Raw genomic sequence first — 55,624 nt, 5'->3', positions numbered from 1 at the left:
AAGAAGGAGGTCGGCCGCTTCCAGGCGGGCGACCAGAACCGTGACGCGCTGAGGCCGGAGGAGATGCCGGCGATCGTGAAGGACGCTGCCGTCGCCGCCGAGGACCGCAGCTTCTACGAGAACAACGGCATCGATCTCAAGGGCATCGCGCGCACCCTCTTCTCCAACGCCACCACCGGCAGCCAGGGCGGTGCCTCGACGATCACCCAGCAGTACGTCAAGAACCTCTACCTGAGCCAGGAACGCACCTACTCCCGCAAGGTCAAAGAGGCGGTCATCTCGCTCAAGATCAGCCGGCAGGAGTCCAAGGACGAGATCCTCACCGGCTATCTCAACACCGTCTACTTCGGGCGGGGTGCCTACGGCGTCCAGGCCGCGGCGAAGACCTACTTCCGCAAGTCGGCGGAGGACCTGAACATCAAGGAGGCCGCGGCGCTGACCGCGATCCTCAACAACCCGAACGGGTTCGATCCGGAGAAGTCCGGCGCCGACGCCGGCGGCACCGAGCTGCTCGGCCGCTATCAGTACGTCCTCAACGGAATGGCCGAGCTCAAGGCCCAGGGCAAGGCGCTCAGCGACTACGACGAGGCCACCCTCGAGAAGTCGAAGGCTGCACTCCCCAAGTTCCCCAAGCCGAAGGCCGACAGCCGCCTCGGCGGCCAGAAGGGCCACGCGCTCACCTTGGTGAAGAACGAGCTGAAGTCCCTCAAGAACGAGGACGGCGAACCGCTCTTCACCGAGGAGGAGATCGACAGCAAGGGGCTGAAGGTCACCACCACGCTGAGCGCGAAGGCGATGAAGACCGCGGAGGACGCCGTCAGGGACGTACGTCCCGAGGACAAGAAGGCGGTCAACGCCAAGCGTCCCGAGAACGAGCTGCACGTGGGCGCCGCGACGGTCGACGTGAAGACCGGTGCGCTCAAGGGCTTCTACGGCGGTCAGGACTACCTCGAGTCCCAGATCAACTGGGCCGCCTCGGGTGGCATGGCCGGTTCGACGATGAAGCCGTTCACCATGGCGGCCGCTCTCGAGGCGGGCTACTCGTTGAAGGACACCTGGACCGGTGAGGGTGGTTGGGAGATCCCCGGCACCGACCGCGAGGTCCGCAACTCGGGTCAGACGGCTGCGGACCCCACCGGCCACGGCTACGGCGAGCACATCACCGGCATCAAGGCGATGGAGGAGTCGGTGAACACCTCTTTCGTCCAGATGTCGTCTGCCCTGCCCAACGGCAGCGAGGACGTCTACGAGATGGCGGTCAAGGCGGGTCTGCCGCCGGACGAGCAGCACGCCGAGGACGCGCCGGCCGACTACCGCTCGATCCCGGCCTACTCGATCGACTTCGACCCGAAGAACTACCTGCTCACGCTAGGGCGTCAGGCGATCAGCCCGATCAACATGGCCAACGCCTACGCGACCATCGCCAACGGCGGCGTACGCAACACGGTGCACGTCGTCTCGAAGGTGGTCAACGCCAAGGGTGAGGTCGTCTACGAGTGGGATCAGCGTGACGGCGAGGAGCGGGCGATGTCCGAGGACGCCGCCGACGACACCTCCTACGCGCTGCAGCGCGTCGTCGAGAGCGGCACCGGCCAGACGGCCGGTGTGATCAACCAGCCCGCCGCCGGTAAGACCGGAACGGCGACCAACGCCGACGACGACGTCTCCTCGGCATGGTTCGCGGGCTACACCCCGCAGCTCTCGACGGCAGTGATGTATGTCCGCGGCAAGGGCTCCGGCAAGCTGGACGACTGGCTCGACTCCTACTACGGAGCCGGCTACCCGGCCGAGACCTGGGCCGCGATCATGAGCCCGCTGACCGATGACCTCGAGCTCGAGGAGTTCCCGGAGCCGGCCTGGATGGACGGTATCGCGCCCCAGGACGGCCACGAGCCGTCGCTGACCGCGACCCCGGAGCCGAGCCCGACCCCGTCGGAGGACTGCTCCAAGAAGGACGAGCGCAAGGGTCTCTGCATCCCGATCGAGAAGCCTGAGGAGACTCAGAAGCCGACCGACAAGCCGACCAAGGAGCCGGGCGACGAGACGACCCCGGACGAGCCGGAGTCGACCGAGCCCGAGGTCCCCGATACCAGCTGTGACTGGTTGGGCGACTGCGAGACTTCGTCTCCGCCGGCCGATGGCAATAATGGTGGCGGCAACAACGACACAGGCAATGCGGAGGGCGCTACTCAGTGACGGATGGTCCAGTGACCTCCCCAGCGGCGGAGGATGCGGTCGTCAGGACCGCCTCCACCGCGGTGGGCGGTCCTCTCGGGGGAATCGCACACGGCCGACGGCGCTGGTTCAGCGCTGTCGGCCTGTTGCTGCTCCTGACCGCGCTCACGTTCGCCATCGGGATGGTCTCCAAGCAGACCTGCTACAACGCCACCTGGACCAACGGCGAGAGCCGATACACCCACTTCTGCTACTCCGACCTGCCCTATCTCTACGTCGACCGGGGCCTGGCCGAGCACGAGTGGCCGTACTCCTCCGATCCTGACGTCCGGGCGCGCTACTCGCAGGTGATGGAGTATCCGGTCGGCATCTCCTACTACGCCTGGGCGACGGCGCACGTCACCGACTGGCTGACCGACACCCCCGACGAGGACGAGCGCCATCTCGTGGAGACCTCGAGCTTCTGGGGCCTGCCCGGCATGCACCACGAGATCCGGGTCTTCATCATCGTGAACGTGATCGGCTTCGCGGTCGCGGCGCTGCTCTCGGCCTGGTTCCTGGCACGTACGCATCGCCGACGGCCCTGGGACGCGGCCGCGTTCGCGCTCGCCCCGGTGCTGGCGGTGACCGGGGTCATCAACTGGGACATGCTGGCCGTCGTCTTCGTTGCTGGTGCGCTGTGGGCGTGGTCGCGGGACCGGCCGCTGCTGACCGGCATCCTGATCGGGCTCGGCTGTGCGACCAAGCTCTACCCGCTCTTCCTGCTCGGCGGGCTGGTCATCATCTGCATCCGGCGTCGTCGCTACTACGACCTGGCGGTCGCCGTCCTGGCGACGATCCTTGCCTGGGTGCTGGCCAACCTGCCCGCGATGGCGACCGGCCTGGAGCAGTGGAAGGTCTTCTGGAGCTTCAACTCCGAGCGCGGCCCCGACCTCGGCTCGCTGTGGCTCGTGGCCCAGCAGGCCAGCGACGCGGCGATCTCGGCGCAGACGGTCAACCTCGTCTCCTGGGCCTTCTTCATCGCCTGGTGCAGCGGCGTACTGATCATCGGTCTGACCGCCCGCGAGACACCGCGGCTGGCGCAGCTCGGCTTCCTGATCGTCGCGGGATTCCTGCTGGTCAACAAGGTGTATTCACCGCAGTACGTCCTGTGGCTGCTGCCGCTGGCCGTGCTCGCCGTGCCGCGCTGGCGTGACCAGCTCATCTGGCAGGCCGGTGAGCTGATCTACTTCGTCGCGGTCTGGTGGTATCTCGCGGACATGCTGGCCAGCAGCGGCGGCGACCAGCCGGCGTACTGGTTCGCGATCCTCGCCCGCGTGGCCGCCGAGATCTACCTGATCGTGGTCGTCGTCCGGGAGATCTACGAGCCGTGGCGCGACCCGGTCCGGTGGACCGAGGCTCGCACGGAGTCGCAGGAGGACCTGGCGACTCAGGAGTCCAAAATGATCTCGTCGAACGAGGTCGCGGTGTAGCGCACCCGCACCTCGAGCTCCTCGCCGACCTCGGGCACGCGCGCGCCCGAGGGAAGCATGAGCATCGACTCCTGCATGTGCGGCGGCTCGGCGAACCAGAGCGCCTTGCCGTCGAGCGTGTACGGCGAGCGCGACTGCCCCATGGCGTCGAGCCCGCCGCGGGCGACCGCGAGGGCGCGCGAGCGCAGGTGGGTGTCACCCAGCGGCGCCTCGAGCCCGATCCCGTGGGCGGTGCCGCCGGAGGCGACCACCAGGTGACCGGCGCGCATTGCGTTGCGGCCGCGATAGCCGTAGGAGTATCCGCGCTCGAGCGGGTGCACGTCCTCGACGGTCGCGGTCACGGTGAGCGCGCCGCGGTCACCGAGCCACAGGCCGGTGCCGACCCGGGGACGGAAGATGACGTCGCCGTAGGACGCGCGCAGCTGGGCGAGCTCGTTGGCGCTCAGGTGGGAGACCCACACCGTGGTCGCCTCGGCGCCGACGACGGCGTCCATCTGGGCGCGTACCTCGGCCAGCGAACCGCCGTCGAGACCGAAGTGCATCGTGACGCCCTCGAAGCGGGCGCGCTCGTGGGCGATGGCAGAGGTGGGCCACAGGTCGCTCGGCGTCATCCCGTGGCGGCGCATCGAGGTGACCAGCTCGAGGATGACTCGGGGGTTGGGCTGGCGCTCGAGCAGCAGCGGCAGGTCCTCGGGACGGCTGATCGTGTGGATCACGCGGTCGGCGATCTCCGGGTTGATGTCCGGGGAGTAGGGCCGCCACGGAGTGAGGACGTAGATCGAGCCGCTGAACCGCGTCGCGACCTCCCAGACCTCGTTGTAGGTGCCCACCGCGAGGGTGTCGACACCGGTGCCGAGCTCGTTGAGCCACTCGGTCTGGTGGGCGAGCTTGCGGAGGGTGAGGCCGTAGCCGTTGCCCTTCGCGACCGGGACCAGGCCCGGGGTCGCCTCTGCGAAGGCCTGGACGTGCTTGCGCCAGCGATCGGAGTCGACGGTCAGTTTCAGCGGCATACGGTGATCAGCGCCTCTTCATGTAGACATCGAAGGCCGTGTAGATCGGCTTGTTGAGCGGCAGGTCCCACTCGCCGGCGTACTCCACCGCCTGGCCACCGGTGCCGACCTTGAACTGGATCAGCCCCACGTGGGAGTCGTCGGTGGAGAGCGTCGGAGTGATGCCGCGCAGGTCGTAGGTGGTCGCGCCGGCGGCCATGGCGTCCTGGATCATCGCCCATTGGAGGGCGTTGGAGCCACGTACGTCTCGCTTCTCGGTCGAGGAAGCGCCGTAGGAGTACCAGGCGTGCTGTCCGACGCGGACCAGGATCGTGGCGGCGACCAGATCGCCTTCGTGCCGCGCCAGGAAGAGCTTGATCCGGTCCGGGTCCTCGCTCGACATCGCCCAGAACATGGTGCTGAAGTAGCTTCGCTGGCGCGGAGTGAAGTGGTCGCGCTGGGCGGTGTGGACGTAGAGATCGTGGAAGGCGCTCAGGTCGCCCTCGAAGTCACCGTTCGCCGGGTTGGTGGGGGAGGCGACGGTGACCTCGACGCCCATCTTGGCCGACTTCTTGATGTTGCGGCGCCAGAGCTGGTTCATCCCCTTGAGGACCTCGTCCTCGGTCTTCGGGGTGCCGTCCTCGTGGGCCAGCGGGATGACGAAGTTGTACTGCGGCTGCCCGGCGCCGAAGCCGTCCTCGGGGCTCTGCAGCTTCCAGCCGGCGGCCCGCAGCTGGCTGACCACGCGGGCGCCGATGGCGTCGCGATGGGTCGGGGTGAGCTGGCCGAGTCGCTGGACGGTGTCGTCGGCGATGCCGTCCTTGACCTGAGCCGCGCTCCAGGTCGCGGTCGTGACCGGCGGGCCGATGCGGATGCCGAAGGCGCCGTTCTTCTTCAGGTACGACGCCAGCGGCTCCAGCCACGGAGCGAGATCGCCCGACCAGTCGATGCTCGGGCCCTCGGGCAGGTAGGCGAGAGTGAAGCGCTCCAGCTTCGGGACCGGGCGGTGGAGCACCAGCGCGGCGCCGACGAGGGCGCCGCCCTGCAGGTCGTCGAACCACCCGACCGACTCCGAGCGCCACTCGGTCTTGACCCGCGCCCACGACGGGGTCTGGAGGAAGCTCACGCTGGGTTGCTTCTCGATGAAGGCGAGATGCTCCGCAGCGGTGATGGGGCGCACGGTGAGACTCACCCGCAGAAGGCTACCCGCTCTGGCGGTAGGGCCGAATCCCCGGTGGTCCCGCTCTGGATGTCGGTGGTCGAGCTTGTCGAGACCACCCGATAAGACGGTCTCGACGAGTCCGACCACCGATTGCTGGTGAGTCTGACGCATTGAGACGCTATTGTCGGCGGCCAGATGTATCACGGCTGGGGCCTGGGCCTCCTTGGGGCCGTGACAGCAACCATGACCACCACGATGACGCGCCCGCGCGTCATCTGGCCCCCCACCGGCTCGGCGCCGACCCGGAGGCCGCCGGTCGAGGAGGGGACTGTGACACGGGTAAGACGTGAGGTGGGTCATGCCGACACACCTGCGACCGTGTGGTCCCGGGCCACGGCCGACTTCGACCGCTGGCTCAGCGGTGACTCCACCGCTCTCGACGAGCTGGTCGCGACGATGACCCCGATCCTGTGGCAGATAGCGCGCTCCTACCGGCTCAGCCAGGAGCAGGCCGAGGACGTCGTCCAGAACACCTGGCTCACCTTCGTACGCAAGCACTCCTCCATCCTCGACACCGCGGCCGTCGGCGCCTGGCTCACTCTGACCACCCGCCGTGAGGCCTGGCGGGTCGCGAAGCGCTCCGGGCGGGACGTACCTGTGGAGGACGAGGCCTTGGAGTCCCGCGTTCCGACACAGCGCTCGGCCGAGTCCCTGGTCGTCGAGGGCGACCTCAACTCGCGCATCTGGGCGGCCGTGGAGGGCCTGCCCGAGCGATGCCGACGGCTGGTGCGCGTGGTTGCCTTCTCCGACCGGCCCGACTACGCCGGTCTCGCCGAAGAGCTCGACATGCCCATCGGCAGCATCGGCCCCACCCGCGGCCGCTGTCTCGGGAAGCTGCGGGACTCGCTTCGTACTCTGCTCGACAATGGGGAGGTGTCGTGATGGGTCGCTCGGAGGAGCCCAGTCGCGAGGAGCTGTTGGGTCTGGTTCGACAGGCGTACGTCGCCGGCGACCCCGTACCCGGCGGGCTGATCTCCCGAATGCAGGCGGCTGCCGCCGGCGCCGCCGAGGACTCCGGCCTCGGGCTCGACCTGGAGCTGATGCTCCTGGTGGAGTCCTCGGGCGCTGAGACGGCCGGGGTTCGCTCCGCGTCCCCGCTCGAGGCCCGCTCGGCCTACACGCTGCGCTTCGCGCAGTCCGGCGTCGACGTGCTCGTCCGCGTCGCCTCCGACACCGACACCACCGCCCGCCTCGACGGCTGGGTCGTCCCCGGCACGCCCATGACCGTCCGCGCCATCCGCGCCGACTCGGTGCGTACGCCGATCGTCGCTGTCACGCTGGGCGCCTCGGGGCGCTTCGAGCTCACCTCGCTCCCCGCCGGCCTCATCCGGCTCCGCTTCGAGCCTGCCGACGGCTCCGCGGCCTTTCTGACCCCCACGTTCGAGATCTGACCAGGAGTAACAGTGCATCCCAAGCGTGAGCCCCGCCTGTCGGTGGCATACGGAACGACCGAAGCGCGCGTCCTCGACCCGACCAACGCGGTCGCGGTCGACGGGGTCTCGGCACGTTCGACCATCTATTCGTCGACAACTCTCTTGATCTCGAAGTCGGTCGACTTCGATGACGCGTTCCGCCGAGTCTCGAAGGTGGCGAAGTCGTTGAACTGGCGTGCCGAGGTTGAGCCCGAGCCGGAACATGCGAGGGATCTGCGCTTCGGCGTGCGCAGGATTCGTCTCGGCGTTGTCCCGGGGAAGGCAGTCGCGGCTCCGGACGCGTGGACACTCCTCCAGTTTCTTCGAGCCGACGGCGTCGACGGTGCTCGCGGCGTGAGCCTTGAGCACGTGCTTATCCCCGTTCCGCACAACGACCCGCACCCGCACAACGACCCGCATCCCCATAACGACCCGCACCCGAGGAGTGGATACGACCCGCTGGGAACCGGTGGGCGGCAGCCGGTCGCGTATGTCGGAGCTCCGCCGAGTCGGCGTACCGACGAGCAGATCGGGGGTAGGACCCGCCCGGTGGTTGCAGTGCTAGACACGGGCTGTGGACAGCACCCCTGGCTGGGCTTCGTTGAGCGGGACGTGCGACTCGGTGAACATCGGATTGGATGGTCGCCGGATGTGCCGAATTCGGAGGTTGACGGCGACCTGGTTGGGCCCCTCGACGGCCTGATTGATCCGATGGCTGGACACGGGACGTTCATCACGGGGCTGATTCATCAGGCGTGCCCCGATGCCGACATCTATGCCTGGCGGATCGTCCCGCCAGAGGGGCCAGTTGCAGAGTTCGGCTGGCTTACGGCGCTGGCGCAGATCGCCGAACTAGTGCACCTCTACCGCCAAGGGGACCCACGCGGGCGCCGGATCGACGTGCTCAGCCTCTCGATCGGGTACTACCACGAGACACCCGAGGATGCGCTGTTCGATCCGATGCTGTCGGAGATCCTTGCTGACCTTTCAGCGAACGGAACGCTGGTGGTGTGCTCGGCAGGCAATGACGCCACGTCGCGCCCGAACTTCCCCGCAGCATTCGCTCCATGGATCAACGGAGACTGCCCGGTGTCGACGACCGGCGACGGATTGCCGATCGTTTCTGTCGGGGCCCTCAACCCCAATGGAACAGACGCGATCTTCAGTAACGCCGGTCCGTGGGTTCGCGCATTCGAGCTCGGCGTGGGTGTCGTCAGCACTTTCCCCACTGCCTTCGACGGTGGCTACCAGGCGACAATCGCAACGGAGTACGACGAGCGACAGCGAGAGACCCTGGATCCGGACGATTTCGGTGGCGGCTTCGGCACATGGAGCGGGACGTCGTTTGCGGCGCCGTTGCTTGCCGGTCGGATCGCGCAGCACCTCCTTGATAACGGCGAGGCCGGTGACCTCGAGCGAGACGTCGATCGCGCGTGGGCGGCCGTTGAAGATCTCACGACGCTGAAACAATGACGGCTCACGGTCCGGACGAGCTGCACAGACAGGGTGTCGCGGCACTTAGGGCAGGCAACCTCGACATTGCGAGGTCGCTCTTAGAGCGCGCCCTCAAGGTTGCGAATGAACCTGCTGTCCTCGTTCGGATCGAGTCATCACTGGCCTATCTCGAGGCGGACGACTCCAATTTGAGTGTCGCCTTGGAGAAGAACGCCCGCGCGCTCGAGTTTGGCGTCGAGGGGCCGACCAGCGGAGTGCTTCTGGCGCAACGCGCACTACTCCTGCGACGGGCTGGTCGCGCGGCTGAAGCGCTGAACGTTTTCGGTGACGCGATCTCGTCCCTCGAAGATTTGCCGCTCGACCTTGCCAAGGCGTACCTCAACCGAGGGACCGTTCATCTCGATCGCCACGACACCGTGAAAGCGGCCCAGGATTTCGAGGCGGCAGCAGAGCGATACCGGTCCTCGGGCGAGCCCATCGCGGCCGCGCAGGCCGATCATAATCGGGCCTATGCGTTGTTTCTGTCTGGTGACTTGGTCGGTGCTCTTGCTTTGATGGAATCGTCGTACGAAGTTCAGGCATCCGGTGGTCCGTTGATCAAGGCCGTCTGCGACGCCGACCGCGCAGAGGTACTGATGGCGGCGGGGCTGACGCGGCAGGGTGGCGAGATGTTGCGGCAGGCGGCCGAGGCGTACGGATCGAAGGGGCAGCGGCAGCGGCAGGGAGAAGCCGAGCTGGCGCTCGCTTCGCACTTGGTCGCGACCGACCCGACCGAGGCGCACCGAGTGGCGCGCTCTGCGCTGGGCTGGTTCGAAGAGGCCAAGGCGCCGGGCTTGGCGCTGCGGGCGCGGGCGGTGGCGTTCGAGGCAGCCGTGACTGCAGGCCAGGATCCGAGCGAGGAAGGCGAGGCGCTGGCCGGTCCGCTGGAGGAGCAAGGACTGAGCTGGCCGGCGCTCCGGGTGCGTATGCAGGCCCGGCTGGCGCGCATTCGTTCGGCCGAGAACGCCGACCTACCCACAAGACCTGCGAGCGGCAGGGTCATCGGCCCGGTGCCGCCGGAAGCGCCTATCGACATCCGCCTTCTCGAACGCGAGCTGCGTGCGGAGCTCGCCGTCGCCGCGGGCCGGGCCGTCAGCGGGCTCCGTGAGCTCCGGGCAGGACTCGACGACTTCCATCTGTGGCAGAGCTCGTTCGGCAGCCTGGACCTGCAGACCAACGTCGCCGGCCACGGCCGGACACTGGCCAGGCGTGGCCTGGAACTGGCCGTCGAGTCCGGGGAGACGGACGTGCTCTTCGAGTGGTCGGAACGTTCCCGGATGTTGGCCTCGCGGGTCCAGCCGGTGCGGCCGCCGTCCGATCCTCAGCTGGTCGCCGACCTGGCCGAGCTGCGTGGCGAGGTGAAGCCTGAACGCGAGGCCGTGCTGCGCGAGCAGATCCGCCAGCGCGCTTGGCGGGTCAAGGGATCGGGCCAGGTCTCGGATCCGATCTCTCTCCCTGACCTGCGCAAACGTATCGGCAGCCATGCGCTCGTCGCCTACGTCGTCGCCGCGGGTCGGATCGTCGCCGTCGTCGCGACCGATGACTCCTCGGCGCGGATCGACCTCGGCGACCAGTCCGCGCTCGGGTCCCTCCTGGGCGGCCTGCTGCCGGACCTCGACGTCGCCGCGACCGATCTACCGGGTCCGCTGGGCGCTGCCGTACGCGGTGACCTGACCGCCCGGCTCCGGCAGCTCTCAGACCTGCTCGTCACCCCGATCCTCGAGCGCATCGGTGACCGGCCCGTCGTCTTGACGCCCTCGGCCGTCCTGGCCGCGGTGCCGTGGACATTGCTGTCCGGCTTCACCGGCCGGCCGGTGACGGTCGCCCAGAGTGCCACCGCCTGGCTGGGCCGCGCGGATGCCCCGCTGCGTGCGAAGACGGCAGGCTTCGTCGCCGGGCCGCGGGTCATGCGTGCCGCCGACGAGGTCACCCACAGCGCAACAGCCTGGTCCGGCTCTCGCACGCTCACCGGCGCCGACGCCACCGCGGCGGCCGTCTCCGCGCTGGCTGCCGAGGTCGACGTACTCCATCTGGCCGCCCACGGCCACCACTCCGCCGACAACCCGCTCTTCTCCGGGCTCGAGCTCGCCGACGGGACCTGGTACGGCTACGACATCGACGGCCTCGCCGCTGTCCCCGACGTCGTCCTTCTCTCGGCCTGCGAGGTCGGCCGCTCGACGATCCGCTGGGGCGAGGAGCTGATCGGTCTGGTCGGCGCCTGGCTCCACGCCGGCGCCCGCGCCGTGATCGCCTCGCCCGCGGTTGTAGCGGACGAGGCTGCGTACGCGGTGTTCAGCCGCCTCCACGAAGCTCTGGCAAAGGGCCTGGCCCCGGCCGAGGCCCTCGCCGAGTCCCTCCCGGCGGCGACCACGGACGCCCCGCCGGCCCCCTTCGTCTGCTTCTCATAGGGAGCCTGAGGCAATGTCGATGGGTGAGGACCCGACAGGTCCTCACCCATCCAGTTAGGCCTAGTTGGGCTTGTTGTGTGGCGCTGCGAAGGCGTAGATCGCCAGTGCCGTGGTGACACTGGTGGTTGCCGCAAGGTAGGCGCGTGCTTTCAGTCCGTTCGTGCTCATCTGTTCCTCCTCTCGTGGGGTTGGGGAGTACGACTCGATCAAGCTGAAGTCCGGGCGGGATGAACCGGATCGTCAGCCGCAACCGGAGGTTGCTGTGGGCGAGACGACGCGACTATCAGCAGCACCAGGCCTGCGATCAAGAACAGATCGCCGATGCTCAGAACCTTCATCAGCAACGGGATCGGGATGAGATCTGCAAGCGGCGTCCAGAGTGGCGACACATCGTCCAGGCGGATGTAGCCAGGGGCGTCCGTGATCAGCTGCGCTTGGGAGTATCCGGCCGTTCGTGCCCCGGTGAGGCTGTACGGCATTGCGCCAAGAGCGGCGATCGGTATCGAGTTCGACGCCGTGCCGAGAGGAATGAGAACCAATGCCCATCGCCCGATACCGCGAGACCAAAGCGGTCGATTGAGCCAGCTGAACGCGAGCGCGATGACAACGACCAAGACCGCGTAGAGGCGCCGCTCTAGAGATTCTGTGACCTGCTCGGGCCACCATCCCTCGATCTGCACGAACTGAAGCGCTGCGGCAAGAACGATCAGCCATGTCCCGCGCAGGCTCGTCAGAGAGGTCGCAACGTTCGGGCGGGCGACGATGATGAGTCCGATAACTGCTGGCAGCACCATCAGCGTGAGCATTCCTGGACCGGGCATGCCAAGCAGGGTAGTGACGCTGTGCGGCACCTGGAGAGGAACGAGTCAACTCGTTTCGAGCTGTCGGATGTGCTGGCGGTCGGCCGGAGCAGGGCGTCAAGAAATCCTGGGAGACCTTGTATCAGGCGGCGAGCCGCGTACTCCTTGGGGCTGTCCGGGCCGAGGTTCGGGGGAAACTCGGTTCGGGCGCTGGCGCCGCCGCCTTGGGGGAGGCAGGCGGTTTCGGGGCCGCAGCGTGGGTTGGGCACTAGGGGGATGCCCAACCCACGTGCGGGGCCTCGACGGCGCGGTCACCGCGCTGCGACGTGGGCCGGGCGGGGCGGTGAGGGGATGACCACCCCGCCCGGCAACGTTCAATTCTCCCGCGCCGGCACCGCGACGGCAATGGTTCAGGAATGCGGTTCTAGACGGGACGGTCCAAGCGGCCCAGTCGATGCCCGAGCGCGGGGGTGACCCGGTCCACCCAGCTCGCGGTGATGTGGGAGTCGTCGTAGTACGTGACCACGTCACCGACCACGAGCGGGCAGCGCTCGGTGCAGACGAGGTCGACGATGTCGACGTACGCCGCCTCGGTGTCCGCGAGCGCCTCCTGGGTCACCTCGTTGGAGTCGACCTCGGTGCCGTCGGCCTTCACGACGCAGTCCTCGAGGAGGTTGCGGGCGTCGGAGAGGCACTCGCCCGGGTCGTTCTCGACGGCTGGGATATCGGCGAAGACGCGTACGTCCGGGGTGATCTTCTCGAAGGACTCGACCCCGTCGCGTACGCCGTCACGCCACTGCTCTTCGGTCGAGACGCCGTCGCGCTCCTCCATGTCGAGCATCCCGCGGGCGCCGACGACGATCGTGTCCGGGTCGAGCTCGGCGATCTGCTCGTTGGTCCACTCCCGGAAGTCCTCGCACTCCTCGGCGGTCATCTTCGAGGACTTCTGCTTCACCCCGTACGCAGCGCAACCAAGTTTCACGAACGGGACCAGCTTCACGTTCTGGCGCTCGGCGAGGGTGTCGAGCGCCGGCAGCCACATCCCGATGTGGGAGTCGCCGACGACGGCGACGGTGCGCTCGGCCTTGCCGTCGCCGTAGACGCAGTCTCCGTCGAGCCTGGTGTCGCCGTGGCCGGCATAGCAGTAACCGCCGCGCTCGGCCCACGAGTCGCCGGCGTCGAACTCGACCTCAGGGGGTAGTGGCGCGCCCTCTTCGGCGGCCGCGACCGTCTTCTTCAGGACGCCGGTGACCGGCTTGTCGTCGGTATCAAGGACGTCGGGGTTCTCGGCGAACCACTCTTCGGCGTTCGCCTTGGCGACGTCGACCTGATAGCCGGCGTACGCCTGGGAGCTCGTGCCCGCGACCAGGGCGAGAGCAGCGGCGGCGGGCCAGAGGGCGAGCGCTCGGCGGCCCTTGGTGAGATGCGGGATCTTGTGATGCTGGAAGGGCATCTCGATCCAGTGGTAGCTCGCCGCGGAGAAGGCCAGGATGAGCGCCAGCATGATCAGCAGCTGGCGGACGCCGCCGCCGGGGATCACCTCGGGAGCGAGGATCAGGATCGGCCAGTGCCACAGGTAGAGGCTGAACGAGATGTCACCCAGGTAGCGCAGCGGCTGCTTGGAGAGCAGCCAGCCGGTCGGGGTGGCCGGGCCGGCGACCAGGAGCGCGACCGTGCCGAGCACCGGGACCAGGGCGTGCCAGCCCGGGAAGTGGGTCGCCTCGCTGAAGCTGGCGGTGGCGTAGACGAGGGTGCCGACCCCGGCGATGCCGAGGCCTGCGGCGGCGAGACGGCCGGTCCGCGTCGCACTGGTCGCGACCTGCAGACGGCCGGCGAGGCAGGCGAGCAGGGCGCCGGCGGCGAGCTCGAACGCGCGGGCCGGGGTGGAGAAGTAGGCCGTGGTCGGGTCGGCGGCGGTGACGTGCAGCGACCAGGCCAGGCTGACCACCGCCACGATTGCGGCGAGCGCGGTGATCGCGCGGCGCCGGTGGTGCTTCGGGATCCAGAGCGCGACGGCGAGCACGAGCAGCGGCCAGACGACGTAGAACTGCTCTTCGACCGAGAGCGACCAGTAGTGCTGGAACGGTGAGGGCGCGGCGCTGTGAAAATAGTCGACGGCCTGGTCGGCGAAGTGCACGTTGGCCAGGAAGACCGCCGCCCAGCCCGCGTCGCCGGCGATCTGGTCGGTGCGGGTCTGGGGCAGGACGATCGCGCTGTAGGTGAGGACGACCAGCATCGTCGCGGTCGCCGCCGGCAGGATCCGGCGGGCGCGGCGGGCGTAGAACTGGCTGATGCTGACCGTGCCGCTGCGGTCGGTCTCACGCAGCAGCAGGGTGGTGATCAGGAACCCGGAGAGGACGAAGAAGACGTCGACTCCGACGAACCCACCCTCGAACCCGGAGAGCCCCGCGTGTCCTGCGATCACCAGACCGACAGCGACGGCACGGAGACCCTGAACATCGGCGCGCCAGTTCGAACTCATTCGAAGAAGCCTATGTCAATGGCCCAGTTGGGTCATAGTCGACAGTCCCGCTGGGTGGTCCTTCTCGCCGACTTTTCAGTGATCTCTCAGTGCTGACTCATCCCCGATGTCAGAGCCGTTCGCGAAGCCAGGCGAAGTCGCTCACGTGCTCCTCGGCGCCGCCGGGGGTCTCGCAGATGACCGGGGCGTCGGCATCACGGACGACCTTGGCCAGCAGGTCAGGATCGATCTTCCCGGCGCCGAAGTTGGTGTGGCGGTCGGCTCCGGAGTCGAACTCGTCGCGGGAGTCGTTGCAGTGGACCAGGTCGATGCGGCCGGTGATCTTGCGGACGTCCTCGACCACGGACTCGAGCGGGTTGCCGCCGGCGTGCGCGTGGCAGGTGTCGAGGCAGAAGCCGACGTTCTCGAAGCCCTCGGCCTTGCTGATCGCTTCCCAGACGCCGGCGATCCGGTCGAGGTAGCGCGCCATCGCGTTGTCGCCGCCGGCGGTGTTCTCGATCAGGAGCGGGACCTTGATGTCGGTCGCCTCGATCGCCTTGCGCCAGTTGTCGAAGCCCTTCGCCGGGTCGTCGTCCTTGCCGACGTGGCCGCCGTGGACGATCAGGCCCTTGGCGCCGACCTCGGCGGCGGTGTCCATGTGCTGCTGGAGGAGCTTGCGGCTCGGGATGCGGATCCGATTGTTCGTCGTGGCGACATTGATGATGTAGGGCGCGTGGACGTAGAGATCGACTCCGGCCTCCTCCGCGCGGGCCTTGAGGGCTGCCGCACCGTCGGCGTACGTCACCACCGGGCCCTTGTAGGACTGCGGGTCGCCCAGGAAGAACTGCACCAGCCTCGCGCCGCGGGCGGTCGCCTCGGTGACGGGGTCGGTCTGGTCTACGTGGGCACCGATCGCAACAGCCATGGCCTCAGTCTAGGACGCCGCACCGACGGTCCCCGGTGGTCGAGCGGTCCCCGGTGGTCGAGCTTGTCGAGACCTTGACTTCATACCTTACGGGGGTATGGTAGATCGCATGGACGAGCACACCGGTCACGAAGGCCACGAAGAGCACGCGGATCACGGCTACCTCCACAACAAGAACAAAGAGGCGTATCTCAAGCGTCTCAAGCGCATCGAAGGACAGGTGCGCGGTCTGCAGCGGATGGTCGAGGACGAGGCCTATTGCATCGACATCCTCACCCAGGTCTCCGCCTCGACGAAGGCGCTCCAGGCGGTCGCTCTCGGGCTGCTCGACGAGCACCTTGGTCACTGCGTCGCCGGTGCGGTCCAGAACGGTGGCGCCGAGGCGGACGAGAAGCTCGCCGAAGCCTCTGCCGCCATCGCTCGCCTCGTCCGGTCCTGACTGTCAACAATCCTACGAATCTAAGGAGATCCCCATGAGCACCCAGAACTTCACCGTCGTCGGCATGACCTGCGGCCACTGCGCCTCCTCCGTCACCGAGGAGGTCACCGAGATCGCCGGCGTGAGCAACGTCGATGTCGACCTGGCCTCGGGCAACGTCACCGTCACCTCCTCCGAGCCGATCTCCGACGACGCCGTCCGCGCGGCCGTCGAAGAGGCCGGCTACTCCCTGGCCTGATCACGATGACCCCCACCGCCACCACGCCCACAGAGCAGCAGCTCGAGATCGAGGGGATGACCTGCGCGAGCTGCGTGCGCCGAGTCACCAAGGCCATCAGCCGCGTCGAAGGGGTCGAGGACGCCAACGTCAATCTCGCCACCGAGACCGCCCTGGTGCACTTCGATCCTTCCCGCACCGACCTCGCCGAGATCAGCGCCGCCATCGAGAAGGCGGGCTACCAGGCCGTCCTGAGATCGTCGACTGTCGACGATCCGCAGGCGCCCAAGATCGACGAAGACGATCGGGACGTACGCCGCGAGGCCGAGCTCGTCCAGCTCAAGCGGCGGTGGGTCACGGCCCTGACGGTGGGGCTCGGCCTGATGGCCCTGATGTACGTTCCGCTGCCGGTCAACGCCATGGAGCCGGTGATGTCGATCGTGCTCGTGGTCGCCGCGGTCACCCAGTGGTGGGCGGGTCGGGACATCTACCTCGCGGCGACGCGGGGCCTGCGGCACGGCACCGTCGACATGAACACCCTGGTCATGCTCGGCACCGGCATCGCCTTCGCCTACAGCGCCTTCGTGACCTTGTGGATGGGGCAGGCCGAGGCGTGGGGTCTGCCGCTCCACCTCTACTTCGAGACCGCCCTGGTCATCATCGCGCTGGTGCTGATGGGCCGCTGGCTGGAAGCACGGGCCAAGTCGCGTACGGCAGACGCCGTCAAGGCTCTCGTCGGCCTGATGCCGGAGACGGCCACGGTCGTCCGCAACGGCCGTGATGTCACGATCCCGGTGGCGGACCTGCAGGTCGGCGACCGGATCCGCGTACGCGCCGGGGAGAAGATCCCGGTCGACGGCCGCGTCGTCGCCGGGGCGTCCTACGTCGACGAGTCCATGCTCACCGGCGAGAGCGACCCGGTGCGCAAGGCCGAGGGCGACATCGTCATCGGCGCGACGATCAACCAGACCGGCTCGTTCGAGTTCGAGGCGACCGCGGTCGGCTCCGAGACCACGCTGGCGCAGATCATCGCGATGGTCGAGTCGGCACAGGGCTCCGGCACCAAGCTGCAGCGCCTGGCCGACCGGGTCTCGGCGGTGTTCGTGCCTGTCGTCCTGGTCGTGGCCGCGCTGACCTTCGTCGGCTGGCTCGTCTTCGGCCCCGACGCCGAGAGCCTCACCAGTGCCGTCACCGCGGCCATCGCGGTCCTCATCATCGCCTGCCCCTGTGCCCTGGGTCTGGCCACGCCGGCCGCAGTCATGGTCGGTGCCGGCCGTGCAGCCGAGCTCGGCGTACTGGTCGGGTCCGGCGAGACCCTCGAGCGCGCCCGCTCCGTCACCGCCATCGTCTTCGACAAGACCGGCACGATCACCCACGGCACGCCCGAGGTCTCCGAGATCGTCCCCGCCCCCGGCTGGACACCGGACGCCCTCGTCCGGATCGCCGCCGCCGCCGAGACCGGCAGCGACCACCCCCTGGCCACCGCCCTCCGAGCCCGCGCCGAGCCCCCCGCCGAGGCGTCACTCCCGTCGGCCGAGACGTCACCCCGGTCGGCCGAGGCGTCATCCGGTGCCATCTCGAGCGACGTACGTGACGCCTCGGCCGACGCGCCTGACGTCTCGGCGTTCGAGGCACACCCGGGCCGCGGGATCAGTGCGGTCGTCGATGGCCGCCGGGTCGTGGTCGGTAACGCGGCGATGCTGGCCGAGGAGGGCATCGACGCCGCGGACAACGGATCGGTCCTGGTCGCTGTCGACGGGTGGTACGCCGGTTCGATCCGGGTCGCGGACCAGGTCCGCGACGAGGCCAAGGAGACGGTCCGCCTGCTCGAGGAGTCCGGCGTCGAGGTGCACGTCCTCAGCGGCGACGCGGCCGCGACGGTGGCGAAGGTGGCCGACGAGGTCGGCGTACGTCATGCCGTCGGTGGCCTCCTGCCCGAGCAGAAGCTCGCCCGTATCCAGCAGCTCCAGGAGGACGGCAAGGTCGTCGCGATGGTCGGCGACGGGATCAACGACGCCCCGGCGCTGGCGCAGGCCGACGTCGGGATCGCGATCGGCACCGGCACCGACGTGGCACTGGCCGCCTCCGACATCACGCTGGTCGGTGGCGACCTCCGTGGCGTGGTGACCGCGCTGGCGCTCTCCCGCCGCACGGTCGCCACGATCAAGCAGGGGCTGTTCTGGGCGTTCGCCTACAACGTGCTCCTCATCCCCGTCGCCGCGCTCGCCCTCCTCGACCCGGTTCTCGCCGGCGCCGCGATGGCGATGAGCTCGGTCAGCGTGGTCACCAACGCGCTGCGGCTGCGCGGCTTCAAGCGTCCCGAGACCCCTGAGGCGTACGCCGGTCGTGGCTTCCTCACCAAGGCCCGTGACGGTGGGTATCTGGTCGTCACCGCCGTGATCGCGATCGCGATCGGCGGCGCGCTGACCTACGTGTCGCGCAGCGAGCCGGCGCAGCGGGGGATGAACGGCATCCTGGAGTGGGCGCAGGGGATGAGCCCGATGCGGCCGTCGATGACGGAGATGCACGAGGTCGACGTGGCCCCTGTCGCCTCGGACGAGTCGGGCATCGATGTCGCGATCACGCGGCGCGAGGGCGGGCTCCGGTTCCTCGTCACCGACGCCGCGACCGGGGATCCGGTGACCGACCTCGGTCGCACCCACCAGGCCTGGATGCACGTCATCGTGACCAGTCAGGACCTGTCCTGGTTCCGCCACCTGCACGCCGAGCCGACCGGCCGTCCCGGCGAGCTCGAGACCGACGTGACCTTCCCTGCCGGAGGCACCTACCGAGTCGACACCGAGTTCCGTCGGCGTGCCGACATCGCCGACGTCCTCGATCGCCAGCAGCTCACGATCGAAGGTACGCAGCCTCCGGCCGTCCCGGTCGAGGCGAGCCCGAGATCGTCGACTGTCGACAATCTGACTGTCACGCTCGAAGGCTCGGTCGTCGCCGACCAGCAGAGCGACCTCCGCTTTAGATTCGAGCACAGCAGGTTCGAGGACAGCAGCGGCAAGATGGTCGACGATCTGCAGCCCTACCTCGGCGCAGCCGGCCACGTCGTGGTCATGAGCGCGGACGGCAGGACCTTCGTGCACGGTCACGCAGAAGGCGCCGAGCTGGCGGTCCCCGGGACGTCGTTCGGGCCTGAGCTCGGGCTGCACCTGGACGTACCCAAGGCCGGCCTCTACCGCCTGTGGGCCCAGTTCCGGCTCGCCGACGGCGAGGTGATCACGGTGCCGTTCACCGTCGAGGCCGTGGATTCGGCCGAGACTGCGGATTCGGGTGAGGAAGGCGCTGGTTGATACGCTGACGCGTCCCCCTTCACAGATGGAGACGGGACATCGCATCAGCCCTCCTGCCATGGAGAGACCATGGCCGCCGAGTCCGTAGGAGGTGGAGAACGCTATGCGCGCCTATGAAGTAATGGTGATCCTCGAGCCCAGCCTCGATGAGCGCACCGTCGCCCCGACCCTTGACAAGTTCCTGAAGGTCGTCACCACTGATGGTGGCACCGTCGAGAACGTTGACGTCTGGGGACGCCGTCGTCTGGCCTATGAGGTCAACAAGAACGCCGAGGGCATCTACGCCGTCGTCAATCTGACTGCCGAGCCCAAGACCGTTCTGGAGCTCGACCGCCAGTTTGGCCTCAACGAGCAGATCCTCCGTACGAAGGTCATCCGTCCGTCCAAGTGACGCGGATGTCACCGTCGGGAAATGTCGGTACCGGGCCCTATCTTTGGGCCCTAGGCCAGTTCAATTGATTTGTAACTCCTGAACCGACACCGACAACCAGATCAGACTCAAGGGAGATCTCATGGCAGGCGACACCGTCATCACCGTGATCGGCAACCTCACCGACGACCCGGAGCTTCGCTTCACGCCGTCGGGTGCAGCCGTTGCCAACTTCACGATTGCTTCGACGCCCAGCAGCTTCAACCGGACGACCAACGCGTGGGAGGACGGGGAGACCCTGTTCCTGCGCTGCTCGATCTGGCGCCAGGCTGCTGAGAACGTCGCCGAGTCCCTGCAGCGCGGCATGCGTGTCGTCGCTCAGGGTCGCCTGAAGTCGAGGTCCTACGAGACGCGCGAGGGCGAGAAGCGCACTGTCTTCGAGCTCGAGTGCGACGAGATCGGTCCGTCGCTCCGCTACGCGACCGCCAAGGTCACCAAGGCCAGCCGCCAGTCCGGCGGCCAGGGTGGTGGCCAAGGCGGTGGCCAGGGCGGCGGCGGTTTCAACCAGGGCGGTGGCTACAACCAGGGCGGCGGCTACGGCGGTCCCCAGGGTGGTGGCCAGCAGCAGGCTCCGGCCGGCGGCAACGACCCGTGGGCCTCGCCGGCTCCGCAGCAGCCCGCCAACGCGGGCGGCGGCGCACCGGCCAACGACCCGTGGGCAGCCCCGGGCGTGGGCAACGACGAGCCTCCCTTCTGATTCACCGCCCGCTGCCGAGCGAAGCGAGGCAGCGCAGGGCGGGGAGATCGAGCAAGCGCCGCGGCTGAGTTCGCGAAGCCGCGACGTGCGCGTCGAGATCCACACACATTCAAGTCCGAATCCCTCAACCATTCCGGCGCTTGCCGGGCTTCTAGAAAGGAAGCACCACAATGGCCAAGGCAGTGATTCGCAAGCCTAAGAAGAAGGTTTGCCAGTTCTGCAAGGAGAAGGCGACCGGCGTCGACTACAAGGACGCCACCCTGCTCCGTAAGTTCATCTCCGACCGCGGCAAGATCCGTGCGCGTCGTGTGACCGGCAACTGCGTCCAGCACCAGCGCGACGTGGCCATCGCCGTCAAGAACGCGCGCGAGGTTGCTCTGCTGCCCTACACCTCCACCGGTCGCTGAGGAGGATCGACATGGCTACCAAGATCATCCTTCAGCAGGAGGTCACCGGGCTCGGTTCCGCCGGTGACGTCGTCGATGTCAAGGACGGCTACGCCCGCAACTACCTGATCCCGCGTGGCGACGCCATTCGCTGGTCCCGCGGCGCCGAGTCGCAGGCCGAGTCGATCAAGGCTGCGCGCGCGGCTCGCTCCGTGCGCGACGAGGCTCACGCCGCCGAGATCAAGAACAAGCTCGAGTCCACCACGGTCAACGTGAAGGTCCGCTCGGGCAAGGACGGCCGCCTCTACGGTGCCGTCACCGCCGCCGACATCGCCGCCGCGGTCACCGAGGGCACCGGCGAGTCGATCGACAAGCGCACCATCGCGCTGGGCAACCCGATCAAGGGCCTCGGTGCTCACGAGGTCTCCGTCAAGCTCCACGACGAGGTGTCCGCCAAGGTGGCCCTCAACGTGGTCCCCGCTTGATCTAGGGATTCCACAAGGCCCGCCTCCTCCGGGAGGTGGGCCTTGTCCGTTTTCGCCGAGACGTCACTCCCGTCGGCCGAGACGTCAGGTACGTCGGCCGAGACGTCACTCAGGTCGTCCGACTGGGCATCTGATTGCCATCTCGACCGACGCGAGTGACGTCTCGGCCGACCGGGGTGACGTCTCGGCTCAGAATCTGTTGGCGATCTCGGTCAGCTTGGCGACGTACGCAGACCAGTCGTACTCCGACGGGATGTTGTCGCCGGCCTTGCGCCAGCCGACGGCGCCGTCGATCTCCTCGCGGAGGATGTCGGCCTGTCCGCCGTGGCCGGCGAGATCGGCGAAGAGATGCACGAGCATCTGGTGCAGGGTGACTTCGTCGCCGCCCCAGTGCGGCACGTGTCCGATGGCGTCCAGCGGCAGCGCGTCGATCGTCTCGTCTCCGTGCGCGATGACCCGACGGTAGAGGCCGATGATCCCCTCGAGGGTCTCGTCCTCCGTGGCGTACCAGTCTGCCTGCGGGTCGACCTCGAAGACCTCGTCCGAGATCAGCGCCCCGGGCTCGGGGAACGGACGGCCGAACGTCGCCCCGAGGTAGACGGCCTCGACCCCGATGACGTGCTTGATGATGCCGAGGAGGTTGGTGCCGGTCGGCGTACGCGGCAACCGGGCATCCCGCTCCGAGAGATCCTCGACCTTGGAGATGAGGGCTTCGCGGCGGGCATCGATGTAGGACTTCAGCGTGCTCTTCGGGTCGGCGGGCATGTGCTGACCCTGACGCCGAGCCGGGTTCGATGCAACCGAGTTGCGGCGCCGGGTTCAGACGCCGGTGACCAGCCAGCGGTCGGACCGCGCCCGGAGAGTCAGCACCACGAACCGAGCTCCCATGAACCCGACCGCGAAGGAGATCCACACCCACACCAGCCCGCCGCCGAGCACGACGACCAGGGCGACGAGCGGAACGTAGGCGACCAGCGTCCAGACTCCGCCCCAGGCCAGATAGCGACCGTCGCCGGCGCCGATGAGCACCCCGTCGAGCACGAAGACGACGCCCGCGATCGGTTGCGCGATCGCCGCCACGAGCACCACCGGCACCAGCAGCTCCCGCACCGCCGGGTCCCCGGTGAAGAGCGCGCCGAGGAACGGCGAGACAGACGCCAGCAGTACGCCGGTCCCGACCCCGATCACGACGCCCCACCACACCATCCGGGCCGTGATGGCCCGAGTCTCGTCGGCATCGCCCGCACCCAGCGACCGCCCCGTCAGCGCCTGCGCAGCGATCGCGATCGCATCGAGCACGAACGCCAGGAACGTCCACAGCGTGAAGGCGATCTGGTGGGTCGCCAACCCGACGGCCTGGTCGCCGACTGCGAGATGAGTGACGGCATACGTCGTGGCCAGGAGCGCCAGGCGCAGCGTCAGCGTACGCACCACGAGGGCCACGCCTGCTCGCGCGGCAGCCCGGATCCCGGGCAGGTCCGGGCGCAACGGCGCCCCCTCCTTGCGGGCTGCCCGCACCACGACGTAGGTCAGCATCGCGGCGGCCAGCACCTGCGCGATCACCGATCCGATCGCCGAACCGGCGATCCCGAGGCCCGCTCCGTAGACGAGAGCGACGTTGAGCACGATGTTGAGTACGTTGGCGACGACCGCCGCGACCAGCGGCGTACGTGTGTCCTGCAGCCCGCGGAGCACGCCGGTGGCCGCGAGCATCATCAGCAGCGGTGTCACACCGAGGACTGCGATCCGGAGGTAGGTCGTCGCCGGCCCGACCACCTCGTCGCCTGCGCCGACCGCGCGACAGAGCGGCTCGGCCAGCACCATCACCGGCACGGTGACGACGACGCCGATGATGACGGCGAGCCAGATCCCGTCGATCCCCTGACGAAGCGCACCGGAGGTGTCCCCGGCACCGATGCGGCGGGCGACCGATGCTGTGGTGCCGTACGCCAGGAAGACGCAGAGACCGACGATCGTCTGGAGGACGACGCCTGCGACACCGAGGCCGGCGAGCTCGCTGGTGCCGAGGTGACCCACGATCGCGGAGTCGGACAGCAGGAAGAGCGGCTCAGCCACGAGGGCCAGGAACGCGGGGATCGCGAGTCGCCAGATCTCCTTGTCGAGACCTCGGCGGTCGGTCTTCGAGTAGGTCGTCGCATCCGCCGGGTTCGTCACGGCGTCAAGGTTAAACACCGTCAGCCCGGAGCGCTTTCCAGGGCAGGTGGAAAACCTGTGGAAAACGTCGTCGCGGCGCTATGTCGACAAAACGCCCGTATCGGCACAGCCATGCCGGGTGTGAACGCGGATACGTGGCGTACTTTCTTTCGTCCACAGGTCCGAGAGAGTAAAACACCAGTTCAGAAGCACTCTGGAAGTGATTCTGCACCAGTTATGCACAGGCGGTTCCCCAGGCTGTTCACATTGACCAGCACCTCGTCCACCGCTATCCCCTAGTTATCCCCAGGGCCTGTGGATAACTTGCTGTCGCCGATGTGGTGAGCGACGTAGGGTCACGGAGACTTGAGGTGTCGTCGAACAGTCGGCCGATGGCTGCGCGAGCAGGACTGTCGGTGCTCACCCGTAGCGTGGGCCGGGATCGATCGAGATCACGCCGCGACGATCCGCAGACCAGGGAGGGCATGGGAATGAGCGTCACCGAGACCGGCTCGATGGGCGGTTCGGGCGACTTCCCGGAGCCGCCGTTCGAGGAGTGGGGTGACGGTCCCGCGGCGTACGAGCCGGGCAACGCCCCGCGCGCGGTCAACGACCGCACGCCGCCGCAGGACATGGCCGCCGAGCAGGCGGTCCTCGGGTCGATGCTGATCTCGAAGGACGCCATCGCCGACGTCTCCGAGACGCTGCGCGGCACCGACTTCTATCGCCCGACCCACGAGACCATCTACGACGCGATCATCGACCTCTACGGTCGCGGCGAGCCTGCCGACATGGTGACGGTCGCCGACGAGCTGCGCCGCAAGGCCGAGCTCGACCGCATCGGTGGTGCCCCCTACCTGCACACGCTCGCCTCCAACGTCCCGATCGCCGCCAACGCGGGCTACTACGGCGAGATCGTCCGCGAGAAATCCGTTCTTCGCCGCCTGGTCGAGGCCGGCACCAAGATCGTCCAGATCGGCTACGCCGGCGAGGGCGAGGTCGACAACATCGTCGACGAGGCCCAGGCAGAGGTCTTCAAGCTCACCGACAAGCGCTCGGGCGAGGACTACTCTCCGCTCGCCGACATCATGGACGGCGTCCTCGACGAGATCGAGGCGATCTCCAACCGCGAGGCCGGCCTCTACGGCGTGCCCACCGGCTTCGCCGACTTCGACGAGCTCACCAACGGCTTCCACGGCGGTCAGATGATCATCGTCGCGGCCCGTCCGGCCATGGGAAAGTCAACCCTTGCTCTGGACTTCTGCCGCGCGGCCTCGATCCACAACAACCTGACCAGCGTCTTCTTCAGCCTGGAGATGAGCCGCTCCGAGATCACGATGCGTCTGCTGAGCGCCGAGGCGAAGGTGCCGCTCAACCACATCCGCAACGGCAACATGTCCGACGACGACTGGAACAAGCTGGCCCGCAAGATGGGCGAGGTCTCCAGTGCGCCGATGTTCATCGACGACAGCCCCAACATGACGATGATGGAGATCCGGAGCAAGGCCAGAAGGCTCAAGCAGCGCCACGACCTCAAGCTGATCGTCATCGACTACCTCCAGCTGATGAGCTCCGGCAAGAAGGTCGAGTCCCGCCAGCTCGAGGTCTCCGAGTTCTCCCGTCAGATCAAGCTGCTGGCCAAGGAGCTCGAGGTCCCGATCATCGCGTTGTCCCAGCTCAACCGTGGCTCCGAGCAGCGTGCCGACAAGCGCCCGGCGGTCTCCGACCTGCGTGAGTCGGGATCGTTGGAGCAGGATGCCGACATGGTCGTCCTCCTCCACCGCGACGACGTCTACGAGAAGGAGTCGACCCGCCCCGGCGAGGCCGACGTGATCATCGCCAAGCACCGTAACGGCCCCACCCGCGACCTCGTCGTCGCCTTCCAGGGCCACTACAGCCGCTTCGTCGACATGGCCCACTGAAGGACGTCAGATGCCGGACGCGTAGAGAGCATGCGGCTCCTCGTCACGGGCGTACCGCTTCGCTGTTGCGTCCGAGAACTCGAGGATTCGGCACGCGACAGTTCTAGTCAGCATCTGGCCAATGATCGTCATTGTCGCCCGCCACCTGCGCCTGCTTTAATGCCTGAGCCCGTCTGGGCTGGACATAGGAGCAGATATGCGCAAGTCGGTCCTCGCCGCTGTGAGCGTGCTCTCACTGATGTTCAGCGTCGCTGTCCTGGCGCCACCAGCTACTGCGGCCGTCTCGATCTCGGTCACCGCGTCGGCCTCCACCGTGAGCGAAGGCTCGGCTGTCCGGATCAGCGGCACAGCGTGGGGTGCGAGGCTTGGCAGCGTCGTCGACCTGCAGCGCTGGTACGACGGCGCCTGGCGGCGGGTCGCTCGCAAGACCCTCGTCGACACCCGTCGCTTCTCCTTCCGCGTCACGCCGCCGCGAGGAGCTCAGCGCTACCGCGTACGTAAGCCCGCTCAGCTCGGCCAGTCCGCGGCCACGTCGCGGACGATCTCCGTCACGGTCACGTGGCGCCCGAAGGTGACGGCAGCGACATCGGTGTTTCTGCGCTCCGACCGCCTCTGGGTCACTCGGGTGACCGGCACCGCTCCGGCGGACACCCTGGTCAACGCCCAGCACTTGAACCCGACGACCGGCGCGTGGGTGACAACCGGCCCAGGTGCGGTCTCCGATTCCGCGGGGCGCTTCCGAGTGGACGTCGACGGCCGCCCGAACGGCTGGCGCTTCCGCATGATGAGCGCGCCCTCGGGGCCACGGCTGAGCGGCTACTCCGCCACCCTCAGCGCCGTCCAGCGGCCAGTCCCGCTGGCGATGAACCAAGAGACGCAGATCGGTGCCCTCGTCGCTGACCCTGCCACCGGATATGCCTCGTTCACGCTGCCCGCGACGGCCGGTGACCTCGTCTCGGTCGCCATCGACGCCGAGGCCCGTGCCTCGACGGTCAATGTCGAACTCAACGGCACTCCGATCGCGACCCTGGAGCCCTACCAGCAGCGTGTCTCCACATTCCGTGCCCCTGCGACGGGCACCTATCGACTGACGTCCCATGTCTACGACACCGGAGTGTCAGGACCGGTCACGATCTGGACCTCGACGGCCAAGACGAAGGCGTACGATCAGGGCTGCTGCAACGCCGACCAAGACCGCCCAGGCCAGATCGTGGACTACTCCGTCCCGGCTTCTCCTGACGACATGTATGTCCTGACAGTGTCGGAGTATGAGCAGCTGCCTGCACCCTTCCGCTCAATCCTCGACCCCGACGGCCTCCCGGTTCAGTCGCTCTATCCCGTGCGGACGACCTACGGCAACAGCCAAGTGTTTCGGCTGAAGAAGGCCGGCACGCACACTCTCCGCTATATCGCGCACGGGCTGGAACCGCTCGATGTGAGGGACAACCTGGAGCCGATCGTCACGACGGACGCAACGCTGGACGGCGGCTGGGTCTCCGGTGGTCCGACCAGGACGTCGGGCGGCGGCCGATTCCGACTCACCGTTCCAGCAGGCACGACCTTCGTCATGTCATCTTCGACCGATGGCCAACTTCTCACGCCTTCTGGGGAGATGGTGCCGGTCGGGGCCGGCGAAACCTGCTTCGAGAATGCGGCAGGGGGACAGTACGACCTGGTCGTGTGGAAATTCGGAGTCTCGTTCTCTGCCCGGACCGCGAAGCGATGCCCGAACAACTGATGGTGAGGTGACGCCAGGCGACCGACCCGGAGGATACGCTCCTGAGATGGCCGCCCTCGATGCCGTCGAAGACCGGATCTGGACGCTCCTCGACCGTTACCGCGCAGAGCTCGAGGAAGCGACGATCTACGGGATGCCGTCGCTGCGCTGGCCCGGTTCCGGCGCTCACGACTACTTCGCCGCCGTCAAGCGAAGCGCGAACAAGGTGAGCCTCTATGCGATCGCCGTCGACACCTGGCCGGACGCGCTCGAGGGCTCATCGGAGGCGTTCCAGAAGCGCCGTACGGGCAAGGCGACCTTCTCCTTCCCCACGTTGGACAAGGAGATGGCCACCGAGCTCGAAGCGTTCTTGGAGCGGCTCTATCAGCGTTACCGCGAGCATCACGCCAGCTAGCTGACGGCCCGTCTCGGGCAGGCGTTGGCGATAGGGGCGCCGGTATTTTTGCCGAGCAATCTCCGACAAGCCCTGGCGCCGCGACGGTGCCATCGCGAAGAATCTGGCCCCGGCGTCCCGCCGGCCTGAGAAAGCGACGAACCATGGCGAAATCGATCCCCCACACCGCCTACCTCACCCACGTCGGTTCCGGTCTGCGAGCGGCCCGATGACGCACGATCTCCCGACCCGGGCCGAGCTCCACGACCGACCCGGCCTGCTGCGTGGCACGTCCTGGGAGCTCTTCGCGGATCCCTGGCGCGGCACCCCATCCTTCGCGGACGAGGAGAGCGTGGTGGCCGCGGCCGGCCTCGTCCAGCTCGGCGAGACCTTCGGGCTCGACTACCCGATCAACGCGTTCATGCCAGGGATGTCCCAGACCGCGAAGCCGGCCGAGCACATCATCTACGGCGACCACCCGGCTCATCGCGGCGACTACCTGAACGGCTACTACCTCCAGTCCTCGACCCAGATCGACGGGCTGCGGCACCGGCGTGCCGACGACGCCGGGTTCTACGGTGGGACCGCCGACGAGCTGATCGCGCCAGGGACCGAGGAGCTCGGCATCCAGGTGTGGGCCGACCGCCCCATCGTCAGCCGCGGCGTCCTGGTGGACATCGCCGGCCTCCTCGCCCGGCGTGAGGAGACCCTCGACCACGAGGCCGGCCAGCCGATCCCGTACGACTACATCGACCATGCCCTGACCGCACAGTCGATCGAGCTGCGCGCCGGTGATGTCGTCATGCTCCACACCGGGTGGTGCGAGTGGTTCCTCGGGCTCACCGCCGAGCAGAAGCTGGCGCAGCAGGCGCTCGGCCGCGCCACCGGCATCGCCCAGAGCGAGGAGGTCCTCGACTGGGCCTGGGACACCGGGCTGGCGCTGCTCGCCGCGGACACCTTCGCGGTCGAGTGTCTGCCGGCCGTACCCGATTCACCCTTCCTCCAGACGGCATTGAACGACCGGGGCACGATGCATCAGGAGTTCCTGGCCAAGCTCGGCATGCCGCTCGGAGAGCTGTGGCGCCTCGGGCCGTTGGCGCGCCGCATGGACGATCTCCAACGGTGGGAGGCCTTCCTCAGCGTGAAGCCGCTCAACGTCACCGGTGCGACCGGATCGCCGGCGAACGCCGTCGCCGTCATCTGACGAATCTTCGACCACAGGCTGTCCGATACGCCTGCCTCGTCACGTCGGCCCCGTAGGTTGGACGCGAACGCAGCCGTCACCGGAGCGAGGGGGTCTCGTGCGTCGCTGGGTGCGCCGGTCCTTGTGGGACGTGGTTCCGCGTGACCACCGTCAGAGTGACGCTGCTCTGCGTCGCCGTCAGCTGGTCACGGTCGCCTTCGTGGTGCTCGGCGCGATGGTGCTCGGTGTCTCGCTGCGGATCGAGCCGGGCAGCTTCTGGTTCTACCCGGCGACCTTCGCCCTGGCCGGGGTGTGGGCGATCGGCGCATTCGCCTCCGGGCCGCTGCATCTGGGACGAATCGGTGCCTGGCAGCAGGACGGGGAGGGCGAGCGCCGGCTCGTACGCCCCGTGCTGTCGCCGATCCTGCTCGGCCTGGGGCTGGCGGGTGTCTTCGTGGTCGGCGGCCTGGTCGTGCGAGAGATCGCCTGGCTGGACCGGCAGGTGCGTTCGGTGGTCGACTTCGCCGACCAGGGTTCGCTCCCGATCCTGATCGTGGTGACGGCTGTCAACGGTGTGGCGGAGGAGCTGTTCTTCCGCGGCGCGGTCTATGCGGCCCTGCCCCGCCACCCCGTCGCCTGGACGTCGGTCGCCTACGTGATCGCCACGTTGGCGACCGGCAACGTGATGCTGGCCTTCGCTGCCATCCTGCTCGGGGTCGTGGTCGGGTTCGAGCGGCGCGCGTCCGGCGGCGTCCTCGCCCCGATCCTCACGCACTGCGCGTGGTCGCTGTCGATGCTGCTGGCGCTGCCGTTGCTCTTCGGCTGAGGGAGCCGTACGCGGCGAGCGTGGTCGCTCAGACCTTCTTCCCGTCGGCCAGCCGCTCGGCCAGCGCTCGGCGTACAGCCTCGCGATACGGCAGCGGCTCGCCGGGCACGACATCGAGGATGCGCCGGTCCTGCACGACGACCTCCGTGGTCATCGAGTCGATCAGGTTGCGCCCGGTCGTCAGGTCGACGTCGGTCACCAGCGCCAGCCAGTACGACGACAGCCGGGGTGTCAGCACCGGCACGGGGACGACCGGGATCGATCGGCCGTTGGCCAGCTCGGAGGCGACGGCCAGCATGTCGAGGTACGTCATGGCCTCGGGGCCGCCGATCTCGAAGGTCTCGCCGATCGCGTCCGGGTTGTCGATGACACCTGCCAGATAGCGGATCACGTCGTCGACGGCGATGGGCTGTGTCCGTGTGGCCGTCCATTTCGGCACCACCATGGCCGGGAGGTTCTTGACCAGCTGCCGGGTCAGCTCCCAGGAGATCCCGCCGTGGCCTACGACGATCGCCGCCCGCAGCGTCGTGACGGGGACGCCGGCCTCACCGAGCAGGGATTCGACCTCGCGTCGGGAACGCAGGTGGGGCGACAGGTCGCCGTCGTCGCCGAGCCCGCCGAGATAGACGATCTGGCGTACTCCGGCCCGGGCTGCGGCAGCACCGAAAGAGCGTGCTGCCCGCGCATCGCGATCCTCGAAGTCGTCGTGATCGAGCGAGTGCACCAGATAGACCGCGACATCGACTCCTTCGAGCGCGGTCGCCAGGGAGGAGGGGTCGCCCACGTCGGCCCCCACCGGTTCGCCGGGGCCGTCGTAGTCGTCCGGACGCCTGGTCATCGCGAGCACCCTGGTGCCGCCTTCGGTCAGCTCCGCGACCAGTCGTCGACCGATGAACCCGGTCGCGCCGGTGACGAGCACGGTGGTCTCCATGGGTCGAGCGTACGGGCGCACCTCCCTGTCCTGCGTCAGGCCGAGCCCGACGAGTCGACCGGCCGACAGTCGTGCCCGCAGCCGTCGTCGGCGACCGGCTCCGAGGCGTGCGATGCCGGTCGATGAAGTACGGCGCCAGTCGGCGTCACGAGGACGTCGGAGCCCTCGACACGACCGGTCCCGTCGATGATCAGCGCGTGGTCGCGCGGCGTGAGCGGGGCGTACGTGAGGGTGAGCACCGGGTTGGAGGCGAGGTTCGCACGGGTGCCGCCTCCGGGATCGGAGACGCGCAGGGACGAGCCCTCCACGACCGGGTCCACGACCACGACCTTGATCCGCTCGCCGGCGGTGGTCAGCAGAAACCCGCTGCCGAACCGCTCGAGGGTGGCAGCGAGATCAGGCAGGGCGACCGGGATGCTCATGCTCAACACCATAGTCCCGACGACGACGGCGGTCTGCCCGTGGCGTACGTCACGTCCGACCAGTATTAGAGCGACGCTCTGTTACGGTCGGTGCCAGCCAGTCCCGCTAGAAGCGGGTCGTAGACAAAGGAGCAGCACCATGGTCACCATCTCCCACTACGGACCGGTTTGGACGCTCGATCTCGGCGCCGACGAGAACCGCTTCTCGCCCGACTGGCTCGAGGCCGTCGGGGAGGCTCTCAACCAGATCGAGTCGACGACCGAGCCGGCCGTGCTGGTCACGACCGGCGGCGGCAAGTTCTACTCGAACGGACTCGACCTCGAATGGCTCGGGCAGAACCTCGATCAGCACGACAGCTACGTCGCGCGGGTCGAGGCGCTCTTCGCGCGCGTCCTCACCCTGCCCGTGCCGACGGTCGCTGCAGTCAACGGGCACGCGTTCGGTGCCGGCGCGATGTTGGCGATGGCGCACGACTACCGGGTGATGCGCGAGGACCGCGGCTACTTCTGCTTCCCCGAGGTGGACATCCACATCCCCTTTACACCGGGCATGAACGCCCTGGTCACCAGCAAGCTGACGCCGCGCACCGCGCTCGACGCGATGGCGACCGGGCGGCGCTACGGCGGGGGAGATGCCGAGGCCGTGGGTCTGGTCGACGCCTCCGCCTCGGCCGAGAAGCTGGTCGAGACCGCTGCCGGGCTCGTACGTGACCTGGCAGGCAAGGACCGTGCCACGCTCGGCACGATCAAGGCCAGGATGTTCGCCGACGTCGTCGCGGCGCTCCGCTCCGGCAACGCCGAGCCGGCCTGAGCTGCCGAGCCGACGATGGGACGTCCCCGCCGGCACGACCTCGATGACCTCCTCGGGCACGCCCGGAACCTCTGGATCGAGCGGGGCGCCGACGGCCTGACGATCCGGGCCCTCAGCTCGGCGTCAGGTGCATCCAACGGTGCGGTCTATCACGCGTTCAGGTCCCGAGCCGGCCTGCTGGCGGGCGTCTGGGCCCAGGAGGCCGGCCGTTTCCTCGTCTTCCAGCGGGAACGAGTGCGCGAGGCGATGCTCGACGGCGAAGCGACCTCGGCGCTCGTCGCGGCGGCGCTCGCGCCGGCGACGTACGCCACGGACAACGCCGATGGTGCTCGCCTCCTGCTCGCGGTCACCGCGGACGACCTGCTGGGAGCTGACCCCGGCGAGCCGGCACGCACCCAGCTGATCGACCTCCAGAAGGAGCTCGGCACGCTCCTCGTCGACCTCGCCTCCGCGCTGTGGGATCGGCGGGACCGCGCGGCGGTCGAGGTCGTACGCCACTGTGTGGTCACGTTGCCCGGAGCGCTGCTGCTCCAGGCCGAGAGCATCGCCGACCCCCTGGCCGCGCACTCGCTCGAGCACGCGGTCCGTGGGATCGCAACGGCCGTGCCCCCGGCCTCAGGCGTCTGACTCCTCCGGGTCCCGCGGCGGCAGGTCGAGGCGCTCTAGCCGGGCGCCGTCCGTCAGGGAGGCGACCCTTGTCATGCGACCGTTCTCGACCGTGCAGGCCATCAGGGTCAACGGGGCGCCGGACGGGCTCCAAGCAAGAATTCCGGGCTGGCCGCCGACGAGGACACGGCGGGCGGTGACCCCCGAGTCCCTTCCGCGTGCGAGCGCCCTGAGGAGGTCCTTGCGTCCTCGAGTCACCGTCACGTCGCGGCTGCCGTGCAGTTCCCAGCGAAGATCAGGATCGAGGACCTCCAGCAGCCCGTCGAAGTCGCCGTCCCGGGCGGCGGCGAGGAACGCGTCCACCACTCGGCGCTGCTCGTGCCGGCCGCTGGTGGGCCTGGGGGCACCTTGCACCTTCCGGCGGGCGCGGCTTGCGGCCATCTTCGCGGCATCGGCCGACTTGTCGATGATCTGGCCGATCTCGCCGAACGGCACGGCGAACATGTCATGCAGCACGAAGGCGAGTCGCTCCTCGGGACGGAGCGACCCGAGCACGACCATGAGTGCCAGTCCCAGTGCATCCGCCTGGATCGCGAGGTCCTCGGGGCTCTGGGACGCATCGGCGTCGTCCGGTGTGACGATCGGGTCTCGGAACTGCTCCTCGTAGGAGACCTCGCCCTTGGTCGTACGCGACCGGATCGCATCGATGCTGAGCCTGCCGACCACCGTCGTGAGCCACCCGCCCAGGTTCTCGATGGAGCCGGGCTCCTGGCGGGCGAGCCGCAGCCATGCCTCCTGAACGACGTCCTGGGCGTCAGCCGTGCTTCCGAGCACTCGGGTCGCGATCGCCAGCAGCCGGGCCCGATATGCCTCGAACTCCTCGCTCAGATCCGTCTGGTCGGTCATCGGTTACCTCTTCTCGTCCTTGGCCGTCATTCCCATGACGAGCCCGACCGGACCGTCGTAACAAGACCCAAGGAGAACACTGTGAACATCGTTCTGTGGATCGTCGCCGGGCTTCTTGCCGCGGCCTTCACCGCCGGAGGCACCAGTCTGTTGCTGATGTCGAGGGAGCGGTACCGCGCTCTCGGAGACAGCCAGCGCTGGATCGACGATTTCGGCGACGGCCACCTCAAGTTCATCGGGACGGTCAAGATCATCGGCTGTCTTGGCCTGATCCTGCCAGGGGCTCTGGGCATCGCTCCGGTCCTGACGCCGCTCGCGGCCTGCGGGATGGTGATGTTCACGACCGGCGCCGCCACCACGCGCTTCCGGCGCAGCGAGTGGAAGCTGCTCGGCCCGGATCTCCTGTACCTGAGCCTGTTCGCCTTCGTCGCCTGGGGCCGGTTCGACCTGCAGCCCTTCTAGACCCGCGGTCTATCGGTGCGGGCCAGCGAGAAGCACGGCGCAAAACATTGACAGTTATCGATATAAGGTGCAGAGTCTCGTATCGACAGACATCAATATGGCCTCAGGAGCATCACATGTCACGCATCCAGCTCGCGCTCAACGTCGACGACCTCGAGAAGTCGGTCGCGTTCTACTCGACCCTGTTCGGCGTCGAACCGGCCAAGACCAAGCCCGGCTACGCCAACTTCATCGTCGCCGAGCCGCCCCTGAAGCTGGTCCTCGTCGAGAACCCCGATCAGGGCGGCACCATCAACCATCTCGGCGTCGAGGTCGCCGACACCGACACGGTCGACGCCGAGCAGACCCGGCTGCACGCCGCCGGGTTCGCGTCGGTCGACGAGCGGGGAACCACCTGCTGCTACGCCAAGCAGGACAAGTTCTGGGTCGAGAACGCCCCCAACGGCGAGCGGTGGGAGGTCTACACCGTGCTCGCCGACAGCGACACCCCCACCGCGGTCGAGCCGGAGCCCGCGGCCGCGGCCGCGGGCTGCTGCTGAGCAGCGGTCGCCGGCCGGGCGACCCCCGTCGGGCCAGGCCGTGAGGCTCTGGTCCGGCGGGATCTGTGTATCCGGCGACTCCGGGGCCTCGGTCGCCTGACGACCGCTGTGGCGCCTACGGGAGGATGGGGCCGTGACCCATCCCGACTCCGCGTACCGCTCGGACTGCTCCAGCTGCGCCGGCCTGTGCTGCGTCGCGCTCTCCTTCAGCCGCTCGGCGGATTTTCCGGAGGACAAGGCGGCCGGCGACCCGTGCCGTCACCTCGGCACCGACTTCGGGTGCGGGATCCACGACCGGCTGCGCGATCGCGGGTATGCCGGGTGCACGGTCTTCGAGTGCGCCGGCGCCGGTCAGCAGGTCACTCAGGTGACCTTCGGCGGCACCGACTGGCGTACGGAGCCCGATCTGCGGCAGAGCATGTTCGACGTCTTCGGGGTGGTGCGGCAGCTGCACGAGATGCTGGCCCTGCTCGAGGAGGCCGGGTGGCGTGGCAGCTCGACCGAGCTCGCCGAGGTGACCGAACGGGTCTCCACGGCGGCGGGTGGCACCGCCGACCAGGTGCTCGCCATCGACGTCCCCGCGCTCCGTACGGTCGTCGGGGACGCGCTTCGGCAGGTGAGTGCGGAGGTACGCCGCCCCGCGGGCGCTGCGCTGAGCGGTGCCGATCTCGTCGGCCGCGACCTGCGTCGGCGGGACCTGCGCCGTGCCGACCTACGGGGTGCGCTGCTGATGGCCGCGGACCTGCGCGGCGCCGACCTGACCGATGCCGACCTGCTCGGCGCCGATCTCCGTGACGCCGCTGCCGCGGGCGCGGATCTCTCCCAGGCCCTCTTTCTCGGCCAGTCGCAGGTAAACGCCCTGCGTGGCGACGTGACCACTCGGCTCCCCGACGGTCTCGCCCGACCGGCGCACTGGACGTAGGCCGGATCCCGGACGGGAGTGGGCGAAAGTAGCAGCCCGGACCCGGATCCGGCTGCCACTCTCGCCCACTCGTGACGGATCAGCCCAGCGTGGCGGTGTCGATCACGAACCGGTAGCGAACGTCAGAGGCCAGGACTCGGGCGTACGCCTCGTTGATCTGGTCCGCCGAGATCACCTCGATCTCGGAGCCGATGCCGTGCTCGGCGCAGAAGTCGAGCATCTCCTGGGTCAGCGCGATGCCACCGATCATCGACCCTGCGAAGTTGCGCCGGTTGGTGATCAGCGAGAACACGTTGACGCTCAGCGGCTCCGCGGGTGCGCCGACGTTGACCATCGTGCCGTCCACGGCGAGCAGGCCGAGGTAGGCGTCGAGGTCGATCTTCGCGCTGACGGTGTTCACGATCAGGTCGAACGAGCTGGCCAGCTGCTCGAAGGTCGCCGGGTCGGAGGTCGCGTAATAGTGGTCCGCGCCCAGACGAAGACCGTCCTCCTGCTTCTTCAACGACTGCGAGAGCACGGTGACCTCGGCGCCCATCGCGTGAGCGATCTGGACGCCCATGTGGCCCAGCCCGCCGAGCCCGACGATCGCGACCTTCTTGCCCGGGCCGGCGCCCCACTTCTTCAGGGGCGCGTACGTCGTGATGCCGGCGCACAGCAGCGGCGTCGCGGCCGCGGCGTCCATGCCCTCGGGCACCTTCAGTGCGAAGTGGGCGTCGACGACCACGTGGGTCGAGTAACCGCCCTGGGTGAACGAACCGTCGCGGTCCTTCGCGGCGTACGTCCCGACCCCGCCGCCGGGCGTCGAGCAGTGCTGCTCGTCGCCGTTGCGGCAGTTGTCGCACTCGCGGCACGAGTTCACGAAGCAGCCGACGCCGACGCGGTCGCCGATCTTGTGGCGGGTGACGGAGGAGCCGACCTCGGTGACGCGGCCGACGATCTCGTGGCCAGGTACGACCGGGAACGGCTGCGGGCCCCAGTCGCCGTTGACGGTGTGGATGTCGGAGTGGCAGATGCCGGCGTACTCGATCGCGATGAGGACGTCGTTGGCGCCGACCTCGCGGCGCTCGATGGTGGTGGGGGCCAGCGGCTCGCCGGCGGAAGGTGCTGCGTACGCGTTGACGCGCATGGATGTTCTCCTGGTTCGGGGTGAGCGGTGGGTCACTGGCTCTCGCGGCTGCGGATCCGGTCGGCCAGTGTGTGTGCCTGCGCGCCGATCTCCTCGGCGCGTGCCTGATCGCCTGCCGCCATGGCGCGCCAGTAGTCGGTCTTGAGGCCGACGTAGGTCCGCCGCAGCTCGAGGTGCTCGGCCTCCCTGGCGAGGCGCGCCGCGTGGTCGGAGAGCATGTCGATCTGCTCGTTCGCCCCATCGCTGCCGAGACGGCTGTTGGCGACGTACGCTCGCATGTCATCGATCGACAGCCCGATCGCGGCCAGGCAGGCGACGCCGGTCAGCTGGTCCAGGTCGGTCTCGTCGTAGACCCGATGGCCGCTGCTGGCGCCGCGACTGACCGGCTGGATCAGTCCGATCGTCTCGTAGTAGCGCAAGGTGCTGGCCGGCAAGCCGGTCAGCGTCGCCACCTCACGGATCGAATACGTCCGAGAGCTCGTCGTTGCAGTCACACCAATGACGCTAAGAACTTCAAGTACTTGAAGTCAAAGAGATGATTTGTCGACTTGTGCATTTGTCTTGGCGGGCACCCGCTGGCCGGGCGTAGATTGCGATCATGACCCTTCGTGCGCACGCCGGCGTCGACAGCTATCTCGACGGCCTGCCCGGCTGGCAGCGCGACATCTGCCGTGAGCTGCGAGAGATCATCCACGACGCCGACCCCGAGATCGAGGAGACGATCAAGCGGACGGTGCAGCCCTACTTCGTGCTGCAGGGCAACGTGTGTGCCCTCCTCGCCACCAAGGACCACATCAACCTGTTCCTCTACGACCCGACCGTCCCCGACCCCGCCGGGATCATCAACCAGGGTCACGGCAACGCCACCGGGCGGGCCATCCAGATCTACCGCGACGACCCGATCGACCGTCCGGCGCTGACCGAGCTGCTGCGCGCGATCGTGGCCAACAATCGCGCCGGTGGCTGGCGACGCCTGCAGAAGGGCTGACCGCGTTTAGCAGGCTCGCGGAGCAGTCGGCGAGGCCGACCGTTTCCCGCCCCTGCCGGGTTCGATCAGGCCAAGCGGAAAGAGTTTGAAACTTCCGCTTGACCTTGACCCAGCGTCAACCCTCGACGCTGTTCGACATGAACCCGACACCAGCAATCCAGATCGCCGGACTGACCAAGTCCTACGGCGACGTACACGTCCTCAAGGGCGTCGACCTGAGCGTCGAGAAGGGGAGCATCTTCGCCCTCCTCGGCTCCAACGGCGCCGGCAAGACCACGGCCGTGAAGATCCTGACGACGCTCCTGAAGGCGGATGACGGCACGGCGACGGTCAACGCCTTCGACGTCAAGACACAGACCGACGACGTACGCGGCTCGATCAGCCTCACCGGGCAGTTCGCTGCGGTCGACGAGATCCTGACCGGCCGCGAGAACCTCATCCTGATCGCCAAGCTGCGCCGTCAGAAGAACCCGGGTGCGATCGCCGACGAGCTCCTCGCCCGGTTCTCGCTCACCGAGGCCGGCAACCGCAAGGTCGCGACGTACTCCGGTGGCATGCGCCGCCGGGTCGACATCGCGATGAGTCTCATCGGCAACCCGTCGGTGATCTTCCTCGACGAGCCGACCACCGGCCTCGACCCGGAGGCCCGGCTCGAGGTCTGGCAGACGGTCAAGGAGCTCGCTGACAGCGGTACGACGGTCCTGCTCACCACCCAGTACCTCGAAGAGGCCGAGCAGCTCGCCGACCGGATCGGAATCCTCCACGAGGGCCGCATCATCGCGAACGGAACCCTCGCCGACCTCAAGGCGATGTTCCCGCCCGCGAAGAAGGAGTACGTCGAGAAGCAGCCGTCCCTCGAGGAGATCTTCCTCGCCATCACCAGCAAGACCGCCACCCCCGCCGGCACCACCCCCGCCGGCGCCACCACCACCGTGAAGGAGTCATGATGACTACCCGAGCTTCTGGCCGATTCTTCGGCGACACCGCCATCCTGACCGCCCGCTCCCTGCGACACATCGGCCGCAGCCCCGACACCATCGTCACCACCGCGATCACACCGGTCGCCATGATGCTCATGTTCGTGTACGTCTTCGGCGGCGCGATCGACACCGGCTCCCACGAGAGCTACGTCAGCTATCAGCTACCCGGCATCCTGTTGATCACCATCGCCTCGGGCATCGCCTACACCGCGTACCGTCTCTTCCAGGACAAGAACGGCGGTATGTTCGACCGGTTCCAGTCGATGCCGATCGCCAGGTCCGCGGTCTTGTGGGGTCACGTGCTGACCTCGGTCGTCGCGAACATGATCTCGCTGGTCGTGGTGGTGCTCGTCGCCCTGCTGATGGGCTTCCGCACCGGCGCGAGCGTGCTCGACTGGCTCGCGGTCATCGGCATCCTGGCCCTGTTCACCCTCGCGCTGACCTGGCTCGCGGTGATTCCAGGGCTGACGGCCGGCACGGTCGAGGGAGCCAGCGCGTTCTCGTACCCGCTGATCTTCCTGCCCTTCCTCAGTTCGGCGTTCGTCCCGACCGACACCATGCCCGGCCCGGTGCAGGCCTTCGCCGAGCACCAGCCGGTCACCTCGATCGTCGACACCATCCGGGCGATCTTCGCCGGCCAGGACCCGGGCAACGAGCTGTGGATCGCGCTGGCCTGGTGCGTCGGCATCCTGATCGTCGCGTACGTCCTGGCCACCGCTGCCTACCGCCGCAAGTTCGCCTGACGGACCGGCAGCAGCACGAAATTCAAAAGCGATGACAGCGATGCGGTTCGTTGCCACTATTCGGCAATGCTCACGATCAGCCAGGTGGCAGCCGCCGCCGGAGTCACCGTCCGGGCAGTGCGTCATTATCACGCCAAAGGCTTGCTGCTGGAGCCCGAACGTGACCACTCCGGCTACCGCAGCTACGACGCCGCCGCCGTCGTGGACCTGATCAAGATCCGCATTCTCGCCGACGCCGGCGTCCCGCTCTCCCGTGTCAAGGAGCTGCTGGACGCCGGCGACGACGATTTCAAGTTGGCGGTCGCCGAGATCGACAAGCGCCTCCGGCTCGAGATCCGCGAGCTTCAGGGTCACCGCGAGCGGATCGCCCGCCTCGTCCACGGCGACGGGCTCGCCCTCCCGCCTGAGGCGGTCGCCTACCTGGAGCGGATGCGCGAGCTCGGCATTCCCGAGCGGATGATCGAGGGCGAGCGCGACGCCTGGATCCTCGTCGCCGCCCAGCAGCCGCAGAGCATGGAAGCGTTCATGCGCAGCAAGGTCGGCCAGCTGGACGACCCGGACGTCGTCGAGACCTACCGGGAGCTGGTGGCGATGCTCGACTGGAAGCCCGGCGACCCCCGCCTGGAGTCCATCGCCGACCGGATCGTCTCCCAGGTCGAAGCAGTCTCGCCCGAAGACTGGAAGGCCTTCGCCGAAGCCGACCAGGCCATGCCGCCTGAGCTCGTCGCCCTGCTCGACTCGATGTTCGTCGAGCAGATCCCCGTCGCCCGCGACCTCATGCGTCTGGTCGAGAAGCGGGGCTGGACCGGCTGGACCCAGCTCGAGCGGATCGAGAAGTAGAGGCTCGTACGGAGCCTGAGCAGCAGGACCAGGCCTCGACCGAGCGTCAGAAGACGTACTTCGTGGTCTTCGGTGCGAGCTCGTCGGTGACGCCCATCGCGTAGACGACCTCAGGTGTCACGGCGTACGGCCGGAACGGAGGCGGACCGGCGGCCGGGGCGGCGAAGGGCGCGTCGTACGCCTTGTCATCACGGAGTGTCAGCGGCCAGCCGTACTTGGTCCCGTACGCCTCGGCGATCCGACCCAGCAGCCCGTCGTCGGTCACGAAGGCCGCGCGACCCTCGATGATCACGTCGATGCCGTCGGCCCGTGTCGAGAAGGACATGAACGGGTTGGACTCCAGGTTGCGCGCCTTGGCTCGGGTGCCGTTGGTGGTCGACACCAGCAGCCCGTCGACCCACACCGCGAAGACCGGGCGGACATGCGGTGCGCCGGTCGCCCGCACCGTCGTCGCCCAGAAGTCACCGGCGTCGGCGACGCGATCGCGTACGTCCTCCCACGGGATCACGTTCGTGGGCTCGCCTCGCGTCAGCGCGTTGTCGTCCCAGGTCTCGGTGATGTTCGCGGCCCGGGTCGGGGCGGTCTCTGACATGGCTGCTCCATCTCTTCAGGGAACTGACTAGGCTCGAGACGCTAACACACTCACTTCCCTCAAGGAAGGGATGCGATTAGCCTGGCACCATGCAACGCACGAACTTCGCCGAGATGAACTGCTCGATCGCGCGTACGCTCGACGTCTTCGGAGAGCCGTGGACGCCGTTGATCCTGCGCGACATCTTGGTCGGGATGACCCGGTTCGAGCAGATCCGGACCGACCTGGGCATCTCCAGCAAGGTGTTGACGCAACGGCTCGCCTGGCTGGTCGAGAATGGTGTACTCGAGCGGCGGCAGTACTCCGAGCGTCCCCCACGCTACGAGTACGCACTGCTCCAGAAGGGGGTCGAGCTGTGCGACGTACTCCTGGTCATGCGGCGTTGGGGTGATCGGTGGCTCGCGGGCGAGGACGGTCCGCCGGTGCTCCATCGCCACCGAGGCTGCGGTGAGCTCTGCCACGCGGCGGTGCACTGCTCCGAGTGTGGCGAGGAGATGGACGCCTCCGAGATCGAGATCCTCCCGGGGCCTGGGGCCGGCGTGGGGGAGGGCAGCTGACAGCTCCCGCCAGCTCCCGACAGCTTCTGACGGCTCTGGCCGACAAGCGTCGGTCCGTGCTCAGGCGCCGGCGATCCCGAGGAGATCGCGTACGGGGCCGGCGGGTGGGCGCGCGCCGCCGACCCATACGGCCCGGAACTCGCGGGACAGGTCCAGCTCTGCCACGGGCACACGGACGAGGGTGCCCAGGTCGATGTCGGCCTGGGCCGCCCGGCTCGACACGAACGCCGGCGACCCGCCGGCACGTACGGAGGCGAGGATCGTGGCGTTCGTCGCGAACTCCACCTCGGGATCTGCCAGTCGCCCACCCGCGGCTGCCAGCGCGGACTCCACGACCGCGCGCGTACCGGATCCGTGCTCGCGGCACGTCAGTGGACGGGTCGCGAGCTCCTGCGGGCTGATCCCGGCGCGGCGACGGGACCAGCGATCATCGGGCGCCGCGACCAGCACGAGGTCGTCGACCCCTACCCCTGCGGTGGAGAGTCCGTCGGTGTCGATCGGGCCCTCCACGAATCCCAGGTCCGCGTCTCCCTGACGCACCGCGGCGACGACGTCCTCGGAGTTCGCGGCCCGAAGGCTCACCGCGACCCGTCGCTGCTGCCGCAGCCGCACGAGCCAGCGGGGGAGCAGGTACTCCGCGGTCGTCATCGAGGCATGCACGTGCAGCTCGTCGGATCGGCCCCGGCGCAGCGTCTGCAGGGCGTTCTCGATCTCGTCGGCGCGTTCGAGCAGGTCGGCGGACCATTCGACCAACAGTTTCCCCGCCTGGGTCAGCGCCGACCCGCGATGAGCCCGCTGCACGAGCACCAGACCGACCTGGGTCTCCATCGCCTGCAGCCGCTCCGAGGCCGACTGCTGCGAGATGCCCACGGCGCGACCCGCGGCGCCGATGCTGCCCAGCCGGGAGACGTCGGCGAGCAGGCGCAGCGACGGGATGTCAGGGAGCATGGTCACAGGGTATCCCTGTGGATCCACAGTTGCACGGGCTCTACCGGCGTCTCACGCAGCCGCCGAGCATGGATGTATGAGGCTTCCATACGGTCCCAACTGGTACGCCGCCACCATGGGCACCGGCATCGTCGCCGTCGTCATTCCTGGTCTTCCCTTCCGCCTGTCGGGAGCGATGCCGGTCGCGCTGGCGTTCTGGCTGGCGGCGGGCCTTCTCCTGGCGGTCACGGTGACGGTGATGCTGCTCAGCATCCGGCAGGAGCGCTCGCTGCTTCGCCACCACTACGACGACCCGGTGATGTCCCACTTCTACGGAGCCCCGGCCATGGCGCTGATGACCGTCGGCGCGGGCGCGGTCGGTGTCGGCGAACGGATCCTCGGTCCCGCGGCGGCAGTTGCGCTCGGTTCGGTGCTGTGGACCGTTGGCACGCTCCTCGGCCTCTGGACTGCGGTCGCCGTGCCCTACCGGGCGATCACCCGCCACGCGGTCGCCGACGACAGCGCCACCGGTGGCTGGTTGATGCCGGTCGTGCCACCGATGGTCTCGGCGACAACCGGTGCCGCGCTGGTGCCATACCTCCCGGCCGGGCAGCCCCGCGAGACGCTCCTGGTCCTCTGCTACGCCTTCTTCGGCCTGACCGTCATCGCCGGCCTCCTCGTGCTCAACCAGCTCTGGCAGCGCCTCGTCCGCCACGGCCCCCTCGCGCCGGCGGCGTTGCCCACCGTATGGATAGTGCTCGGCTTCCTGGGGCAGTCCACCACGGCCGTCCACCACCTCGGTGCGCTCGCGCCCTCGGTCGTCCCCGACTACGGCCACGCGCTCAGCATGCTCGCGGTGCTCTACGGCGTGCCGGTGTGGGGCTTCACGGTCCTGTGGACCGTCCTGGCGCTCGCACTGACCGTGCGTCAGATCCGCGAGGGTCTGCCGGTGGCTCCGACCTGGTGGTCGTTCACGTTCCCGATCGGGACCGTGGCCACGGGCACCAGCGCCCTCGCCGCCGCGACCGGCCTGGCGCTCTTCGAGGTCGGTGCCGGGATCGCGACGCTCGGTCTGTTGGCAGGCTGGCTCGCCGCTGCGTACGGAACGGTCCGGCTGTTCGTCCACGCCCCGCCAGTTCTGCAATCGGATGGTTGCAAGTTGATGCCGGAAATGCAACACTGAAGTTGCACTTTCGCTATCCGAGGAGGACCCATGGTTCACACCACCGAAGAGCTCGCCGAGCTCGACAGCATCAGCCGGCAGATCGACATCGACGCCAGCGCCGAGAAGGTCTGGTCCCTGATCACCCGCCCGGGGTGGTACGTCAACGACGGCGCCGTCCTCGACGATCCCGACACCCGCGTCGAGACCGCCGATGACGGCACCGAGATCGCCGTGGTCACCCACCCGACGATGGGCGAGTTCCGGTTCCGGACGATCGAGCTCGACGAGCCGCGCTACGCCGCCTTCCGCTGGCTCGGCACCCCTTCCCGCGGCGTCACGGAGGGCACCTCGGTGGAGTTCTGGATCGAGGAGAAGCCGGCCGGCGGGGTGACCCTCAAGGTCTTGGAGAGCGGTTTCTCCGCCCTGTCCGAGGACCCCGCGATCTGGCTCAAGGAGCGCGAGGGGAACGACAACGGCTGGGCCGTGGAGCTCGAGGCGGCCAAGGCGTACGCCGAGGCGCGTGCGTGAGCACGACGCCGACCCTCCCCGAGATGTGCGCGGCGCTCGGCGACCAGACTCGCTGGGACATCCTCACCCGGCTGGGGCAGGAGGCGATGTCCGCCTCCGCCCTGGCTCGGGTGCTCCCGGTCAGCCGCCAGGCGATCGTCAAGCACCTCGACGTACTCTCCGAAGCCGGCCTCGTCACCGCCGAGCGCCGCGGCCGCGAGGTCGTCTATGCCGCCCTCGGCTCCCGTCTCAATGCCCTCGCGCACGAGCTCGACCGCATCGGCAACGCCTGGGACGCCAGACTCCGCGCTCTCAAGACCCTCGCCGAATCCCCGGACAAGGGAGGCTCCGACAGCCGAACCTAGGCACCCCACCCGATCGCGAGCTCGACCGCCCGCCGCCACCGAGCGAGCTCCGCCTCCCGCGCGGCGGCCGACATCGCAGGCCGCCACTCGGCCGCCCGTCGCCAGTGCCGCCGCAGGACCTGCCGGTCGGGCCAGTAGCCGGCACCGAGGCCGGCCGCGTAGGCGGCTCCACGGGAGACCGTCTCGGCGACCATCGGCCGCACGACGGGGATGTCGAGGAAGTCGGCGATGGTCTGCATGAGGAGGTTGTCGGCGGTCATCCCGCCGTCGACCGCCAACCGGGTCAGCGGCACCGAGGAGTCGGCGTTCATCGCGTCGATGACCTCGCGGGTCTGCCAGGCGGTGGCCTCGAGGACGGCGCGACACAGGTGAGCCTTGGTGACGTACGACGTCAGCCCGACGATCACGCCGCGCGCATCGGGCTCCCAGTGCGGTGCGTACAGCCCGGTGAACGCCGGGACGATGTAGCAACCACCGTTGTCGGTCACCGTCAGCGCCTGGGTCTCGACCTCGGCGGCCGAGCGGATCAGCCCGAGGCCGTCGCGGAACCACTGCACGAGCGCTCCGGCGACCGCGATCGATCCCTCCAGGGCGTACGCCACCGGCTCGCCCTCCATCGCATGCGCGACCGTCGTGATCAGCCCGTGCTGCGAGCGCACCGGGGTGGAACCGGTGTTGAGGAGCAGGAACCCGCCCGTCCCGAAGGTGCACTTCGCGTCGCCGCGGTCGAACCCCGCCTGCCCGAACAGCGCGGCCTGCTGATCACCGATCACCGCCGTCACCGGGATCCCGGGGATCGGCGCGACGGTGGTGCCGAACGAGGAGACCGTCGGCCGGATCTCGGGCAGCATCGACCGCGGGACCCGCATGGCCGCCAGCAGCTCCGGATCCCAGTCGAGCGTGCTGAGGTTCATCAGCATCGTGCGGCTGGCGTTGGTCACGTCGGTGACGTGCATCCCGCCGGCAACGCCGCCGGTCAGGTTCCAGACCAGCCACGAGTCCATCGTCCCGAAAAGGAGCTCCCCGCGCTCCGCCCGCTCCCGCAAGGAGGGAGACGAGTCGAGCAGCCAGCGCACCTTCGGCCCGGAGAAGTACGTCACCAGCGGCAGCCCGCACCGAGCCTGGATCTCCGCCTCCGGCATGTCGGCGGCGACAGCGGGCAGCACCGCGGACGACCTCGTGTCCTGCCACACGATCGCGTTGTGGACCGGCCGGCCGGTGTGCCGGTCCCACACCAGCGTCGTCTCACGCTGGTTGGTGATCCCGAGCCCGACGACCTGAGAGGCAGACGCCCCGGCGTCCGCGAGCGCCTCCGGCACGACCCGGCAGACGATGTCCCAGATCTCCATGGGGTCGTGCTCGACCCAGCCCGCGCGCGGATAGTGCTGATGGTGCTCCCGCTGTGCCAGCGAGACCATCCGGCCCTCGCGGTCGAAGAGCATGCATCTGGTCGAGGTCGTCCCCTGGTCCAGCGCGGCCACATAGCGAGGAAGGTTCATGCCGCCGGCTCCGTAGGGCAGAGCAGAGAATACGGAGCCGTCGGCCTGAGGCCCATGGTCGCTCGCTGACGCTCGCTCATGCCGCCGGCTCCGTAGGGCAGAGCAGAGAATACGGAGTCGTCGGCCTGAGGCCCATGGTCGCTCGCTGACGCTCGCTCATGCGGCCCGGCCGTGACCGAGCGCCCGCGAGATCGACCGGGAGACACCGACGACCTGTTCGACGAGATCCGAGCGCGGCCGCCCATGTGAGTCGCACAGCCGCAGCACCGGTCCGGCGATGCCCACCGCGGCCACCACGTACCCACCCCGGTCGCGAACCGGCGCCGCGATCCCCGCCAGCTCGGGGCGCGCCTCGGAGACGGCCGAGGCCCACCCGGTGTCGCGTGCGTCCGCCAGCGCTCGGAGAAGCGCCGAGCGATCGGTGATCGTCCGGAAGGTCAACCGGTCCAGCCGCCGACCGACGACGCTGCGGGCCGCGCCCGGATCGAACGCGACCAGCACCTTCCCGAGCGCGGTGGCATGCAGCGGAAGCGCCCTCCCGGTGTCCATCACCTGCGCGCCCGGCCCTGCCCGGAAGACGTGGTGTGCCACCACCGCCGAGCCGTCGCGGTAGGCCGCGATCCGCGCCTCCTCGCCCGTCCGAGCCGCCAGCGTGTCCACCCAGTTGAGCGTCTCCGAGCGCAGCTCGTTGAGATCCAGGGTCACGGATCCGAGACGGAGCAGCCCCGACCCCACCAGGTAGCGCCCGGTGACCGGCTCCTGGTCGACGAAGCCGGCCCCCGCCAACGTACGCAGCAACCCATGGGCCGTCGGCTTGGCCAGCCCCACGGCGACCGCCAGCTCCCCGAGAGCCATCGGCTCGCTGGCGGCGGAGAGCGCGCGCAGCAGCGCAGCCGCCCGCTCGACTGATTGCACGGTCCGAGACATCGGGAAAAGCGTAGGGGCCGAGCACATCACCCAACGGAGGTTCGGCGGTCCAGGGGCTGCCGGTGCCACCCCGCGAGACAGCCAGCGTTCGACGATGCCGAACGGCCTCCGTTGTGACCTGTGTCACTCGTCCCTACCGTGCTGGAGTCCGCCAGACCCCACACGGCAGGAGCAGCGCATGACAGAACCAACCGCCTCGGGCGGCGCCTCACCGGCACGTCGAACGCTCATCGGAGAGCTCAGCGCCGAGTTCGCCGGGACGATGATCCTGATCCTGTTCGGAGTCGGAGTGGTCGCGCAGGTCGTGACCGGCGACGGCGGGCTGGGCGATCACGACTCGATCGCCTGGGCCTGGGGGATCGGGGTGATGCTGGGCATCTACACCGCGGGACGGATCAGCGGCGCCCACCTCAACCCGGCCGTCAGTCTCGCGCTTGCCGTCTTCAGCGACTTCGAGTGGCGCAAGGTGCTGCCCTACAGCATCGCCCAGGTCCTCGGTGCCTTCGTCGCCGCCCTCATCGTACGAGCGGCCTACGGCGACGCGATCGCCAGCGTCGACCCCGGCCACACCCACGCCACTCAGGGCATCTTCTCCACGCTTCCGGGCAACGGCGACGCGGCGCTGGGCATCAGCCTGACCACCGCCTTCGCCGACCAGATGATCGGCACCGCGATCCTGCTGTTCCTGATCATGGCGATCACCGATGCCAAGAACTCCGCGCCGATCGCCTGGTTCGCACCGGTCGCGATCGCGTTCGTGATCGTCGGGATCGGCATGGCCTGGGGCACCAACGCCGGTTACGCCATCAACCCTGCCCGTGACTTCGGGCCGCGGCTGGCTTCCTTCCTCACCGGCTACGAGGGGGCATGGGTGACCGCTGCCGGAGACGTCTACTTCTGGATCCCGATCATCGGTCCGCTGCTCGGCGCGCTCGTCGGAGCCGGTGCCTACAAGGTGCTGATCTCGCGTTTCCTTCCCGCGCTGGAGGAGGCTGACGAGGTAGGAACGATCCCCGGGGAAGCAGACGAGGAAGCCCTGGAGCCCGAGCGCAAGACCGCCTGACCGAGAAGACCTACAGAGAACAGAGAGGACCGACGACATGCCCGACTACGTCGCAGCCGTCGACCAAGGCACCACCAGCACCCGCTGCATGATCTTCGACCACGGCGGCAACGAGGTGGCCCGCCACCAGCTCGAGCACGAACAGATCATGCCCAAGGCGGGCTGGGTGGAGCACAACCCGGTGGAGATCTGGGAGCGCACCAGCTCGGTGATCCAGACCGCGCTGGGCCGCAAGGGTCTGACCGACAAGGACATCGCCGCGCTCGGCATCACCAACCAGCGCGAGACCACCGTCGTGTGGAACAAGCGCACGGGCCGCCCCTACTACAACGCCATCGTCTGGCAGGACACCCGCACCGACCGGATCGCCTCGGCCCTGGACAGGGACGAGCGCGGCGACATCATCCGGCGCAAGGCCGGCCTCCCGCCGGCCACCTACTTCGCCGGCGGCAAGATCCAGTGGATCCTGGAGAACGTCGACGGCGTCCGCGAGGCGGCGGAGCGCGGCGACGCCATCTTCGGCACCACCGACAGCTGGATCGTCTGGAACCTGACCGGTGGCCCCAACGGCGGCGTCCATGTCACCGACGTCACCAACGCCAGCCGCACCATGCTGATGAACCTCGAGACCCTCGACTGGGACGACGAGCTGCTCGGCTTCTTCGACATCCCGCGCCAGATGCTCCCCGAGATCAGGCCGTCCTCTGAGCCCAAGGCCTACGGCACCACGGTCGCGAACGGCCCCCTCAAGGGCGAGGTTCCGATCACCGGCATCCTCGGCGACCAGCAGGCCGCGATGGTCGGCCAGGTCTGCCTGGACGCCGGCGAGGCCAAGAACACCTACGGCACCGGCAACTTCCTCCTCCTCAACACCGGCCAGGAGCTCGTACGCTCCGAGAACGGCCTCCTCACCACGGTCTGCTACCAGTTCGGCGACCAGCCCCCGACGTACGCACTGGAGGGCTCGATCGCCGTCACCGGCTCCGCGGTGCAGTGGCTGCGCGACCAGCTCAGGGTGATCAGCAACGCCGCCCAGTCGGAGACCCTGGCGAAGGAGGTCGAGGACAACGGTGGGGTCTACTTCGTCCCCGCCTTCTCCGGTCTCTTCGCTCCCTACTGGCGCTCGGACGCTCGTGGCGTGATCGTCGGTCTGTCCCGGTTCAACACCAGCGGCCACATCGCCCGCGCGACCCTGGAGTCGATCTGCTACCAGAGCCGCGACGTCGCCGACGCGATGGAGAAGGACTCCGGCGTACGTCTCGAGGTCCTCAAGGTCGACGGCGGCGTCACCGTCAACGAGCTGTGCATGCAGATCCAGGCCGACGTCCTCGGTGTCGAGGTCAGCCGACCGGTGGTCGCCGAGACGACCGCGCTCGGAGCCGCCTACGCGGCCGGCTTGGCTGTGGGGTTCTGGAAGGACACCGACGAGCTCCGCCAGAACTGGAACGAGTCCAAGCGCTGGACGCCGACCTGGAGCGAGGGGCAGCGCGAGACCGGGTACGCCGGCTGGCGCAAGGCCGTCGAGCGCACGCTCGACTGGGTGGACGTCGACTGAGAGCGCCGGTTCGGCGCAGCCGCGCGAGGGTCCAGGCTCAGCCGGGGCCCTCGCCCGCCCCGACGTGCTGGGCCAGGTACGCCTGGAGGCCGACACGGTCGATCGCGTCGAGCTGGGACTCGAACCAGTCGGCGTGCTTCTCCTCGTCGCGGACCATCTCCTCGAAGACGGCAGCGGTGCCGTGGTCGCCGAGCTGGTGGCACTCTTCGCCGCCGGCGTTGAACTGGGCGACCGCGGCACGCTCGCTCGCGAGGGCGAGGGAGAGCATCTCCTCGGCGGTCTCACCGACCTCGATCGCGTTGAGCCGCTGCACGTTGGGGTGGCCGTCGAACATCAGGATCCGGTTGATCAGCTCGTCGGCGTCGCGCATCTCGTCGATTGAGAGGTCGTAGAAGACCTTGCCGAGCTTGGGCAGACCCCAGTTGTCGAGCATTCGAGCATGCAGGAAGTACGTGTTGGTGACCGTGAGCTCGAACGTGAGCGCCTCGTTGAGGAGCGCGACGACGCGTGGATCGACTGGCTGCATGACGTACCTCCGGTAGCGGGATCTTTTCCCGATACTGGCACGGCACCCCCGGAGTGAGGACAGACTCAGTTTGAGTCCGGTTGCGTGCGTCAGCTCGCGGCGCGGTCGGCCACGAGGTGCGAGCACTCCTGCTCGAGATGCCGGATGACCTGCTTCTTCACCGAGAAGATGCACGAGCCGCAGTCCTGAGCGGCGCCCGTGGAGCGGCAGATCGCGCTGACCGTGCGCGCCCCGTCCGCCAGCGCAGCGTCGACGTCACGGTCGGTGACGACTCGGCACTGGCAGACGATCATGTACTTAGGTTAGCCGACCCTAATCAAGATGACGAGATCGCGTCTCAGTTCTTACCGTTCGGTCCAGGTGGCGCGGCGGCTCACATTCTCCCGGTATGGTCCAGGTCACACCGTCGCTCCCGGCCCTCGGAGGATCTCTTGCGCATCGCAGTCATCGGCACCGGCTTCGGCGGCCTGGCCGCCACGATCGAGCTCAAGAAGCGGGGCCACGACGACATCGTCGTGTTCGAGAAGGCCGCTGACGTCGGCGGCGTCTGGCGGGAGAACAACTACCCGGGAGCCGCCTGCGACGTACCTTCCAGCCTCTACTCCTACTCGTTCGAGCCGAACCCGCACTGGCCCCACAAGTTCTCCCGCCAGCCCGCGATCCTCGACTACATCCACAAGGTCGTCGACAAGTACGACGTACGCCGCCACGTCCGTTTCCGCACCGAGGTGACAGCCGCCCGCTGGGACGACGAGGCGAAGACCTGGCAGCTCGACCTCAGCACGGGGGAGACGGAGTCGTTCGACCTGTTCGTGCCTGCCGTCGGGCAGCTCTCACGGCCCTCGATCCCGAGCATCCCCGGCGCCGACGCGTTCCGGGGAGAGGCCTTCCACTCCGCCGAGTGGAACCACGACCTCAGCCTCGACGGCAAGCGGGTCGCGGTGATCGGCACCGGCGCGAGCGCGATCCAGTTCGTACCCGAGGTGCGGAAGGACGCGGCGCAGGTCCTGCTCTTCCAGCGCTCGGCGCCCTACATCGTCCCGCGCAAGGACTTCGAGCGCGCCGACCCCGACCACCCGACCCGGCAGCTCCTCAACCGCGCGAAGATCTGGGTCCAGACCGAGTGGCTCACCACGTCCTTCCACGTCAAGCCCTTAGGTGCCGTCATGCGCGCCTGGTCAAAGCGCCACATGAAGGCCCAGACCGCTGCGAAGCCCGGCCTCTTCGAGAAGATCTGGCCCGACTACCCCTTCGGCTGCAAACGCATCCTCTTCGCCGACGACTACCTGCCCGCCCTCGCCCAGCCCAACGTGGATGTGATCACCGAGGACATCACCGAGATCACCTCGACCGGTGTGACGACCGCTGACGGGCGGCACCACGAGGTCGACGTCCTCATCTGGGGCACCGGGTTCAAGGCCACCGACTTCCTCGCTCCGATGACGATCGCCGGCACCCAGGGCCGCGACCTGCACACCCACTGGAAGGACGGCGCCCACGCCTATCACGGCATGACCGTCCCCGGCTTTCCCAACCTGCTGATCATGTACGGCCCGAACACCAACACCGGTGGCGGCTCGATCATCTACTTCCTGGAGACCCAGGCCCGCTACCTGGGCCGGTACGCCGACCACATCGCCGAGGCCGGGCCGCTCGAGATCAGGGCGGAGGTCGAGGAGGCGTACGACGTCCGGATCCAGGAGAGGCTGGCCGACAGCGTCTGGAGCAAGTGCACCTCCTGGTATCGGGAGAAGAACGGCCGTATCACCACCAACTGGCCCAGCATCTCCGCCCACTATCGGCGCAGCGCCAGCTACGACACGAACGACTACACACCGGCCTGAAACGATCTGATAGGTCTTTGTGACCAACCTGTGCATTCCCTTATTCGTGTCTGAGGCCACATACTCGAAGGGATGACTACCTCAACCCCCCGGCGGCGACACTTCGCCGCGAGTCCTTTCAAGGCAGATCCCGAGCCGGTCATTGAGCAGTTCGAGTGTGGGGACCTGGTCTCCCACGACTCCTTCGGCCTGGGTCGGGTCGTCAACAAAGAAACGGCCGCAGTCACTGTCGACTTCGGTCCCCGGTTGGTGCGCATCGCCAGCCCCTTCTCCAAGCTTTCCAAGCTCTGACCGCCGTCTGAGCTGACAAGAGATCGCCCTCCCCGAGCCTGCTCGGGGAGGGCGATCTCGTCTCGAAGGGATCTACTTCCTCTTCACCGGATAGGCCGCGTCGACCTCCACCTCAACGAGCCATCCGTCCACGGGCAGGTTCTCGATCTCGAGCGCGAACCGCGACGGGCGGGCGGGGTTGACGACCATCGGCGCCGCCGGCTCAGCAGTACCGAGCGGCACCGGGACGGCCGCACCGGTCGAGAGCGACGTGTTCGCGAAGAACTGCCGGTAGGCCCGGTTCCAGCCCGCGAAGTCCATCTTCGCCTCGCCCGTGGGGTTCTGCAGGAAGACGCGCATCGTGATCACGTCCTCGTAGGAGAGCCCGGCCGCCGCGAGGTTCTCCCCGATCCGGCGCAGCACGTTGATCCCCTGGGCCTCGGTGATGGTCACCCCCGGTGGCAGGTCGCCGCCGGGGAACACCTCGGTGTCGATGTAGGCCGGCTCGCCGCTCGCCCCGGTGTTGAGCCGGGACGGTCCGAGCCCGCTGGTCTTGTAGATCGCGGCGCCCGGTCCGATCGCGACGCCGTTGGCGATCGACGGGTTGTCCTGTCCCGGGGGCAGCACCGAGATCGTCTCCCCGCCACGCGGCGGGCGGTGCCCATCAGAACCGGCCGACCACTTGCTCCCGGCGACCGCCGCCGTCGGAGCGACCAGGACCGCGGTCAACCCGACCACAGCCACCACCTTCGTACGCGGCGACCTCATGCCGTCACCCGAGCGTGCAGCTTCTCGACGGCTGCCCGAGCTGCCGTGATCGCGCCGTGCTGCCAGGCGACCGCGTGACTGAGGTGGTCACCGGCGAAGTAGGTGTTGCCGGTGGCGTCCAACAGCCGGGTGTAGAGGGGATCGGTGTCGGCCGTCCTCGAGTACGCCCAGGCTCCCTCTGAGAACTTCTGCGTCTTCCAGTCATGGCTGTAGGAGGCGGTGATGCCCTCGCCATAGACGTCGCCGAAGATCTGCTTGCCCATGTCCACCGCCCGCGATAGCCGTCGGGCGGGAGTGAGAGCACCGTAGGTGTCGGCCGCGGTCCCGGTGTTGTAGTAGCCGATCATCGTGCCCTTGTCGCCGTTGAACCCGTACGACGGGTGCCACACGTTGCGCAGATCGAGGCGGGTGTTGGTGATGCCGCCGTAGATCCGGAGGTCCTCCTCCCACCAGCGCCGGTCGTACTCGATCCCGATCTTGCCGGCGTTCGAGGGACCGAAGGACTTCAGGCTCGCGGTGATGTCGGCGCCCAGGTTGTGCGGGACCTTGGCCGCGATGTTCGGCGGCATGCAGTTGATCGCGAAGTCGGCGTCGACGGTCTGGATCCTCCCGCGCGCCTTGTAGGTCACGGAGACGCCGATCGGGGTGTTGTTCCACTCGACGACCTCGGCCCCGTAGCGGATGTTCCGTGCTCCGACGGCCTTGGCGAAGGCGTACGGGATCGCGTCCATGCCGCCCACCGGCTGAAACATCATCATCGCCTGGTCGTAGCCGAACTCGAAGGAGAAGTACTGACCCAGGCCGGCGGCGAGGACAGCGCTCATCGACTTGGGTGCCACCGCGGTGCCGGACTCCTGCCCGGCCCCGGGCTCGACCGCGTAGCCCGCACGGCTGGAGCCGGTGTAGGTGAAGCCGTCCTCCTTGGAGCCGATGTCGCCGAAGCTCTCCAGGAAGGAGATGAGCGATTCCTTGTCGTCGGCAGTCAGCTCCTCGTCGAGGGCGCCTTTGTCCGTCGCCTTCGCGAGCAGCTCCGAGACATAGCCGTACGTGTCCGCCTTCGCCTGACGCATCTGCACCGCGCCGATGCCGTGGTCGCCGGGGTAATAGAGCAGGGCGTTGGCGTTCTGGTTGGTGAACGCCTCGATCGGGACGCCCAGCTCCTTGCAGTAGTCCAGCGTGATGTGGCTCTGCGGGAGTCGCCCCGGCCCCGCGTTCATGTACTCACCCTTGGAGAACCTGGCGACCTGCGTGACCCCGTTCAGATCGGTCACCCGGTCTCCGCCACGCACGGTGAAGCTGCGACCGCCCGGCCGCTCGCGTCCCTCGAGAACGGTGACTCTGTAGCCACCCTTGAGCAGCTCGTACGCAGCAGCGAGTCCGGCGACGCCGCCGCCGAGGATCACGACCGACTTACCGCCGACGCGGGCGAGGTCAGACGGTTTGGGAGGCGTGAATCCGGGGGTATCCGCGGCGTGGGCCGAGGTGAGCCCGAGTGCGCCCATGCTGTGCAACATGACGCCTGCGCCGCCGGCGACGCCGACATTGCGCAGGAAACTCCGACGTGACTGACTCATGTGGGGGTCCAATCTGTTGGGGACCTCCGCAACATAGGAAGCCGTTGTTGCACCGCGATTGCGTTTTCGTCTCGCTAGAACACGTGTTTCCCAACTGGCCAGTAGCCCTAGGATCGGCACCGTGACCGTCACCATCCGGGATGCGGCTCCCGCCGACGTACCCGAGATCCTCCGCCTCGTCCACGCTCTGGCCGTCTACGAGAAGGAGCCCGACGCCGTGGAGGCCACCGAGGCCGACTTCGCCACCGCGCTCTTCCCCGAGTCCGGGAAGCCGACCACCCGCTGTCTCATCGCGGAGACCGCTGGAACGGATGGAACGAGCGGCACGATCATCGGCATGGCGGTCTGGTACGTCACCTTCTCCACCTGGACCGGCCGCAACGGCATCTGGCTCGAGGACCTCTTCGTCGACCCGGAGCGCCGCGGCGCCGGCGCCGGCAAGGCCCTCCTCGTACGCCTCGCCGAGATCTGCGTCGAGAACGACTGGCGTCGCCTCGAGTGGTGGGTGCTCAAGTGGAACGAGCCGTCGATCGCCTTCTACCGCTCCCTCGGCTCGGTTCCCCAGGACGAGTGGGAGGTCCACCGCATCGACGGCGCCGCCCTGAAGGAGCTCGGCGCCGCCGGCGGCAGCTGATCGACGATCCGGCCGGCAACCCGGTCGAGCGCTTCATGCCCGCCTGACGGGGAGGACCGAGAGGCGGGCGCTGCCGCGTGCTGCAAACGGCTCACGCACCTTGTCTAGGGGTCTAGAGTGGGGTCCAGAACATCGCACGAAAAAAGTTGCTCTGGCGATTTGAAACGGCGCCAGGGTGTGTGTAGTGTTCTCCGAGTCGCCAGGGTGCGGCGGGAAGCAAGCGCGAGTCTTCGGGCGGGCTTCCGGCCCCGGAGCGACCACCTTCACTCTTCGAGCATCGCTCGATCCAGGGTGTCTGGCAGCAAGTCTCAGGATTCGCTGCAGGACTCAGATCTGATTCCGATCAGATCGTCATGGCTGTGTTGGTGTGGATATTGCGTTATCCGATAACGGTGTGAATGCGCTGAATTGGACAACAAAGCGAGATCCGATAAAGTCCTCCAGGTCGGGGCAGGAACACCGGAGTTTGACCAGGGAAAGCGCGGAACGCGCCGAGTTGGGAAAGCGAAAGTGAGTCTGATAAAGTCTGGCAGGCAGGACCGGAAGAAAGCTTCTGGAGCTGGCAAGGAAAGCGCGAAAGGCGCCGAATTGCGAAAGCGAAAGAGAGCCTGATAAGGTTCAGCACGAAGAACAAAGCGAATAAAGCAGTCACCGGACTGGCTGGAGCGAGAGCTCAAAGTTCTACCGGTGTGCGTGTGATTCTTGAGAACTCAACAGTGTGTCATAGTCGACGAATTAGTTTGTTATGCCCCGTCGACCCGCATCCGGAAGGGTGTTGGTTGATGGTTTCTTTGACAATTGATTCTGGCAATTAATCTGGTCCCTTAGGGGGGCAGAACATGTCAGTGTCTCCTGTCAGGGCATCTCTTTTTCCAGGACATCGTGAGATGGTCTGGTGTTGTTTTTCAACGGAGAGTTTGATCCTGGCTCAGGACGAACGCTGGCGGCGTGCTTAACACATGCAAGTCGAGCGGAAAGGCCCTTCGGGGTACTCGAGCGGCGAACGGGTGAGTAACACGTGAGTAATCTGCCCCAGGCTCTGGGATAGCCACCGGAAACGGT

57 protein-coding genes and 1 rRNA gene (2 of these 58 running past the window's edge) are annotated in these 55,624 nt (G+C 68.1%); 37 read left to right on the top strand and 21 right to left on the bottom strand.

Going from position 1 to position 55,624, the window contains the following annotated elements; all coding sequences use genetic code 11:
* Positions 1-2,196, top strand: the 3' portion of a protein-coding gene (locus BJ988_RS24200; RefSeq protein WP_343051769.1) for a transglycosylase domain-containing protein. Its footprint begins 276 nt before the window's first position; the window shows 2,196 of its 2,472 coding nt (coding positions 277-2,472); the start codon falls outside the window, past its left edge; the stop codon is at positions 2,194-2,196.
* Positions 2,197-2,207: 11 nt separating this feature from the next.
* The gene (locus BJ988_RS24195) at positions 2,208-3,647 is read left to right on the top strand and encodes a glycosyltransferase family 87 protein (protein WP_343051768.1); all 1,440 of its coding nucleotides are present in this window, start codon (positions 2,208-2,210) and stop codon (positions 3,645-3,647) included.
* On the opposite strand, the gene BJ988_RS24190 is transcribed toward BJ988_RS24195, so the two are convergent.
* Together BJ988_RS24190 and BJ988_RS24185 are read right to left on the bottom strand one after the other, a co-directional pair.
* A complete protein-coding gene (locus BJ988_RS24190; RefSeq protein ID WP_179660409.1) occupies positions 3,605-4,657 on the bottom strand; it encodes an alanine racemase in 1,053 nt (350 codons plus the stop codon). The genes BJ988_RS24195 and BJ988_RS24190 overlap by 43 nt on opposite strands.
* Before the next feature lie 7 nt (positions 4,658-4,664).
* Positions 4,665-5,828, bottom strand: a complete 1,164-nt coding sequence (locus BJ988_RS24185; protein WP_179660408.1) for a peptidoglycan bridge formation glycyltransferase FemA/FemB family protein — start codon at positions 5,826-5,828, stop codon at positions 4,665-4,667.
* Between the two features lie 300 nt (positions 5,829-6,128).
* On the opposite strand from BJ988_RS24185, the gene BJ988_RS24180 reads away from it, so the two are divergent.
* Genes BJ988_RS24180 through BJ988_RS24170 form a run of 3 tightly spaced genes read left to right on the top strand, consistent with a single transcriptional unit; the run spans position 6,129 to position 8,743 of the window.
* Entirely contained in the window at positions 6,129-6,740 is a 612-nt protein-coding gene (locus tag BJ988_RS24180; RefSeq protein ID WP_179660407.1) for a sigma-70 family RNA polymerase sigma factor, read from the top strand.
* Positions 6,740-7,249, top strand: a complete 510-nt coding sequence (locus tag BJ988_RS24175; protein ID WP_179660406.1) for a hypothetical protein — start codon at positions 6,740-6,742, stop codon at positions 7,247-7,249. Before BJ988_RS24180 ends, BJ988_RS24175 begins: the two co-directional genes overlap by 1 nt.
* 12 nt (positions 7,250-7,261) lie before the next feature.
* Positions 7,262-8,743: a S8 family serine peptidase gene (locus BJ988_RS24170; protein WP_179660405.1), complete on the top strand. Its 1,482-nt coding sequence runs from the start codon at positions 7,262-7,264 to the stop codon at positions 8,741-8,743.
* A gap of 257 nt (positions 8,744-9,000) precedes the next feature.
* On the opposite strand, the gene BJ988_RS24165 is transcribed toward BJ988_RS24170, so the two are convergent.
* On the bottom strand, positions 9,001-9,225 hold the full coding sequence (locus BJ988_RS24165; RefSeq protein WP_179660404.1) for a hypothetical protein: 225 nt from the start codon (positions 9,223-9,225) through the stop codon (positions 9,001-9,003).
* Positions 9,226-9,279: 54 nt separating this feature from the next.
* On the opposite strand from BJ988_RS24165, the gene BJ988_RS24160 reads away from it, so the two are divergent.
* Positions 9,280-11,172: a CHAT domain-containing protein gene (locus BJ988_RS24160; protein ID WP_179660403.1), complete on the top strand. Its 1,893-nt coding sequence runs from the start codon at positions 9,280-9,282 to the stop codon at positions 11,170-11,172.
* Positions 11,173-11,378: 206 nt separating this feature from the next.
* On the opposite strand, the gene BJ988_RS24155 is transcribed toward BJ988_RS24160, so the two are convergent.
* The 3 genes from BJ988_RS24155 to BJ988_RS24145 form a co-directional block, all read right to left on the bottom strand.
* Positions 11,379-11,993 (bottom strand): DUF5317 family protein, encoded by a 615-nt coding sequence (locus BJ988_RS24155; RefSeq protein WP_179660402.1) that lies wholly within the window; start codon positions 11,991-11,993, stop codon positions 11,379-11,381.
* Between the two features lie 403 nt (positions 11,994-12,396).
* A complete protein-coding gene (locus tag BJ988_RS24150) occupies positions 12,397-14,454 on the bottom strand; it encodes an acyltransferase family protein (RefSeq protein WP_179660401.1) in 2,058 nt (685 codons plus the stop codon).
* Between the two features lie 109 nt (positions 14,455-14,563).
* A complete protein-coding gene (locus BJ988_RS24145; protein ID WP_179660400.1) occupies positions 14,564-15,358 on the bottom strand; it encodes a deoxyribonuclease IV in 795 nt (264 codons plus the stop codon).
* Between the two features lie 109 nt (positions 15,359-15,467).
* Here BJ988_RS24145 and BJ988_RS24140 point away from each other — a divergent pair, with 109 nt between their 5' ends.
* The 7 genes from BJ988_RS24140 to rplI all read left to right on the top strand — a co-directional run bounded on the left by BJ988_RS24140 (position 15,468) and on the right by rplI (position 21,317).
* A complete protein-coding gene (locus tag BJ988_RS24140) occupies positions 15,468-15,797 on the top strand; it encodes a metal-sensitive transcriptional regulator (RefSeq protein ID WP_179660399.1) in 330 nt (109 codons plus the stop codon).
* A gap of 34 nt (positions 15,798-15,831) precedes the next feature.
* A complete protein-coding gene (locus BJ988_RS24135) occupies positions 15,832-16,035 on the top strand; it encodes a heavy-metal-associated domain-containing protein (protein ID WP_179660398.1) in 204 nt (67 codons plus the stop codon).
* Positions 16,036-16,040: 5 nt separating this feature from the next.
* The gene (locus BJ988_RS24130; RefSeq protein ID WP_179660397.1) at positions 16,041-19,319 is read left to right on the top strand and encodes a heavy metal translocating P-type ATPase; all 3,279 of its coding nucleotides are present in this window, start codon (positions 16,041-16,043) and stop codon (positions 19,317-19,319) included.
* A 103-nt stretch (positions 19,320-19,422) separates the two neighbouring features.
* Positions 19,423-19,710 (top strand): 30S ribosomal protein S6, encoded by a 288-nt coding sequence (rpsF, locus tag BJ988_RS24125; protein WP_179660396.1) that lies wholly within the window; start codon positions 19,423-19,425, stop codon positions 19,708-19,710.
* Between the two features lie 121 nt (positions 19,711-19,831).
* Positions 19,832-20,446, top strand: a complete 615-nt coding sequence (locus BJ988_RS24120) for a single-stranded DNA-binding protein (RefSeq protein ID WP_179660395.1) — start codon at positions 19,832-19,834, stop codon at positions 20,444-20,446.
* A gap of 170 nt (positions 20,447-20,616) precedes the next feature.
* Positions 20,617-20,853, top strand: a complete 237-nt coding sequence (rpsR, locus tag BJ988_RS24115) for a 30S ribosomal protein S18 (RefSeq protein ID WP_008355445.1) — start codon at positions 20,617-20,619, stop codon at positions 20,851-20,853.
* An 11-nt stretch (positions 20,854-20,864) separates the two neighbouring features.
* Positions 20,865-21,317, top strand: coding sequence for a 50S ribosomal protein L9 (rplI, locus tag BJ988_RS24110; RefSeq protein WP_179660394.1), 453 nt, complete (start codon positions 20,865-20,867; stop codon positions 21,315-21,317).
* Positions 21,318-21,506: 189 nt separating this feature from the next.
* Here the strand turns inward: rplI and BJ988_RS24105 are convergent, their stop codons facing one another.
* Together BJ988_RS24105 and BJ988_RS24100 are read right to left on the bottom strand one after the other, a co-directional pair.
* Positions 21,507-22,082, bottom strand: a complete 576-nt coding sequence (locus BJ988_RS24105) for a DinB family protein (protein ID WP_179660393.1) — start codon at positions 22,080-22,082, stop codon at positions 21,507-21,509.
* A 54-nt stretch (positions 22,083-22,136) separates the two neighbouring features.
* Positions 22,137-23,492 carry an MATE family efflux transporter gene (locus BJ988_RS24100; RefSeq protein WP_179660392.1) on the bottom strand — a complete coding sequence of 452 codons (1,356 nt, stop codon included), beginning with the start codon at positions 23,490-23,492 and terminating at the stop codon, positions 22,137-22,139.
* A gap of 470 nt (positions 23,493-23,962) precedes the next feature.
* Here BJ988_RS24100 and dnaB point away from each other — a divergent pair, with 470 nt between their 5' ends.
* The 5 genes from dnaB (at position 23,963) to BJ988_RS24075 (ending at position 29,513) form a co-directional block, all read left to right on the top strand.
* Complete coding sequence (gene dnaB / locus BJ988_RS24095; RefSeq protein ID WP_179660391.1) at positions 23,963-25,393, top strand: replicative DNA helicase; 1,431 nt, start codon at positions 23,963-23,965, stop codon at positions 25,391-25,393.
* A 196-nt stretch (positions 25,394-25,589) separates the two neighbouring features.
* Positions 25,590-27,131, top strand: coding sequence for a hypothetical protein (locus BJ988_RS24090; protein ID WP_179660390.1), 1,542 nt, complete (start codon positions 25,590-25,592; stop codon positions 27,129-27,131).
* 46 nt (positions 27,132-27,177) lie between these two features.
* Complete coding sequence (locus BJ988_RS24085) at positions 27,178-27,525, top strand: hypothetical protein (RefSeq protein ID WP_179660389.1); 348 nt, start codon at positions 27,178-27,180, stop codon at positions 27,523-27,525.
* 208 nt (positions 27,526-27,733) lie between these two features.
* Complete coding sequence (locus BJ988_RS24080) at positions 27,734-28,708, top strand: cyclase family protein (RefSeq protein WP_179660388.1); 975 nt, start codon at positions 27,734-27,736, stop codon at positions 28,706-28,708.
* A gap of 97 nt (positions 28,709-28,805) precedes the next feature.
* Entirely contained in the window at positions 28,806-29,513 is a 708-nt protein-coding gene (locus BJ988_RS24075; RefSeq protein ID WP_179660387.1) for a CPBP family glutamic-type intramembrane protease, read from the top strand.
* 28 nt (positions 29,514-29,541) lie between these two features.
* Here the strand turns inward: BJ988_RS24075 and BJ988_RS24070 are convergent, their stop codons facing one another.
* Positions 29,542-30,444: an NAD(P)H-binding protein gene (locus BJ988_RS24070; protein ID WP_179660386.1), complete on the bottom strand. Its 903-nt coding sequence runs from the start codon at positions 30,442-30,444 to the stop codon at positions 29,542-29,544.
* Between the two features lie 35 nt (positions 30,445-30,479).
* Positions 30,480-30,866, bottom strand: a complete 387-nt coding sequence (locus BJ988_RS24065; protein WP_179660385.1) for a pyridoxamine 5'-phosphate oxidase — start codon at positions 30,864-30,866, stop codon at positions 30,480-30,482.
* Between the two features lie 139 nt (positions 30,867-31,005).
* Here BJ988_RS24065 and BJ988_RS24060 point away from each other — a divergent pair, with 139 nt between their 5' ends.
* Together BJ988_RS24060 and BJ988_RS24055 are read left to right on the top strand one after the other, a co-directional pair.
* Positions 31,006-31,677, top strand: a complete 672-nt coding sequence (locus BJ988_RS24060) for an enoyl-CoA hydratase-related protein (protein WP_179660384.1) — start codon at positions 31,006-31,008, stop codon at positions 31,675-31,677.
* Between the two features lie 15 nt (positions 31,678-31,692).
* Complete coding sequence (locus BJ988_RS24055) at positions 31,693-32,304, top strand: TetR/AcrR family transcriptional regulator (protein ID WP_179660383.1); 612 nt, start codon at positions 31,693-31,695, stop codon at positions 32,302-32,304.
* Here BJ988_RS24055 and BJ988_RS24050 read toward each other — a convergent pair.
* Positions 32,293-33,189, bottom strand: coding sequence for a sigma-70 family RNA polymerase sigma factor (locus tag BJ988_RS24050; RefSeq protein ID WP_179660382.1), 897 nt, complete (start codon positions 33,187-33,189; stop codon positions 32,293-32,295). The genes BJ988_RS24055 and BJ988_RS24050 overlap by 12 nt on opposite strands.
* A gap of 81 nt (positions 33,190-33,270) precedes the next feature.
* Between BJ988_RS24050 and BJ988_RS24045 the strand changes: the two genes are divergently transcribed.
* From BJ988_RS24045 to BJ988_RS24035, 3 genes are all read left to right on the top strand, one after another.
* Positions 33,271-33,651: a DoxX family protein gene (locus tag BJ988_RS24045; RefSeq protein WP_179660381.1), complete on the top strand. Its 381-nt coding sequence runs from the start codon at positions 33,271-33,273 to the stop codon at positions 33,649-33,651.
* 116 nt (positions 33,652-33,767) lie between these two features.
* On the top strand, positions 33,768-34,190 hold the full coding sequence (locus tag BJ988_RS24040) for an ArsI/CadI family heavy metal resistance metalloenzyme (RefSeq protein ID WP_179660380.1): 423 nt from the start codon (positions 33,768-33,770) through the stop codon (positions 34,188-34,190).
* Between the two features lie 133 nt (positions 34,191-34,323).
* The gene (locus tag BJ988_RS24035; protein ID WP_179660379.1) at positions 34,324-35,112 is read left to right on the top strand and encodes a pentapeptide repeat-containing protein; all 789 of its coding nucleotides are present in this window, start codon (positions 34,324-34,326) and stop codon (positions 35,110-35,112) included.
* Positions 35,113-35,191: 79 nt separating this feature from the next.
* Here BJ988_RS24035 and BJ988_RS24030 read toward each other — a convergent pair whose 3' ends face one another.
* Together BJ988_RS24030 and BJ988_RS24025 are read right to left on the bottom strand one after the other, a co-directional pair.
* On the bottom strand, positions 35,192-36,238 hold the full coding sequence (locus tag BJ988_RS24030) for an NAD(P)-dependent alcohol dehydrogenase (protein ID WP_179660378.1): 1,047 nt from the start codon (positions 36,236-36,238) through the stop codon (positions 35,192-35,194).
* Between the two features lie 32 nt (positions 36,239-36,270).
* Positions 36,271-36,732, bottom strand: a complete 462-nt coding sequence (locus BJ988_RS24025; RefSeq protein WP_179660377.1) for a MerR family transcriptional regulator — start codon at positions 36,730-36,732, stop codon at positions 36,271-36,273.
* A 104-nt stretch (positions 36,733-36,836) separates the two neighbouring features.
* Here BJ988_RS24025 and BJ988_RS24020 point away from each other — a divergent pair, with 104 nt between their 5' ends.
* From BJ988_RS24020 to BJ988_RS24005, 4 genes are all read left to right on the top strand, one after another.
* Positions 36,837-37,226 (top strand): DUF1801 domain-containing protein, encoded by a 390-nt coding sequence (locus tag BJ988_RS24020; RefSeq protein WP_179660376.1) that lies wholly within the window; start codon positions 36,837-36,839, stop codon positions 37,224-37,226.
* A gap of 137 nt (positions 37,227-37,363) precedes the next feature.
* On the top strand, positions 37,364-38,173 hold the full coding sequence (locus BJ988_RS24015; protein WP_179660375.1) for an ABC transporter ATP-binding protein: 810 nt from the start codon (positions 37,364-37,366) through the stop codon (positions 38,171-38,173).
* On the top strand, positions 38,173-38,949 hold the full coding sequence (locus tag BJ988_RS24010; protein WP_179660374.1) for an ABC transporter permease: 777 nt from the start codon (positions 38,173-38,175) through the stop codon (positions 38,947-38,949). The genes BJ988_RS24015 and BJ988_RS24010 overlap by 1 nt, the downstream gene beginning before the upstream one ends.
* Positions 38,950-39,015: 66 nt before the next feature.
* Positions 39,016-39,789 (top strand): MerR family transcriptional regulator, encoded by a 774-nt coding sequence (locus tag BJ988_RS24005; RefSeq protein ID WP_179660373.1) that lies wholly within the window; start codon positions 39,016-39,018, stop codon positions 39,787-39,789.
* Between the two features lie 46 nt (positions 39,790-39,835).
* Here the strand turns inward: BJ988_RS24005 and BJ988_RS24000 are convergent, their stop codons facing one another.
* Complete coding sequence (locus BJ988_RS24000; RefSeq protein WP_179660372.1) at positions 39,836-40,381, bottom strand: pyridoxamine 5'-phosphate oxidase family protein; 546 nt, start codon at positions 40,379-40,381, stop codon at positions 39,836-39,838.
* Between the two features lie 89 nt (positions 40,382-40,470).
* On the opposite strand from BJ988_RS24000, the gene BJ988_RS23995 reads away from it, so the two are divergent.
* Complete coding sequence (locus BJ988_RS23995) at positions 40,471-40,938, top strand: winged helix-turn-helix transcriptional regulator (protein ID WP_179660371.1); 468 nt, start codon at positions 40,471-40,473, stop codon at positions 40,936-40,938.
* A gap of 60 nt (positions 40,939-40,998) precedes the next feature.
* Here BJ988_RS23995 and BJ988_RS23990 read toward each other — a convergent pair whose 3' ends face one another.
* Positions 40,999-41,886 carry a LysR family transcriptional regulator gene (locus BJ988_RS23990; RefSeq protein WP_218861087.1) on the bottom strand — a complete coding sequence of 296 codons (888 nt, stop codon included), beginning with the start codon at positions 41,884-41,886 and terminating at the stop codon, positions 40,999-41,001.
* Between the two features lie 76 nt (positions 41,887-41,962).
* Between BJ988_RS23990 and BJ988_RS23985 the strand changes: the two genes are divergently transcribed.
* The 3 genes from BJ988_RS23985 to BJ988_RS23975 are packed head-to-tail and all read left to right on the top strand — an operon-like array spanning position 41,963 to position 43,902.
* Complete coding sequence (locus BJ988_RS23985) at positions 41,963-43,048, top strand: TDT family transporter (protein ID WP_179660369.1); 1,086 nt, start codon at positions 41,963-41,965, stop codon at positions 43,046-43,048.
* 30 nt (positions 43,049-43,078) lie between these two features.
* The gene (locus tag BJ988_RS23980; RefSeq protein WP_179660368.1) at positions 43,079-43,558 is read left to right on the top strand and encodes an SRPBCC family protein; all 480 of its coding nucleotides are present in this window, start codon (positions 43,079-43,081) and stop codon (positions 43,556-43,558) included.
* A complete protein-coding gene (locus BJ988_RS23975) occupies positions 43,555-43,902 on the top strand; it encodes an ArsR/SmtB family transcription factor (protein ID WP_343051766.1) in 348 nt (115 codons plus the stop codon). The genes BJ988_RS23980 and BJ988_RS23975 overlap by 4 nt, the downstream gene beginning before the upstream one ends.
* Here BJ988_RS23975 and glpK (BJ988_RS23970) read toward each other — a convergent pair.
* Both glpK (BJ988_RS23970) and BJ988_RS23965 read right to left on the bottom strand, forming a co-directional pair.
* A complete protein-coding gene (gene glpK / locus BJ988_RS23970; protein WP_179660367.1) occupies positions 43,899-45,401 on the bottom strand; it encodes a glycerol kinase GlpK in 1,503 nt (500 codons plus the stop codon). The genes BJ988_RS23975 and glpK (BJ988_RS23970) overlap by 4 nt on opposite strands.
* Positions 45,402-45,557: 156 nt before the next feature.
* Complete coding sequence (locus tag BJ988_RS23965; RefSeq protein ID WP_179660366.1) at positions 45,558-46,328, bottom strand: IclR family transcriptional regulator; 771 nt, start codon at positions 46,326-46,328, stop codon at positions 45,558-45,560.
* A 178-nt stretch (positions 46,329-46,506) separates the two neighbouring features.
* Between BJ988_RS23965 and BJ988_RS23960 the strand changes: the two genes are divergently transcribed.
* Positions 46,507-47,391: an MIP/aquaporin family protein gene (locus tag BJ988_RS23960; RefSeq protein ID WP_179660365.1), complete on the top strand. Its 885-nt coding sequence runs from the start codon at positions 46,507-46,509 to the stop codon at positions 47,389-47,391.
* Between the two features lie 37 nt (positions 47,392-47,428).
* On the top strand, positions 47,429-48,946 hold the full coding sequence (gene glpK, locus BJ988_RS23955; RefSeq protein ID WP_179660364.1) for a glycerol kinase GlpK: 1,518 nt from the start codon (positions 47,429-47,431) through the stop codon (positions 48,944-48,946).
* A 37-nt stretch (positions 48,947-48,983) separates the two neighbouring features.
* On the opposite strand, the gene bfr is transcribed toward glpK (BJ988_RS23955), so the two are convergent.
* Positions 48,984-49,472 carry a bacterioferritin gene (gene bfr, locus BJ988_RS23950; protein ID WP_179660363.1) on the bottom strand — a complete coding sequence of 163 codons (489 nt, stop codon included), beginning with the start codon at positions 49,470-49,472 and terminating at the stop codon, positions 48,984-48,986.
* An 89-nt stretch (positions 49,473-49,561) separates the two neighbouring features.
* On the bottom strand, positions 49,562-49,765 hold the full coding sequence (locus tag BJ988_RS23945; RefSeq protein ID WP_179660362.1) for a (2Fe-2S)-binding protein: 204 nt from the start codon (positions 49,763-49,765) through the stop codon (positions 49,562-49,564).
* Between the two features lie 138 nt (positions 49,766-49,903).
* Between BJ988_RS23945 and BJ988_RS23940 the strand changes: the two genes are divergently transcribed.
* Both BJ988_RS23940 and BJ988_RS23935 read left to right on the top strand, forming a co-directional pair.
* The gene (locus BJ988_RS23940; RefSeq protein WP_218861085.1) at positions 49,904-51,316 is read left to right on the top strand and encodes a flavin-containing monooxygenase; all 1,413 of its coding nucleotides are present in this window, start codon (positions 49,904-49,906) and stop codon (positions 51,314-51,316) included.
* A 72-nt stretch (positions 51,317-51,388) separates the two neighbouring features.
* Complete coding sequence (locus tag BJ988_RS23935; protein WP_179660361.1) at positions 51,389-51,607, top strand: hypothetical protein; 219 nt, start codon at positions 51,389-51,391, stop codon at positions 51,605-51,607.
* A gap of 72 nt (positions 51,608-51,679) precedes the next feature.
* Here the strand turns inward: BJ988_RS23935 and BJ988_RS23930 are convergent, their stop codons facing one another.
* Together BJ988_RS23930 and BJ988_RS23925 are read right to left on the bottom strand one after the other, a co-directional pair.
* Entirely contained in the window at positions 51,680-52,354 is a 675-nt protein-coding gene (locus BJ988_RS23930) for a Rid family hydrolase (protein WP_179660360.1), read from the bottom strand.
* Positions 52,351-53,928: a flavin monoamine oxidase family protein gene (locus tag BJ988_RS23925; protein ID WP_179660359.1), complete on the bottom strand. Its 1,578-nt coding sequence runs from the start codon at positions 53,926-53,928 to the stop codon at positions 52,351-52,353. Before BJ988_RS23925 ends, BJ988_RS23930 begins: the two co-directional genes overlap by 4 nt.
* A 121-nt stretch (positions 53,929-54,049) precedes the next feature.
* Here BJ988_RS23925 and BJ988_RS23920 point away from each other — a divergent pair, with 121 nt between their 5' ends.
* Positions 54,050-54,562, top strand: a complete 513-nt coding sequence (locus BJ988_RS23920; protein ID WP_179660358.1) for a GNAT family N-acetyltransferase — start codon at positions 54,050-54,052, stop codon at positions 54,560-54,562.
* Between the two features lie 905 nt (positions 54,563-55,467).
* A 16S ribosomal RNA gene (locus BJ988_RS23915) occupies positions 55,468-55,624 on the top strand (it continues 1,358 nt past the right edge of the window).

The sequence above is a fragment of the Nocardioides panzhihuensis genome (genome assembly GCF_013408335.1).
Taxonomy (GTDB): domain Bacteria; phylum Actinomycetota; class Actinomycetes; order Propionibacteriales; family Nocardioidaceae; genus Nocardioides; species Nocardioides panzhihuensis.
Note: the sequence above shows the minus strand (reverse complement) of the source record. Positions and strands in the feature narration are given on the sequence as shown.

Coding starts and splice junctions, on each gene's coding strand:
- BJ988_RS24190 (WP_179660409.1), bottom strand. CDS start 4,657: ATGCCGCTGAAACTGACCGTCGACTCCGATCGCTGGCGCAAGCACGTC.
- BJ988_RS24175 (WP_179660406.1), top strand. CDS start 6,740: ATGGGTCGCTCGGAGGAGCCCAGTCGCGAGGAGCTGTTGGGTCTGGTT.
- BJ988_RS24165 (WP_179660404.1), bottom strand. CDS start 9,225: ATGATCGGCCTGCGCGGCCGCGATGGGCTCGCCCGAGGACCGGTATCG.
- BJ988_RS24160 (WP_179660403.1), top strand. CDS start 9,280: ATGGAATCGTCGTACGAAGTTCAGGCATCCGGTGGTCCGTTGATCAAG.
- BJ988_RS24155 (WP_179660402.1), bottom strand. CDS start 11,993: ATGCCCGGTCCAGGAATGCTCACGCTGATGGTGCTGCCAGCAGTTATC.
- BJ988_RS24150 (WP_179660401.1), bottom strand. CDS start 14,454: ATGAGTTCGAACTGGCGCGCCGATGTTCAGGGTCTCCGTGCCGTCGCT.
- BJ988_RS24145 (WP_179660400.1), bottom strand. CDS start 15,358: ATGGCTGTTGCGATCGGTGCCCACGTAGACCAGACCGACCCCGTCACC.
- BJ988_RS24140 (WP_179660399.1), top strand. CDS start 15,468: ATGGACGAGCACACCGGTCACGAAGGCCACGAAGAGCACGCGGATCAC.
- BJ988_RS24135 (WP_179660398.1), top strand. CDS start 15,832: ATGAGCACCCAGAACTTCACCGTCGTCGGCATGACCTGCGGCCACTGC.
- BJ988_RS24130 (WP_179660397.1), top strand. CDS start 16,041: ATGACCCCCACCGCCACCACGCCCACAGAGCAGCAGCTCGAGATCGAG.
- rpsF (WP_179660396.1), top strand. CDS start 19,423: ATGCGCGCCTATGAAGTAATGGTGATCCTCGAGCCCAGCCTCGATGAG.
- BJ988_RS24120 (WP_179660395.1), top strand. CDS start 19,832: ATGGCAGGCGACACCGTCATCACCGTGATCGGCAACCTCACCGACGAC.
- rpsR (WP_008355445.1), top strand. CDS start 20,617: ATGGCCAAGGCAGTGATTCGCAAGCCTAAGAAGAAGGTTTGCCAGTTC.
- rplI (WP_179660394.1), top strand. CDS start 20,865: ATGGCTACCAAGATCATCCTTCAGCAGGAGGTCACCGGGCTCGGTTCC.
- BJ988_RS24105 (WP_179660393.1), bottom strand. CDS start 22,082: ATGCCCGCCGACCCGAAGAGCACGCTGAAGTCCTACATCGATGCCCGC.
- dnaB (WP_179660391.1), top strand. CDS start 23,963: ATGAGCGTCACCGAGACCGGCTCGATGGGCGGTTCGGGCGACTTCCCG.
- BJ988_RS24090 (WP_179660390.1), top strand. CDS start 25,590: ATGCGCAAGTCGGTCCTCGCCGCTGTGAGCGTGCTCTCACTGATGTTC.
- BJ988_RS24085 (WP_179660389.1), top strand. CDS start 27,178: ATGGCCGCCCTCGATGCCGTCGAAGACCGGATCTGGACGCTCCTCGAC.
- BJ988_RS24080 (WP_179660388.1), top strand. CDS start 27,734: ATGACGCACGATCTCCCGACCCGGGCCGAGCTCCACGACCGACCCGGC.
- BJ988_RS24070 (WP_179660386.1), bottom strand. CDS start 30,444: ATGGAGACCACCGTGCTCGTCACCGGCGCGACCGGGTTCATCGGTCGA.
- BJ988_RS24065 (WP_179660385.1), bottom strand. CDS start 30,866: ATGAGCATCCCGGTCGCCCTGCCTGATCTCGCTGCCACCCTCGAGCGG.
- BJ988_RS24060 (WP_179660384.1), top strand. CDS start 31,006: ATGGTCACCATCTCCCACTACGGACCGGTTTGGACGCTCGATCTCGGC.
- BJ988_RS24055 (WP_179660383.1), top strand. CDS start 31,693: ATGGGACGTCCCCGCCGGCACGACCTCGATGACCTCCTCGGGCACGCC.
- BJ988_RS24050 (WP_179660382.1), bottom strand. CDS start 33,189: ATGACCGACCAGACGGATCTGAGCGAGGAGTTCGAGGCATATCGGGCC.
- BJ988_RS24040 (WP_179660380.1), top strand. CDS start 33,768: ATGTCACGCATCCAGCTCGCGCTCAACGTCGACGACCTCGAGAAGTCG.
- BJ988_RS24030 (WP_179660378.1), bottom strand. CDS start 36,238: ATGCGCGTCAACGCGTACGCAGCACCTTCCGCCGGCGAGCCGCTGGCC.
- BJ988_RS24020 (WP_179660376.1), top strand. CDS start 36,837: ATGACCCTTCGTGCGCACGCCGGCGTCGACAGCTATCTCGACGGCCTG.
- BJ988_RS24015 (WP_179660375.1), top strand. CDS start 37,364: ATGAACCCGACACCAGCAATCCAGATCGCCGGACTGACCAAGTCCTAC.
- BJ988_RS24010 (WP_179660374.1), top strand. CDS start 38,173: ATGACTACCCGAGCTTCTGGCCGATTCTTCGGCGACACCGCCATCCTG.
- BJ988_RS24005 (WP_179660373.1), top strand. CDS start 39,016: ATGCTCACGATCAGCCAGGTGGCAGCCGCCGCCGGAGTCACCGTCCGG.
- BJ988_RS24000 (WP_179660372.1), bottom strand. CDS start 40,381: ATGTCAGAGACCGCCCCGACCCGGGCCGCGAACATCACCGAGACCTGG.
- BJ988_RS23995 (WP_179660371.1), top strand. CDS start 40,471: ATGCAACGCACGAACTTCGCCGAGATGAACTGCTCGATCGCGCGTACG.
- BJ988_RS23990 (WP_218861087.1), bottom strand. CDS start 41,886: ATGCTCCCTGACATCCCGTCGCTGCGCCTGCTCGCCGACGTCTCCCGG.
- BJ988_RS23985 (WP_179660369.1), top strand. CDS start 41,963: ATGAGGCTTCCATACGGTCCCAACTGGTACGCCGCCACCATGGGCACC.
- BJ988_RS23980 (WP_179660368.1), top strand. CDS start 43,079: ATGGTTCACACCACCGAAGAGCTCGCCGAGCTCGACAGCATCAGCCGG.
- glpK (WP_179660367.1), bottom strand. CDS start 45,401: ATGAACCTTCCTCGCTATGTGGCCGCGCTGGACCAGGGGACGACCTCG.
- BJ988_RS23965 (WP_179660366.1), bottom strand. CDS start 46,328: ATGTCTCGGACCGTGCAATCAGTCGAGCGGGCGGCTGCGCTGCTGCGC.
- BJ988_RS23960 (WP_179660365.1), top strand. CDS start 46,507: ATGACAGAACCAACCGCCTCGGGCGGCGCCTCACCGGCACGTCGAACG.
- glpK (WP_179660364.1), top strand. CDS start 47,429: ATGCCCGACTACGTCGCAGCCGTCGACCAAGGCACCACCAGCACCCGC.
- bfr (WP_179660363.1), bottom strand. CDS start 49,472: ATGCAGCCAGTCGATCCACGCGTCGTCGCGCTCCTCAACGAGGCGCTC.
- BJ988_RS23945 (WP_179660362.1), bottom strand. CDS start 49,765: ATGATCGTCTGCCAGTGCCGAGTCGTCACCGACCGTGACGTCGACGCT.
- BJ988_RS23935 (WP_179660361.1), top strand. CDS start 51,389: ATGACTACCTCAACCCCCCGGCGGCGACACTTCGCCGCGAGTCCTTTC.
- BJ988_RS23930 (WP_179660360.1), bottom strand. CDS start 52,354: ATGAGGTCGCCGCGTACGAAGGTGGTGGCTGTGGTCGGGTTGACCGCG.
- BJ988_RS23925 (WP_179660359.1), bottom strand. CDS start 53,928: ATGAGTCAGTCACGTCGGAGTTTCCTGCGCAATGTCGGCGTCGCCGGC.